The organism is Streptomyces luteolus (assembly GCF_029968015.1).
Lineage (GTDB): Bacteria > Actinomycetota > Actinomycetes > Streptomycetales > Streptomycetaceae > Streptomyces > Streptomyces luteolus.
On sequence record NZ_JASCIS010000033.1, the window covers coordinates 1 to 57,671 of the forward strand.

Genomic DNA, 57,671 nt, shown 5'->3' on the forward strand with positions numbered 1-57,671 from the left:
CCTGCTCTCCCTCCTCGTCGCCGCCCTCGTCATCGCCATCGCCGTCCTGCGCGAACGCGGCCACACCCGCAGCAACCTGTCCGGCGAACTCGACGCCTGACCCACCCCGCACCCGTATCAGCGCCCGCCTACCGCAGTCCGGAGATCCGGAACACCGTCCGCACCGTCTCCCCATCGATCCGCCGGGACAGCTGCTCCACCGCCGTCCTGCCGCAGAGCAGCAGGCCACGGTCGGTGGAGAGGCGGGTGCCCTGCTCGAAGAGACGCCAGAGTTCGGGGTCGCGGATCAGCACGTCCGGGTCGAGTTCCAGCCGCGCGCCGTGCGCGTCACGGAGCAGCAGTCGGCGCGAGACGCCGTCCACCCAGCGGACGGAGACCAGGGCGTCGGTGCGCACCACCCGCTTCCGCAGCAGGCCCCGGGTGGCCACCCAGCCCGGCCCCGCCGTGACCCGGGGCGGCAGCAGTACGACGAAGAGCAGTACGCCGAGGCCGGTCCACAGCGCGGTCCGGGGGAGGGTGAGCCGTCCCGCGGCCGTGTCGGCGACCGTCAGCAGGGCAAGGAGGACGCCGGCGCAGAGGGCGGCGTCGCGGAGCTCGGCAGCCCAATGGGGGTCGTGGACACGGTGGTTGGCGGTGGGCGGGTGGTCCGTGGACTCTTCGGTGCGGCGTCCCATGGGACCGAGGCTAGGGAGACGGGCGGTCGCCGCCGACACGTTTGGCGGCTCGCTGACGTCGTACTGACATGACTCTGACGGCTCCCCGCCCGCGCCCGTCAGGGGCACGTAAGAAATCAGGACCGCGCCATGAAGGACCCGTCAGGGGCCCGCTCCGGTGGCCGGGAGCGGCGCGAACCTGACCGCACCCGACCATGAACGGCCCTCGCGGGCCCTTGAAGGAGTGCGCCAGATGTCCGTCCTGACTGCCCAGTCCGGCACCACCCCCGCCGCGGAGGAACCGCCGGACAGCGGCGAACGGCACCGGCTGACCGCCCTGACCGGTCTCGCCGCTCTCTCCCTCGACGCGATGGCCTCCGTGGCGTACGGGCCGGAGGCGATCGTGCTCGTGCTCGCCGCCGCGGGCGGGGCAGGCCTCGGCTTCACACTTCCCGTGACGCTCGCCATCGCCGGTCTGCTCGCCGTCCTGGTCGCCTCCTACCGCCAGGTGATCGCCGCGTTCCCGGACGGCGGCGGCTCCTACGCCGTGGCGAAGCGGCACCTGGGGCGGCGCACGAGCCTGGTCGCCGCCGCCTCGCTCGTACTGGACTACGTGCTGAACGTCGCGGTCGCCGTCACCGCGGGAGTCGCCGCGCTGACCTCCGCCTTCCCTGAGCTGTACGGCGACCGGCTGGTCCTCTGCCTCGGTGTCCTCGTGCTCGTCACCGCGGTGAACCTGCGCGGCATCGTCCAGTCCGCGAAGGTGTTCATCGCTCCCACCGCCGTGTTCGTCGTCGCGATCCTCGCGCTGGTCGCCGTGGGCCTGTTCCGGGACGGCCCGGTGTCGACGGCGGCCGCCGATGGCCAGGCCGCAGCGCTCGCCGGCAACGCCACCACGGTGGGTGCGCTGCTCCTCCTGAAGGCCTTCGCGTCCGGCTGCTCCGCGCTGACCGGCGTCGAGGCCATCGCCAACGCCGTGCCCCAGTTCCGGCGGCCGCGTGCCCGGCGCGCGCAGCACGCGGAGATCGCGCTCGGCGTACTGCTCGGCCTGATGCTGGTCGGCCTGTCGGTGCTGATCTCCCGCTTCGGCCTGCGACCGGTCGAGGGCGTCACCGTCCTCGCGCAGCTCGCGGACGCCTCGCTCGGCCACAACTGGGCTTTCTACGTGGTCCAGTTCGCGACGACGATCCTGCTCGCGCTGTCCGCGAACACCTCCTTCGGCGGCCTGCCGGTCCTGCTCAAGCTGCTCGCCGGGGACAACTACCTGCCGCACGTCTTCGCCCTGAAGGCCGACCGGCAGGTGCACCGGCACGGTGTGCTCGCGCTCGCCGCCGTGTCGGCCGCACTGCTGGTGTTCTCCGGCGGCGACACCAACACCCTCGTGCCGCTCTTCGCGATCGGCGTCTTCGTCGGCTTCACCGTCGCCCAGACCGGCATGGTGCTGCACTGGCAGCGCGAGCGCGGCCCGCGGTGGGCGGCCAAAGCGGTGCTCAACGGCCTCGGCGCCCTGCTCACCGGCGTCAGCGCGATCGTCGTGACCGCCACCAAGTTCCACGAGGGCGCCTGGCTGATCGTGGTCGCGCTGCCGCTGCTCGTGCTCGCCTTCGAGACCGTCCACCGCGCCTACGCGGACATCGGCGAGCGGCTCGGCATCGGCCGCGTGCCCGAACCCCCGTACAGCGACCGCTCGTTGGTGGTCGTGCCGGTGGGCGGCCTGTCGAAGCTGACCCGTGAGGCGCTGAACGCGGCGGTCTCGCTCGGGGACGAGGTGCGCGCCGTGACCGTGACGTACGACGAGCCCGAGGACCGGGAGGCCGCGGTCGCGCTGCTCCGCGACTGGGAGCTGTGGAACCCGGGCGTAGACCTGGTGGAGCTCAGGTCCGCCCACCGCACCGTGGGGCGCCCCGTGGCCGCGTACGTGCGGGAGGTGCACGCCCACCACCCGGGCACCCGGGTCACCGTGCTCATCCCGGAGGCGGAGCCGGCCCACCTCTGGCAGCGGATCCTGCAGAACCAGCGGGGCGCGGTCGTCGCCCACGCCGTGCGGCGGGAGACGGACGCGGCGATCTGCCGCCTCCGCCTCCGGCTCGCCTGACGCCCCCGCGACCTTCCCGGGTTCCGTGGCCTTTGCGCAGGTCAGCAACGGAATGGACACGGCCGCGTATGGGCGGCGTCAAGGGCGGACGGGGACTCGTATGAGCCTCGTCAAGAGGGGCCGCCGAGCCGTATGGGAGGCGTCAACGGGGGTCGTCCGTGCCTGTTGCAGGAGGTTTCCTCTACGACGGAGCTCGTCGAACGACTCGTCGACCGGGCCGCCGGAACGGCTCGTCGGGGCGGTAGTCGGCGTGGCCCGTCGAAGGAGCCGCTCGCCGGAGCGACCCGTACATCCCTTCACTTCACCTCAGGAGTTTGCGATGGCCGACGTGGCCTTCGTCGTCACCACGGTCGCGGTGTTCGCGCTGGTGGCCCTTGTCGCCAAGGGGGTGGCAAAGCTGTGACCACCGAAAACATCGTCGGCCTCATCGTGGCCGTCTCCCTTCTCGGCTACCTCGTACTCGCCCTCATCGATCCGGAGAGGTTCTGAAGCCGGACATGAGTCCCGAACTTGCCGGCGTGCTCCAGCTGCTCGCGCTCATAGCGGCCCTGGCGCTCGCCCACCGCCCCCTCGGCGACCACATGGCCAGGGTCTACTCCTCCGACCGGCACCTGCGGGTCGAGAAGTGGATCTACCGGGCCATCGGCGCCAACCCGAGCGCCGAGATGCGCTGGCCCGCGTACCTGCGCGGCGTCCTCGCCTTCTCCGGCGTCGGCGTGCTCTTCCTCTACCTGCTGCAGCGGTCGCAGGGCATGCTGCCGGGTTCGCTCGGCTTCGCGTCGATCGACCCGGACCAGGCCTTCAACACCGCCGCCTCCTTCGTCGCCAACACCAACTGGCAGTCGTACTCCGGCGAGCAGGCCATGGGCCACGTCGTGCAGACCGGCGGCCTCGCGGTGCAGAACTTCGTCTCCGCCGCCGTCGGCATGGCGGTCGCGGTCGCCCTCGTACGCGGCTTCGCCAGGACCCGCACCGGTGAACTCGGCAACTTCTGGGCCGACTTGGTGCGGGGAGTCGTACGGATCCTGGTGCCTATCGCGGTGCTGGGCGCGCTCGTCCTCGTCGCCTGCGGGGCGATCCAGAACTTCGCCGGCATCCACGAGGTCGGTCAGTTCGTGGGCGGATCGCAGCAGTGGAACGGCGGGGCGGTCGCCTCGCAGGAGGTCATCAAGGAGCTGGGGACCAACGGCGGCGGCTACTTCAACGCCAACTCCGCGCACCCCTTCGAGAACCCGAACCCGTTCTCCAACCTCTTCGAGGTCTTCCTGATCCTGCTGATCCCGTTCACGCTGACCCGGACCTTCGGCAAGATGGTCGGATCGGTCAGGCAGGGCTACGCGATCCTCGGCACGATGGCCGTCATCTGGATCGCCTTCACCGCCCTGATGCTGTGGACCGAATTCGCGGGCAGGGGACCGGCGTTCGAGGCCGCGGGCGGCGCCATGGAGGGCAAGGAGACCCGCTTCGGCATCGGCGCCTCGGCGATCTTCTCGGTGGCGACCACGCTCACCTCGACCGGTGCGGTGAACTCCTTTCACTCCTCCAACACCGGGTTCGGCGGCGGCCTCAACCTGCTCGGCATGCAGCTCGGCGAGATCGCGCCCGGCGGGGTCGGCTCCGGCCTCTACGGCATGCTGATCATGGCGATCGTGGCGGTGTTCATCGCCGGACTGATGGTCGGGCGTACGCCGGAGTACCTGGGTAAGAAGATCGGCACCCGCGAGATCAAGTTCGCCGCCTGCTACATCCTGATCACCCCGGCGCTCGTGCTCGGCTTCACCGCTGCCGCGATGGCCCTGGACACCCCGGCCGACTCGATGACCAACTCGGGCGCGCACGGCTTCTCCGAGATCCTGTACGCCTACACCTCGGGCGCCAACAACAACGGCTCCGCCTTCGCCGGTCTGAACGCCGACACGCAGTGGTTCAACAGCACCATCGGTATCGCGATGCTGCTCGGCCGCTTCCTGCCGATGGTGTTCGTGCTCGCCCTGGCCGGTTCGCTGGCCGAGCAGCGGCCGATCCCGGCCACCGCGGGCACCCTGCGTACCGAGAAGCCGCTGTTCACCGGCCTCGTGGTCGGCACCGTCCTGATCGTCACCGGCCTGACGTACTTCCCGGCACTGGCCCTCGGCCCGCTCGCGGAAGGACTGGCGGCATGACCACCCCCGGCACCCCCACCACGCCCACCACCCCCACCACGCCCACCACCCCCACCACCCCCGTCAAGCAGCAGGATCCGACCGAGCAGGACGTCATGCCCACAGCCACCACCCCGACCCGGTCCCCGCACAGCGACGTGCCCACCGGTCACCAGCAGGACGCCGGCAAGGTGGGGGCGGGGCTCTTCGATCCGTCCCAGCTCGTCAAGTCGCTGCCCGACGCGATCCGCAAACTGGACCCGCGGGTCATGGTCAAGTCGCCCGTGATGTTCGTGGTCCTGGTGGGCTCGGTCGTCACCACCGTGCTTGCCGTCCTGGACCCGGGCGACTGGTTCGGCTGGGCCATCACCGCGTGGCTCTGGCTCACCACACTCTTCGCGAATCTGGCGGAGGCGGTGGCCGAGGGCCGCGGCAAGGCCCAGGCCGACACCCTGCGCAAGGCCAAGACCGACACGGTGGCCCGTCGCGTGGTCGGCCCGAACGAGGAACGCGTCCCCGGCACCGACCTGCGCATCGGCGACCTCGTCGTCTGCGAGGCGGGCGACATCATCCCCGGCGACGGTGATGTCGTCGAGGGCGTGGCCTCCGTCGACGAGTCCGCCATCACCGGCGAATCGGCCCCCGTCATCCGGGAGTCGGGCGGCGACCGCAGTGCCGTGACCGGCGGCACGAAGGTGCTCTCGGACCGGATCGTCGTCAAGATCACGACGAAGCCGGGGGAGACCTTCATCGACCGCATGATCAACCTGGTCGAGGGCGCGGCCCGGCAGAAGACGCCCAACGAGATCGCCCTCAACATCCTCCTGGCGTCCCTGACGATCGTCTTCCTGCTCGCCGTCGTCACCCTGAAGCCGTTCGCGATCTACGCGGGCGCCGACGGCCAGACCTCGCTCATCGTCCTCACCGCCCTCCTTGTCTGCCTCATCCCGACGACGATCGGTGCGCTGCTCTCGGCGATCGGCATCGCGGGCATGGACCGCCTGGTCCAGCGGAACGTCCTGGCCATGTCCGGCAGGGCGGTCGAAGCCGCGGGCGACGTCTCGACGCTGCTGCTCGACAAGACCGGCACCATCACCCTGGGCAACCGCCAGGCCGCCGAGTTCGTCCCCGTACGCGGAGTCCCGGCCGCCGAACTCGCGGACGCCGCCCAGCTCTCCTCCCTCGCGGACGAGACCCCCGAGGGCCGCTCCGTCGTCGTACTCGCCAAGGAGAAGTACGGCCTTCGCGAGCGCCGTCAGGGCGAACTGGAGCACGCCGGCTGGATCGGGTTCACCGCCCAGACCCGGATGTCGGGCGTGGACGTGGACGGCCGCATGATCCGCAAGGGCGCGACCGGATCGATCGTCGCCTGGGTCGAGGAGCGCGGCGGGAACGCCTCGGACGAGGCACAGCGGCTCACCGACACGATCGCGCAGGCCGGCGGCACGCCCCTGCTCGTCGCGGTCGACGACGTCGACGGTGCGCGGGTGCTGGGCGTCATCCACCTCAAGGACGTCGTCAAGGACGGCATGCGGGAGCGGTTCGAGGAGCTGCGCCGCATGGGCATCAAGACCGTCATGATCACCGGCGACAACCCGCTGACCGCCAGGGCGATCGCCGAGGAGGCAGGCGTCGACGACTTCCTCGCGGAGGCCACCCCCGAGGACAAGATGGCGCTGATCCGGCGCGAGCAGGCGGGCGGCAAGCTCGTCGCGATGACCGGCGACGGCACGAACGACGCCCCCGCGCTCGCGCAGGCGGACGTAGGCGTGGCCATGAACACCGGTACGTCGGCCGCGAAGGAGGCCGGCAACATGGTCGACCTCGACTCCAACCCGACCAAGCTCATCGAGATCGTCGAGATCGGCAAGCAACTCCTCATCACCCGGGGCGCGTTGACGACCTTCTCGATCGCCAACGACGTGGCGAAGTACTTCGCGATCATCCCGGCGATGTTCGCGGTGGCCTACCCGTCGCTCGACAAGCTCAACATCATGGGCCTGTCCTCGCCCGAGTCCGCGATCCTCTCCGCGGTCGTGTTCAACGCGCTCGTCATCGTCGCCCTGGTGCCCCTCGCGCTGAAGGGCGTGCGGTACCGGCCGATGAGCGCGGACCGGATGCTGCGCCGCAACCTCGGCGTCTACGGACTCGGCGGGCTCGTCGCCCCGTTCATCGGCATCAAGATCATCGACATGCTCCTCTCCCTCCTCCCCGGCATTGGGTGACCTGGTCATGAACAACTCCGCAGTGAACACCGCCCGGTTGATCGGGGCAGGGCTGCGCGCCCTGATCGTCCTCACCGTGCTGTGCGGCGTCCTCTACCCGCTCGCGGTGACCGGCGTCGCCCAGGCCCTGTTCCCCGACCGGGCCAACGGCTCCGAGATCAAGGACTCCACCGGCCGGGTCGTCGGCTCCGAACTCATCGGCCAGCGCTACGACTTGCCCCTGAGGAAGGGCGAGGAGACCCCCGCCCCCGACCTCAGGTGGTTCCAGCCGCGCCCCTCCAACGGCCTGGGCGAGAACAGCGTCAACACCCAGTACAAGCTGATCCTGTCCGGCGCCACCAACCGCGCCGGGGACAACAGCGAACTGCTCCAGTGGGTGAAGGACGCCAAGGCGGCGGTCGTACGGGACAACTCCACCGCCGACTTCACGGTCAAGCCCTCCGACGTGCCCGCCGACGCGGTCACCTCCTCCGGCTCCGGCCTCGACCCGCACATCTCCCCGCGCTACGCCGACCTCCAGGCGCACCGCATCGCGGAGCGGAACCACCTGGACGTCCAGCGGGTCCGCGAACTGGTCGACCAGCACACCGAGGGGCGCTCCCTCGGCTTCATGGGCGAGCCCCGCGTCAACGTCCTCCAGCTCAACATCGCGCTCAAGGAACTGACGGCGAGGAGCTGATGGAAGCGGGCGCGAGCAGCGGGATCCGGCGGGCCACCCCGGGCCGGACCAGGCCAGGGCCCGCCGCCTCCCGCTGCCGCGAACCAGGGGAGACGGGCCCTGGCTACGACACCGACCGCACCGACGACAAGGAAGGCCGCACCGATGACGCGGGTGCTGGTGGTGGAGGACGATCCGCAGCCCGTACGGGCACTCGCGATCAACCTTCAGGCACGTTCAGTACGAACGAGTTCTTCCTGGAGACCCTGATGGCCCAGCTGAGGCGCAAACTGGAAGCCGACCCCTCCCACCCCCACCACCTGATCACGGAACCGGGAATGGGGTACCGCTTCGAGCAGTAGACGAGGACGACGCGTACGACGACGCGTACGACGACGCGTACGACGGCGCGTACGACGACGACACGGACGAGGGCAAGAGGAACCGGAGCCATGGGACGCGGCAAGTTCAGGATCTACCTCGGCGCGGCGCCGGGCGTCGGCAAGACCTACGCGATGCTCTCCGAGGGGCACCGCCGCGTCGAACGCGGCACGGACTGCGTGGTCGCCTTCGTGGCCACACACGACCGGCCGCGCACCGAGGTGATGCTGCACGGTCTGGAACAGGTCGCGCACAGCGAACTGGAGTACCGGGGCTCGGTCTTCACGGAGATGAACGTGGACGCCGTACTGGAGCGCGGTCCCGCGGTCGCCCTCGTCGACGAACTCGCGCACACCAACGTCCCCGGCTCCCGCAACGCCAAGCGCTGGCAGGACGTCGAGGAACTCCTGGCCGCGGGCATCGACGTCGTCTCGACGGTCAACATCCAGCACCTCGAATCACTGGGCGACGTCGTCGAGTCGATCACCGGGATACGGCAGCGGGAGACCGTCCCCGACGAGGTCGTACGCCGCGCGGACCAGATCGAACTCGTCGACATGTCACCACAGGCCCTGCGCCGCCGCATGGCCCACGGCAACATCTACAAACCCGACAAGATCGACGCGGCCCTGTCCAACTACTTCCGGCCCGGAAACCTCACCGCCCTGCGGGAGTTGGCGCTGCTCTGGACCGCCGACCGGGTGGACGAGTACCTCAACCAGTACCGCTCCGAGCACAGCGTCTCCACGATCTGGGGATCCCGCGAACGCATCGTCGTCGGCCTCACCGGTGGCCCGGAGGGCCGTACGCTCATCCGCCGCGCCGCCCGGCTCGCCGAGAAGGGCGCGGGCGGCGAGCTGCTCGCCGTGTACATCGCCCGCAGCGACGGCCTGAGCAACGCGTCCCCCAAGGAACTCGTCGTCCAGCGCACCCTGACCGACGACCTCGGCGGCACCTTCCACCACGTCATCGGCGACGACATCCCCACCGCACTCCTGGAGTTCGCGCGCGGCGTCAACGCCACCCAGATCGTCCTCGGCGTCTCCCGCCGCAAGCCCTGGCAGTACGTCTTCGGCCCCGGCGTCAGCGCGACCGTGGCCCGCGACTCGGGCCCCGACCTCGATGTCCACCTGGTCACCCACGACGCCGTGGGCCAGGGCCGCGCCCTTCCGGTGGCCCGCTCGGCGCGGCTCGGCCGGGGCCGGATCCTGGCCGGCTGGCTGACCGGAGTCGCCGGCCCGGCCCTCCTCGCCTACCTGCTGACCAGTGTCCTTCCGGACGTGGGCCTGGCCAACGACATGCTGCTGTTCCTCGGCCTGACGGTCGGCGCCGCCCTGCTCGGCGGCCGCTGGCCTGCCCTCGGCTGCGCGGTCGTCAGCTCCCTGCTGATCAACTGGTACTTCACCCCGCCGGTGCACACGCTGACCGTCTCGGACGCGCAGAACGTCGTCGCCATCGCCATCTTCGTGGGCGTAGCCGTCGCCGTCGCCTCGGTCGTCGACCGCGCCGCCCGGCGCACCGAGGAGGCGGCCCGGCTGCGCGCCGAGTCCGAGATCCTCTCCTTCCTGGCCGGCAGCGTCCTGCGCGGCGACACCGGCCTCGACGCCCTGCTCGAACGCGTCCGCGAGACGTTCAGCATGGAGTCCGCCGCACTTCTGGAACGCGCCGGCGATGTCGACCCGTGGACGTGCACGGCCCGCGTCGGCAGCGGCGAGCCGCCCGCCCGGCCCGAGGACGCCGATGTGGACGTACCCGTCGGCGACGACCTGTCGCTTGCCCTCACCGGCAGGGTGCTCCCCGCCGAGGACCGCCGAGTCCTCGCCGCGTTCGCCGCCCAGGCAGCCGTGGTCCTCGACCGCCGCCGCCTCAAGGACCAGGCCGAACAGGCCCGCACCATGGCCGTGGACAACCGCATCCGCACCGCGCTGCTCGCCGCCGTCTCGCACGACCTGCGCACCCCGCTCGCCGGCATCAAGGCGTCCGTGTCCTCGCTGCGTTCGGACGACGTGGAGTGGTCGGAGGAGGACCGCGCCGAGCTGCTCGAAGGGATCGAGGACGGCGCCGACCGGCTCGACCACCTGGTCGGCAACCTGCTCGACATGTCCCGCCTGCAGACCGGCACCGTCACACCCCTGATCCGCGAGACCGACCTCGACGAGGTGGTGCCGATGGCGCTCGGCGGCGTACCCGAGGACAGCGTGCACCTCGACATCCCCGAGACCCTCCCCATGATCTCGGCGGACCGGGGCCTGCTCGAACGCGCCGTCGCCAACGTGGTGGAGAACGCGGTGAAGTACAGCCCCGAGGGCCGGGCCGTCCTGGTCTCCGCCAGCACGATGGCCGACCGGGTCGAGGTGCGCGTCGTGGACCGCGGCTCCGGCGTCCCGGACGACGCCAAGGACCGCATCTTCGAGCCCTTCCAGCGCTACGGCGACGTGCCGCGCGGCGCCGGGGTGGGCCTCGGCCTCGCGGTCGCCCGCGGCTTCACCGAAGCGATGGGCGGCACGCTGACGGCCGAGGACACGCCCGGCGGAGGCCTGACGATGGTCCTCACCCTGCGCGCCGGCCCGAGCCGAGCGAGAACGAGCCCGGACCTTCCGCCGACGGTCACGTCCTAGATCGCGTCTGTAGAGTCCCGTCGCCCGCGAGTCCCGTCGTTCGCGAAGTCCCGTCGTCCGCCCGGAGGTCGGGCCTTAGAAATACCCGCGCCGTGAGGCGCGGTCGCGCAGGCGCGTGATTCCGAAGGCCAGCGCGCCGATCGCGATCACCGCCCCGCCCCCGATCGGCAGCAACGAGTCCACGACCATGCTCCTGCGCTGGTCGGCCACGCTCGCCTCGCCCACGTCCCGCCCGTTCAGGAGCAGGCGGCAGTCGGTCGTCTCGGACGGAGTGCAGTACGGCTCGAACGTCACGATGGCGTGCACCCCGAAGGCGACCAGGCTGACCCCGACACCCAGCGCGAGCAGCCACAGCAGGAAGACCGCCACCGCCAGCACCCGGCCGTCGAGGGCGAGGACCACGCCCACGAGCACGCTGACGAAGATGATCGCCGCGTAGGCGAGGGTGACCCAGACCCACAACCCGCTCGCGAATCCCACCGGCAGCAGGATCACCGAGAACGCCAGACACCAGTAGAGGCCGTTGCGGAGACTGTCCTGCAGATCGTCCATCGGCCCCCTGCCCACGCCATCGCCCACCGCGGGTGGCGCCGCCCGCCCCGCGCCGTACGCCAGGAGCCCCGGCGGGGGACGCACCGCAGTGTAGGGGCGGACACGGAACGAGTCGACAGCCCGCGGAGCGCGGCCGCGGAGCCACGCACTCCATCCCGCGAAGCCCCAACTCCCCGCCCAGTCGGGTCAGTTCCCGTCAACCATGTCGTACGCGACCTTCGGCAGGAACTGGCCCGCCGTGGAGCCGGTGCCGACGCCGCAGTCGCCGTCGGACTCGCCCGGCAGCTTGACCCAGAGCAGCATCTCGGCACGGCCGCCGGTCCGGCTCGGGGTGCCGGTCCTGCGCCCCGGCGGGTTGCACCACTCGCCGTCGGACCCGTTGCCGTTGCGGCTGGTGTCGACGACGTACGGCTTGGTGTATCCGTACGCGGAGAGCGCCGCGTTGACGGAGTCGCCGTACTTCGTGTTCTCGCTGGTGGAGAAGTAGTTGGAGACGTTCAGGGAGAAGCCGTGGGCCCGGGTGGCGCCGGCGCCGTTCAGGTGTCCGGCGATGGTCACCGGGTCCAGCCAGCCGGGGTTGCCCGCGTCGAGATAGGTCCAGGTGCGGGGTGCCGAGGCGGCGAACCGGTCGAGGGCGTACCTGAGCATGGCGTTGCGCTCGTCGATCTGTTTCTGCGTCAGGCAGCTGTAGTCGCCCAGGGAGTCGGGCTCGACGACGACGAGTGCGGGGCGGTCGCCGATGGCCGCGGCGAACGACCTGATCCAGGTGCGGTACGCCTGCGGGGTGCCGGCGCCACCGCCCGAGTGGCCGCCGCAGGCGTCACGGCCGGGGATGTTGTACGCGACCAGCACCGGCAGCTTGTCGGCGGCGTCGGCCGCTCCCACGTACGCGGAGACGGCGGTGGAGATGGTGCCGCTCCAGTTGCCGAACCATCGGGCGCTGGGCCGCCGCGCGATCCCGGTGTCGATGGCGGCGGCCTTGCTGTCGTCCGGGTTGGCCGCCACCCAGGCGGCGGCGGTGGAGTCCGGGTCGACGTAGAACCCGCTGGTCCGCTCGACCGGCGAGCCCTGGGCCGCCGCGGGCTCCGGCTCAGCTGCCGCGAGCGGGGTGAGCAGGCAGGGGAGGAGGGTCGTGACGGCGGCGACGAGCCCGGCTCGGCGGGAGGCCCGCATGGTTCATCCCTTCTTCGGAAGCGCTCTCTGGGAGCGCTCCCATCGACTGCCGTCAGTGCCCCGGGCACGCAGACGATCGTCCACGTGTGAACGCTGTCCAGCTCCGCCACCGCGCCCTGGCCGAGGGGGTGCCTGGTGATGTCCGGGGCAGGGGCAGGGGCAGGGGCAGGGGCAGGGGCAGGTGCGCATGAAGGTGCTCCCTCGTGGCTGGGGGTGACGTGACACCTCATGCCTTCCACGCCTTGACCCGTCCGACCGCCCAGCCCACCGGCCGGCCCAACGACACGCTCACGGACTCCGGGCGGCCGCCGATGAGTTCGGTCCGGGATCCCGGTCTACCGTCCTGAAACCGTTGACTGCGAGGGAGACCCCGTCATGTACCAGCAGATGATCTTCGTGAACCTGGCCACCGGCGACCTCGGCGCCGCCAGGAAGTTCTTCACCGCCCTGGGCTACGAGATCAACGCCCAGTTCAGCGACGAGACCACCGCCTCGATCCCGCTCAGCGACACCATCGTCGTCATGCTCCACACGCCGGAGAAGTACGCCGAGTTCACCAAGAAGCAGATCGTGGACTCGACCACCTCCAGCGAGGTGCTGCTCGCCCTGAGCGCCGAGAGCCGCGAGAAGGTCGACGAACTGGTCGAGAAGGCCGTCGCGGCAGGCGGCCGGGTCACGGGGGAGACCCAGGACCACGGCTTCATGTACGGCCGCGCCTTCGACGACCTGGACGGGCACACGTGGGAGGTCGTGTGGATGGACCCGGCCGCCGTGGAGGGCTGACGGCGCCGGTGCCGCCTGCGCCTGGCGGTCGGGGGTTGTTTCGACTTAGTCCGACGCGTGCCGTGAGACGTCGGTGATCCGGCACTTCACCGGGCCGTCCGCCTCCTCGAAGCCCGTGGCGGTCTCGCGGGCGACCTGGCCGGGGGCGAGGTGGTGCGTGGAGACGAAGCCCTCGTCGACGCGTTCGCCGCCGGGGTCCACGAACTCGATGTCGATGAAGTAGTCGGACGGCTTCGCGCTGTGGTTCGTGATCCGCAGCTCGGCGGTCGGCAGGCGGGGGTCGTCCGGGACGGTGCAGCTCGTGATCTCCACGTCGGCGCGCGGGCCGGTGACCGCGGGAGTCGGTTGTTCCTGTCGGGGTGGGGTGCGGGGAGACCTGTGATCCCCACCGTCGCCGGTGACGACCGCGATCACCCCGATGGCGATCACCACGGCTGCGATGCCGAGCAGGACGCGGAGCAGGACGCGGAGCAGGGCCCGGACCCGTCCCGTACCGGAACGCTTCGGCGGGGGCGGCTGACCCCACCGCGGTCCACCGCGGGGCGTGCCCCGGTCCGGGGGTGGGGGTGGGGAGTTCCAGTTCGGCATGACGCCCCCCAGGTGCGGTGCGGGGCTGATGCACCCAGACTCCTCCCGCCGGGGCGTTCGTGCACCTCGGCGCCCCCGGGCCGCCGGGCCCGGCCCCGCTCTCCCGGCGGGTCCTCTCACCCCCTGCTGCTCCCGCCTCCCCGGCAACTGCGCGCGCGGCGCCGTCAGTTGCCGGGACGTTTCCACCTCGGCGGTGTCGCGCGGGTCTCGTCGAGCGTGGTGAGGGCGAGGAGGAGCGCCTCGACCCGGGGTCCGTTGGGGGGAGAGACCACCGTCGCCCGGATGCTCGTCGGTCTCGTCGCCCCTGGCCGGGGGACCGTCACGGTCTCAGGGCGTCCGCGCGGGAGGGCTGCTCGTAGACCCCGGCGTTACGATCACCAAAGGCCAACGGCCCGCCCAACGTAGGAAGGACGAAGGATGGAAGCCGCCGAACTGCCGTATCTGCGCCGCTGCGTGGAGCTGGCCGCGGAAGCGCTCGACGCCGGGGACGAGCCCTTCGGCTCCGTGCTCGTGAACGCCGAGGGCAAGACCCTCGCCGAGGACCGCAACCGCGTGGCGGGCGGCGACCACACCCAGCACCCCGAGTTCGCCCTCGCGCGCTGGGCCGCCGGACACCTGAGCCCGCGGGAGCGCGCCGCCGCCACCGTGTACACCTCCGGCGAGCACTGCCCGATGTGCTCCGCCGCCCACGCCTGGGTCGGCCTCGGCCGCATCGTGTACGTCGCCTCATCCGCCCAACTCGGCGACTGGCTCACCGAGTTGGGCGTCCCGGCCGCGCCCGTACGGCCGTTGCCGATCAACGACATCGCCCCGGACGTACGGGTCGAGGGACCGGTCCCCGAGCTGGTGGAAGAGGTCAGGGAACTGCACCGCCGCCTGCACACCGGGGCGGCAGGGCCGCCCGGCACCGGCTGACCGCCACAGAACCGGAGGCCCCTGGCTGACAGCACCGGCTGACCGCCACAGAACCGGAGGCCCCTGGCTGACAGCACCGGAGGCCCTGGCTAACCGCACCGGCTGACCGCCACAGCATCGGAGGCCCCTGGCTGACAGCACCGGAGGCCCTGGCTGACCGCACCGGCTGACCGCCACAGCACCGGAGGCCACCGGCTGAGGGCCGGGCGGCACCTCCATCCACCGTGCGCCTCGCCCCCACGCCGCCTACGGTGACAGGGACAGGTACACAAGGCCGGGGGCGGGAAAGGGCTGGACACTATGACCGCATTCGCGGACGGCGCACCCTGCTGGGTGGATGCCATGTTTCCCGACGTCGGCGCCGCCCAGGAGTTCTACGGCGAGCTGCTCGGCTGGACCTTCGACGAGGGCTCGCCCGAGTTCGGCGGATACACCCAGGCGTACGCGGACGGCAAGGCGGTCGCCGCCGTCGTACCGCAGCTGCCCGAGATGACCGGGCAGCCCGCGGCCTGGAACTTCTACTTCGCCTCCTCCGACGTCGCCGCCACGGCGGAGAAGATCACCGCCAACGGCGGCAAGCTGGTGATGCAGCCGATGGCCGTGGGCGACTTCGGCACGATGGTCACCGCCCAGGACCCCAGCGGGGTGCACTTCAGCGTGTGGCAGGCCGGCAACCACGAAGGCTTCGCGAAGACGGGCGAGCCCGGCTCCTTCTGCTGGGCCGAGGTCAACACCCGCGACGTGGCCAAGGCGGACGCGTTCTTCCCGGCGGTCTTCGGCTTCGGCGAGAAGCAGATCGTGGACGAGCAGATGGACTTCCGGATCTGGGAGGTCGCCGGGCAGCCGGTGATCGGCCGCTTCAAGATGGGCGATGACATTCCGGCCGACGTACCGCCGTACATCAGCGTGTACTTCGGTGTGGAGGACTGCGACGCGGCCGTCGCCACCATCCAACGCCTCGGCGGCCAGGCGTTCTTCGGCCCGATGACCACGCCCTTCGGCCGTTTCGCCGCGGTCGCCGACCAGCAGGGCGCGGCCTTCGCCGTGATCGACCCGACGACGACGGAAGGCGACATGCCGGAGCTGGCGGAGCCGCCGAGCTGACTTCGCACCGCCTCCGCACATCGGGGTGTCACTCACGCGGCCGTGAGTGACACCCCGACCGCCGTCCCCCCTCGGGCCAGGTCCCGGCTACACCGAAGGATGTACCGCGTACACCCCCGTTCTCCTCACTGCTCACGACGATCCCGGCGCCCCCACCGACCACGATGGGAGGACCGCAGGGAAACCGAACCGTAGAGGAGACGCTGATGCCGCACGTCGAGCCGGACACGACGAGCCCCTCGGCGGCGGCAAGTCCTCGCACTCCGCCGCCCGCCCGCGCGGGCCGCCTCCCACTCCTCGACGTGCTGCGCGGCGTGGCGATCATCGGCACCCTGATGACCAACGTCTGGATCTTCACCGGTCCGGGTGCCGAGGTCGGCTTCCTCAACGGGGCCGCCGGGGCGAGCCTGCACACCCTGCTCGACGACCCGACACCGGGCAACACCGCGGAGAGCGTCTTCCGCTTCCTGGCCGACGGCAAGTTCCTGTCCCTGCTGACCGTCCTCTTCGGCGTCGGCCTGGCCATCCAGTACGACTCGGCGCTGCGCAAGGGCCTGAAGTGGCCGGGCCGCTACGACCGCCGAGCCCTGTTCCTCTTCGGTGAAGGTCTGCTGCACTTCATCCTCATCTTCGCCTGGGACGTACTCATGGGGTACGCGGTGACCGCGTACCTCGTAGCCCGGCTGCTGAACCGAAGCGACCGCTTCCGGCGCCGCGTGATGTGGACGGCCGCAGGCCTCCACCTCACCGTGATCGGCCTGCTCACGTTCGTCCTCGCCACCGCGCCCGAGGCCGACGGAAGCGGCGCCGACGACGCGATCGCCCTCTACGCGGACGGCAGCTACCTCGACCAAGTCCTGTTCCGCCTGCGCAACATGGCGGCCCTGCGCATCGAACCGGTGCTCTCCTTCGGCCTGCTGGTGTGCCTCTTCCTCCTCGGCGTCCGCCTCCACCGCGCGGGCGCCTTCGCCCAGAACACCACCGGCCGAGCCCTGCGCACCCGCATGGCCGTCTGGGGCCTGACGATCGGACTGCCCCTGAACGCGGCTGTGTCCCTCGCGGGCCCGGACTGGTTCCTGATCGGCCGCTACGTCGCCGCCCCCGCCGTCGCGATCGGCTACATCGGCCTGATCGGCGCCCTCTTCGACCGCGTCCGCCACCCCGGCCCCCTCACTCACGGCCTCACCGCCCTCGGCCGCTGCGCCCTCTCCGGCTACGTACTGCAGAACCTGCTCTGCGTCCTCCTCGCGTACGGCTTCGGCCTCGGCCTCGCCAGCCGCCTCGCGGACACCGGCCCCTGGTGGGTGATGGGCCTGTGGGCGGCGGTCTCGCTCACCCTGATGGCCGGAGCAGCGCTGTGGCTGCGCCGCTTCCGGCAGGGCCCGTTGGAGACGCTCCAGAAGCGAGCGCTGAGCCGGTGACCGTACGGGGTGTCGTACGGGCTCTGTGCATGCCGTACGACACCCCCGAGCGGGGTACGGGGTCCCGCCGAGCCATGTCCGGTTGTACCCCTCTCAGCTAGGTTGTCCGGCATGAGCAACCTAGACCGTCAGGCCTCCCTGTCCGTCTGCGGTGGGCGAGGCTTCGTCGTCGCCGAGCCGGTACGTGAACTCCTCAACCCGCGCCACGTCCAGCTCGGCGAGTCCACCGAAGTCCGCCGACTGCTCCCCAACTTGGGCCGCCGCATGGTCGGCGCCTGGTGCTTCGTCGACCACTACGGCCCCGACGACATCGCCTCCGAGCCCGGCATGCAGGTCCCGCCCCACCCGCACCAGGGGCTGCAGACCGTCAGCTGGCTGCACGAGGGCGAGGTCCTGCACCAGGACTCCCTCGGCAGCCGCGCGACGGTACGCCCGCGCGAGCTGGGCCTCATGACCTCCGGCAGCGCCATCAGCCACTCCGAACAGTCCCCGGTGCCCCACCCCCGCTACCTGCACGGCGCCCAGCTCTGGGTCGCCCTGCCGGACCGCCACCGCCACGTCGACGCCCACTTCGAACACCACGCCACCCTGCCCCGGGCGACAGCCCCCGGCCTCACGGCCACGGTGATCCTCGGCTCGATCGACGGCGCGACCTCCCCCGGCACGACGTACACCCCGATCGTCGGCGCCGACCTCGCCCTGACGGCAGGCGCGAACGTCCAACTCCCCCTGGAACCCGACTTCGAGTACGCGATCCTCTCGATGTCCGGCGAGGTCCACGTGGACGACGTCCCGGTCCTCCCCGGCTCGATGCTCTACCTCGGCTGCGGCCGTACGGAACTCCCGCTGCGCGCGGAGTCGAACGCGGGCCTGATGCTCCTCGGCGGCGAGCCGTTCGCGGAGGAGATCGTGATGTGGTGGAACTTCATCGGGCGCTCCAACGAGGAGATCGCGCAGGCCCGTTCGGACTGGATGGACGGTGATCGCTTCGGTGAGGTGAAGGGCTACAACGGGGCTTCACTACCCGCCCCGGAACTCCCCGCAGTACCGCTGAAACCACGGGGTCGGGTGCGCTGAGCTGGGGTTTCATCGTGTGCGAGACGAGTTCGCGCCTGTGGCCTGAGCTTCGCAGATTGATGGTCACGTCCTGCTTCTCCACCGTGGTTCGAGATCGGTCGGGGGAGGGCGGGGCGTGACAAGGTGAACCCTTGTAAGACCGGGTAAGGCAAACCTAATGCTGACCCAATGCTGACTCTACTGACGCGTAATCAGCTCCTGCGAGTATGCAGGGTCGATGGCGGTTCGTTGTGCGCGCGAGGCCTCCCGCCTGACTGGCGGGCATTTCGTTGCCGATGGTGTTCGGATCGCCGAGAAGGGGCGAAGGCGAGTGGGAGCCGATCGAACCTGTGATCTTGGATCTTGCAGAGAGTGAACAAGACCCGTAAATGACCGCGCGTTCGCAACTGCACCGCCCGCCGAGGCCAGCCCTGCGGTGGCCTGGTTCCGGTGGTGATGACGACTCGGTTCCAGCCTCAGCTTGGCCGGAATTCCACGCGGATCGGCTGCCCCGTGGGGCCTGCTCTACCCTGAGACTCCCAAGTGAGGAGTGGCGGCAGCGGGCGGACCTGGGTACTGCCGAAGAGTCCCTATCGACGGCCGTCCAAGTCATTGGATCGCACACGCGGGAAGGGCCGGACTGGCCCGCGCAGTGACAGCCGCACGCTTCCACCCAGCGGCGTAGCTCCGCCAGGGAGGTCCGCCTCGGACCGACGATCGCGGTCGCTGTCTGAGCCACCGCATTGCCGCGATGTCGAGCCCACCCGGTCGTCGTCCCAAAACGGCCATGAAAGTGCTCTTTTGGGACGCCCATGCCAGGCCCCGTACGTCCAGTATCCAGTGCTGCGTTCCTTCGGCCGGCGCACCTCTTGGCCGGCGGAGTGGCCGTCGTGACGGTTGTGGGCGGTATGTGCCGCACGGCGCGGCCCTCTACGCCCGCTTGGCCGCGGACCGCCTCGCCGCTTGAAGGTCCGACACGAGTGGCGGGCGAGGCGAGTAGATTTCAGGGCTTGAGCGTTGGGCCGGCCAAGTGGCCACGGCCTGGACCTCGCCCGGCAGGGGCAGGAGTTGGGTGACGTCTCTGCGGTTTCCGCCGATCAGTGTCTGCCAGGGCCGGACCGGCTGTCAGTCCCGGCTGGGGCGTCTCCGACCGAGGTGATCAGTGGCGTGAATTCGGCATACGTGGGGGCGGATTTGGTCGATCCCCACATCTGCTGGGAGAAGGACCGTAGCCAGGGGCGGACGCTGTCCGACACTTGTTGTTCCGTCTGGAAACCGGGGTTGTCGCACCAAATGGACAGGTGGGCGCCGGACATGGGGGCGTCGTCGGCCAACTGCATGTCAACCGTGGGAGTGTGCATGAAGGAGCGTGGGTTCCACAGGTCGTAGACGCCTTGCGCGGATTTTTTGCCGGTCTCGTGCTGCTGCTCCGGGGCGAGAATGAAGTACAGGTGGTCGCCGTGACCGTTGACCACGTCATATCCGGCCCGGATGTAGTCCTCGACCGTCGGTTCGTCGGTGTTCCAGCGGATCCAGACCTCGACCTGCACGCGGGGGTCGATTTCGACGAGGCCCTGACCGGGGACCACGTGGTCGTTCCACATCTTGGCGCGCTTGTTCTGGCTCGCGAGCTGATCGACCAGGCCGTTCATGTACGTGTTGAAGCCGTCCAGGAGCGTCGCGTCCGGACCTGCCTCCTCACGTGCGTAGTCGAGGAGTTGAGGAGCGTTCTCGCCGGTGATCCTTTTGGAATCCCAGGGGTATCCGAAGTACTCGTCGCCGCCGAGGTGGAACCAGGGCCCCGGGAAGAGGTCGGCGTACTCACCGATCAGATCCGCCATGAGCGCGCGGGCCGCGGGCTTGCTGTAATCGAGGTTTCCGACGTCGCGGGTGCCGTCCTTACGCACGAGCTGCAGCTCGGGATGCGCTTCGAGAATTGCCACCATGTGCCCGGGCGAGTCGATCTCGGGGACGATCGTCACGTGATTGCGCTCGGCCAGAGCGATCAGTCGGCGTACCTGATCCTTGGTCAGTGCGGGCCGGGTCACGATCTCGGGATGAGACTCGCTCTCGATCCGGAAGCCGAGACTGTCACTCAGATGCAGATGCAGGACGTTGAGTTTGAGCCAGGCGAGCTCACGGATTTTGCCCTCGAGCCATCCGGGGCTGAAGTGCTTGCGGCCGACGTCGACCATGAGGCCGCGCTGTGCGTATTCCGGCCAGTCGGTGATCCGGCCGTTCACCGCACGGCGCTGTCGCAGTATCTGGAGCAGGGTGCGAGTGCCGTAGAAGACGCCCGCGGCGGAGCGGCCTGTGATCACGAGCCCCCGGTTGGTGTCGATGCGGTACGCCTCGGGAGAGGTGGAGCCGTCCACTGGCCCGAGGCCGAGCACAACGTCATGGGGTGCGAACGCCGACGATACGACGATCTGCGGCTCGCGGGGGAGGTGGCCTTCCTGGACCAGTTCGGCCGCCAAGGCTTGGGCTTCGCTTCGCAGTTCCCGGGCGGTCTCCGGCCTCAGGACGACACGGGTGGCGCGCACCGGTCGCCACGCCGTTGCCGTATCTCCCGGAGCGAAGTTGCGTACGGCAGGGATCGTCGGGGGAACAGTGGTGGCAGTGGCTGCGATGCCCGCGTCGGCGGCCCACGTTCGGGATCCCGACCCGGCGAACAGGGCTGATCCGGCGAGCACTCCGGCCGCCATGGCCGATCTCCTGTTGAGCACGGTGGGCTCCTCCACGTTGACGACAGCCTGGGCACGATCAAGGAATGCCTACGGGACTGAAAAGCAGTGGTCTAGACGTGTGTCGTGATTTGAGCAGACCGGAAGAGAGGCCGCAAGGGTGTGGCCGTCGGGCCTCCAGGTGTGAGTGCGGGTGTGGAGGCGTCAGATCGCGGGCGCTCCAGGCCGGTCGCTTCGAGGAGGTCCGGACGAACGCGCGCACCTTCGGGGTGTTCCCGGTGGCCGGCCGCAGGAGGCCGTACTCCATCGGCGGGGCTTCGCGGAACAGAGCGTAGGTGATGTCCGGGCTACAAGCGCCTGCTCAAGATCGATGTCCTCCCCGAGGCCGACATCGACAGCTTACGACGAAGCCGTAACCGACCAGGGCTACGGCCAGCAGCCTTCCTCTTGCTCACTGCGAGAGCTTGCGCGAAGAGATCCAGCGTTACGCGGAGCTTGCTTTGCGCGACGGTGATGAACTCGCCGACATGCTGCGGCTGGTGCCGGTCCCAGGCGCTGTCGGTCGACCAAAGCCGGCACCTTCAGACCGTCTACAGCAGCCGGTGCGCTCAGTCTGGTTCCGCTGGCCGGCGCCGGTGAACAGCTTCCACTGAACAGCGTCCACTCAATCCCGATGACCATCTGGCACCAGTCCGGTACGGGACCGCTCATCCCGGCGCCGGTAGCGGCGCAATCCGGGATGCCGGCTCCAGTACCGGCGTGATCTGCGGTCCTGGCGCGCCTGTGCGCTGACTATCTGGGCAGCGCACAGGCCTCGTCCATCAGCACACGGAGGCTTACTGCATCGCTGCCTCTGCCTCGCCGCCGGCGGCCTTTGCGGCCTTGTCCAGGAACGTGTCCAGCACGCCGTCGCCGATCTTGGGCTGGACCTTGCCCCATGAGTTGCGCGGCGGATCGACTCGCACGGATTCGGCCCGTTGCCGCAGGTCGGCGGACTCGGCAAGGAGTCGGTCCGCGGCCTCCTCGTCGCCGTCCTGCCGTGCCGCGAGCGCGTCGACCATCTTCACCGTTGCCTTGCCCCACAGCTCGGTGGCGTCCAGCCAGGGCGCGGCGTCGACGGCGAACCCCTGTTGCACTGCTCCGCCACGGATGGTGTCCGGGGCACCTTCGATGGCGGTGGCGTAGGCGCGAAGCCTCTTGAGTGCCTCGGTGTGGTTCCCCTCGTCCCAGGCCTTCCAGAACTCCGTTACGCGCTGGGCCAGTTCGGGGGCCTGCGGCTGCCAGGGTGTGGAGCCGAAGGTCGGGGCCATGTGCTGCAGGTCGGCGAAGACGAGGAGGGCCTCGGTCGCTTCGCGGTCACCGCCCGCGAGGTAGGACATGGCCTGCGGCCAACTCTTCCGGGCGTCGTACGCCCGGTCGTTCCAGGTGAAGTCCGCCGCCCCGAATACGGCGACCTTGCTGGCGTACGGCTGGTTCATCGGGTTGGCGACGATGTCGGTGAGGTGTTCCGAGAGGCCGGCCTCACGCTTGTCGTACGGGGCGAGCAGCAGCCGGCCGCTGGTGTTGCCGAAGTCGTTGACGGGGTAGTTGTCCCAGACGAAGACCTTGCGGCCGAAGAGCTGCGACACCTTTTCCGCGTCGTCATTGGTGATCTCCGGAGGGACGACGGCCGTACCGGTCCACATCACCTCGACCGCCGGATCCAGGGTGTCGCGCAGGGTCTTCTTGTAGGCCGTGTCAGTCAGGTCGCCGTACTCGGTGGGCACCATCTGCAGCGGCCGGGTGCCGTCACGAGTGGCGATGAAGTCGCGCTGCACGTCGTTGAGCAGGTCGACCTGAGCCTTGGCGGCCGTCTCGCGACCGGGTTCGCCGTACGCCGTCCGATCGCCCTCGCAGTTCCAGCTGGTGTAGTTGATGTCGTCGAGCGGGATGGAGAAGTCGCGGGTGCCCAGGTCGTACAGAGCTTGGAGCTTGGTCTTGAGGGCCTTGCGGTCGTCGGGATCGGAGTAGCAGATCGACTCGCCGGGGGACACCGCGAAGGTGAAGCGCACGTGGTTAGCCGTCGCTCGGTCCACCAACTCGCCGAGTTCTGCCAGCTTGTCCGAGGGGTAGGGCTCGCGCCACTTGCCCCGGTGGTAGGGGTCGTCCTTGGGCGCGTAGATGTACGTGTTGGCCTTGACGTCTCCGTAGAAGTCCATCTGGTCGAGGCGCTCGGCATGCGTCCAGGGCTGCCCGTAGAAGCCCTCGACCGTGCCCCGGAGCGGCATCGACGGGAAGTCGCTGACCTCTACGCCCGACACCTTCCAGTGGTCGCCCCCCGTGCGGCTGAACAGCTGGCGGAGGGTCTGTACGGCGTAGAACTGGCCGGCGGAGTCCTTGCCGCCGAGGGCGACATCCGCACCGGATCCGGACCGCTTGACCCTCAGGGCGTACCCCTCGGCGTGATCAGGCACGGCGGTGTCCCCGAGCGTCCGTCTGAGGTCGGGGCGCGTCGCCGGGCCGAGCCGTACGGTGAGCAGCCGGGCGGCTGCGTCGGGGAGGTTTCCAGGAGCGACGACGCGCACCTGGTCGGCGCCGTGTGCCTTCAACTCCCTTACGAGGCGGGCGAGAGCGGCGCGGTCGGTGTCCTTGTCGGCGACGACGTACACCCTCTTGGTCACGGAGGCGTCGCCACCAGTGCGAGTGAGCTCCTGCGGGGTCGGCGAAACCGGCGGTACTGAACTGGTCGCACGCGAAGCGTCATCGGACACAGCAGTGGCCGGAAGCGCCTGGAGCCCCAAGGTGCTTGCGAGTGCGAAGCATCCGCCTATCGCGATCGTCACGTTCCTGCTTCGTCCCATGGCATCTCTCCATCGTGGTCTGGTCACCAAGTCGTATTGCTCCAACCATGTTGAGGGAGTGGCAGGGGAAGACATAAGACGTCTGGGGTCTAGACCTCTGTTCGGCTTGCCTTTACTCTGGCCAACGTTGCTGAGCGCGACGCCTCCTTGGCATGTCCTGGCCATGGTGTGGCCTTGTGCAGTCGCGTCTGTCCCTCAAGAGCAGCTCCTTGACCGTGCGTCATCGGAGGAAATCCACGCATGCATCAGTCATCAGGAATCCGCGGCTCCCATGGCGGCCGCTCGTCCCCTCGGGCCAGATGGGCCCACCGGTGGCTATCGGCCTGCCTCGCGCTGGTGCTGGCGCCGGCGCTCATGGCCCTCGCACCGCTGAACGGGACCACTGCCACGGAGGAATCGCCGCCGGTGACTCAGAACGCAGACTCCGCGGCCGCCCGCAGCCTCGCTTTCCCGGGCAACGACGGGAAGCCGCACCGTGTGACCTGGGATGACAAGTCCCTCAAGATCGACGGTGAGCGACTGACCGTGTGGTCCGGCGAGTTCCACTACTGGCGGCTGCCCAGTCCGGACCAATGGCGGGACGTCCTGCAGAAGTTGAAGGCCTCCGGTTTCAACGCCGTATCGCTGTACTTCTTCTGGGGCTACCACTCGAGCAAGCCGGGTTCCTACGACTTCTCCGGGATCCGCGATATCGACAGGCTCCTCACCATGGCTGAGGAAGAGGGGCTGTACGTCATCGCCCGACCTGGCCCCTACATCAACGCAGAGGCCAGCATGGGCGGCTTGCCGGCCTACATGACCACCCACGGCGGTGAGGAGCGCACGGCCGACCCGCAGAATCTCGCGGCCGACCTGGAGTGGCTGAAGGTGGTCAACCGCATCATCGGCAAGCACCAGATCACCGACGGCGGCGGCAGCGTCATCGCGTACCAGGTCGAGAACGAGCAGATCGACAATGCGCCCAAGCACGTTGAGTACATTGAGAAGTTGCAGGCCGTAGTCGAGGAGCACGGGATTGACGTGCCGCTCTTCCACAACGACTGGGGTGACGGCCACGGCTACAACGTGCCTGGAGGGCCCGGTGGTTCCCGGCTCGACCTCTACGCTTTCGACACCTACCCGCTGGGATTTGACTGCAAGGGAGCCCGGGGGAAGCTGAGTGACTTTGAGTCCCGTATCCGTGGCTACTCGCCGAAGACGCCCGTGTTCATCGCCGAGGGGCAGGGCGGCGCGTTTACGTCGTGGGGCCGCGATTTCCAGAGCGGCGAGTGCGCGAAGTTCGTCGACGAGGCCTTCACCCGCCAGTTCGCGGTGAACAACCTCGCCAACGGCGTGACCATGTTCAACTCGTACATGGAGTACGGCGGCACCAACTGGGGCTGGACCGGCGACCCCGGCTCCGGCTTCACCTCCTACGACTACGGCGCACCGATCTCCGAGGACCGGCGCATCACCCCCAAGCTCGCCGTCCACAAAGAGTTCGGCTACCTCCAGAACGCGGTGAAGCCCATAGCCTCCGCGCAGAACGTCACCCCGCCCACGATCACGTCCACCGGCGGTGGCCCCGTCAAGGCCCAGCAGCGGCTGTCCACGGAGAACGCCGAGGACACCTCCGTATCGGGCAACGGCATGCGACTGATCACGCTGCGGCACCCGGACTCCAATGACACCTCCACCAGCCAGGTGACGTTCCCGCTCGACCTGGCCGACCCTCCGAAGGCGGCCACGTCCGCCTCGGCCGGCGGCAACGAATCAGGTGAGGACAAGAACTCCGCGTATCGGCGCATTCCACAGCAGAAGAACACCGCGATCAGCATCGCGGGTCGCGACGCCAAGACCCTGGTCGCCGACTACGCCTTCGGACCCCATCGCCTCGTCTACTCCACCTCTCAGGTGCTCACACAACTGGACGCCGGGGGCGACCTCCTGGCCCTGGACGGCACGAAGGGCGAAACGGGCGAGACAGTGCTGCGCTTCGCGTCGAAGCCGAAGGTCACCACGTTGGACGGCGCACCCGTCGATGTCACCTGGGACGCTGACCGCAAGGACCTACGGCTCAACTACACGCACGGCGATGCCCGTACGCTCCGGATCGCCGGAGGCGGCAAGGAGCTGACGGTCCTGATCACCGACCGCGACGCGGTGGCGACCACCTGGCAGCTGGACGCTGGACGCAGCGACATCCTCGTGCTCGGCCCGGAGTTGGCCCGCACCGCCCGCCTCAGCGGAGCGCAGCTCGACCTCACCGGAGACACCCGGAAGCCGGGACCGCTGCGCGTGTTCGCCCCGAAGAACGTCGACGTCCTGACCTGGAACGGGCGGCGTATCGACGCGAGCCGCGATGACACGGGCGCACTCGTCGCCACCCTGCCCGGTCCGCAGAAGCCGACGATGCCCGGCATCGACAGCTGGCGCACCGCGGACTCCGACCCCGAGCACGCCGCGGGCTTCGACGACTCCGGCTGGAAGAAGGCTGACCGGACCACCGCAGACAATCCCAAGCACGGTCCTGGTGAGGCATCGGGGGTAGTCCTGGACACCGATGAGTACGGCTTCCACGAGGGCGACACCTGGTACCGGGGTCACTACACCCCCGCAGAGGCGAGCACCACGGTGAAGGTCTCCGCCAAGACAGGGACGGCCGGGCATGCCCTGGTCTGGCTGAATGGCCGTTACCTCGGGGCTCAGGGCGACGGCACCACCACCCACAAGGTGCCCGACGGTGTCGCCGAGCCGGGCAAGCCCGCGGTACTCGCCGTCCTGGTGCGCAACATGGGGCACTACGAAGACTGGTCGTCCGACGGCCGATCCAAGACCGGACGTGGCCTCGCGGACGTGGCGGTTCCCGGTTCGGGCAAGGTGCGGTGGCGGATCCAGGGCGCGGCCGGCGGCCCCGAACCGGCCGACACCGTGCGCGGGATCTGCAATAACGGCGGCCTGTACGGCGAGCGCAAGGGCGGGCATCTTCCGGGTGCTCCGGACTCGTCCTGGCGTACGACACAGTCGCTCAAGAGCGAGCGGCCGGGCGTGCGGTGGTTCCGTACGGAGACCGAGTTGCGTCTTCCGGAGGGTTCCGACACCGCGGTCGGCCTGCGGATCGCCGACAACAGTGCGCGCGCCGACAAGTACCGGGTGCAGATCTTCGTGAACGGCTGGAACACCGGCCAGTACGTCAACAATGTCGGCCCGCAGCAGGAGTTCGTCATCCCCTCGGGGTTCCTCAAGGAGCGCGGCAAGAACACGATTGCCCTGGCGATCACTGCCGAGCAGACCGGCGTGGGGCCCGACTCGGTCGAGCTCGTGGACCGGGGCACTGTGCTCGGCGGGGTCTCCGGCGGGCAGAACGAGTCGCCCGGCTACCGGGAATTGCTCGGAGCCGAACGCTCGCGCGGGCAGTGACCCGAGCTGCTTGATCCGATCTCCTCACCCGCCCCGGCCTGTGGACCGCCGGGGCGGGTCAGCGGCCTCCGCGTCGACGGCGATCATCGAGCCTTCGGACAGCAGACCGGGCGCCCTGTCGGTGACCGCTCCACCATCGGCGACGTGAGGAATGTCTGCACCGGACTCACCGGAGCTTGATCGCGCCACCGTCCGCCATGACGGTCTGGCCGGTCATGTACCGTGCGTCGTCACTGGCGAGGAAGGCGACGATCGGGGCGACGTCCTTGTCCGGGTCGCCGAACCGTCCGAGCGGGACTTTCGCCGCGGACTGGGCATACTGCTCGGGGTGGGTATCTGCCCAGGTCGCGACCCCGGCGGTCCTCGCCATCGGGCAGACGACGTTGACGCGGATGTTGTGCACGGCCCACTCGTTGGCGACGACGCGAGTGAGACCACGGATGGCCTCCTTGGCGGCCGCGTAGGACGCCTGGTTCGGCTGGCCGTCCAGGCCTGCCCCGGAGCCGAAGTTGATCACCGAGCCGCCGCCGGCCCGCTTCAGCTCGGGCAGGGCCGCGAGCATGAAGTTCCGAGTGGCGTAGAGGCCGGTGTCCATGGCGAGGTGCCAGTCGTCGTCGGTCTGCTCCTCGAACCGCCGTTGCCGGGAGACGCTCGCGTTGTTGACCACGACGTCGAGCCCGCCGAAGCGTTCCACGGCCGCCGCGACCGCCGCATCCGCCGCGGACCGGTCGGACACATCGTCCCTCAGGAACACTACGGAGCCGCCGAGGTCGCGGACCAGGGCCTGACCGGCCTCCTCCTGAAGGTCCACCGCGACAACTCGGGCGCCGCGCTCCACGAACAGCCGCGTGACCGCTCCGCCGATACCGGCGGCGCCGCCGGTGACGATGACCCTCTTGTTGTCCAGGCCGTGCGAACCCATGTGCGTGCCTCGCTCGTTGTCGTCGTACGTCACTGCGCCGGGCCTGGCTTTCCGGCCCTCTGCGCACGTTACCGAGGGCCAAAGGTCGGTGCTCGGCGAGGTCCCGGTCTCCGGAACGCCAGCGGTGTTGCTCAGGTATCCGTCAGGATCACCACGCGCAGGGGCCGCGGGCCGTGGAAGGAGAGGTCGACCAGGCAGGCGTGCAAGTCCGTAAGAGGGACAGAGCGCCCGGGCCCTGGTCGGGTGCAACGTCCAGGAAGATCGGGCCGGTTTCGGCACAGCTGCTGCGCGCCGCGCTCGCCTCCGGGCGACGGATTCGGTGTTGGCCGGTGTTGGGGTCTTCCCGGGCTCTCAGGGGCGCTGTTACATTCCGGAAAACGAGAATTCATTTCAGTCTTTGACTGGAGGCCCCCTGTGACGGTTGTCGAAGGTGTTCCCGCCATGGACCTGTCCGCCCGCCGTGAGCTGCCCCCGTCGATGGTCGAGCGCATGACGCTGATCATGGACGTGTTCGAAGGCTGCACCGTCCGGCGGTCCCTGGAGGACGTGGCCCGCACCACCCACCTGCCCCGCTCAACGGCTCATCGGATCCTCGATCAGTTGGTCCGGCTGCGCTGGCTGGAGCACAACGGCTTCGGTTACGGACTCGGCCGACGCGCGCTCGGCCTCGGCGGTGGCGACGGTTCCCAAAGCCGTATACGGGAGGCAGCGGCCACCCGGCTCCACCACCTGCAGATGCGCACCGGCCTGGTCGTCCACCTCGCCGTGCTCGACGGTGCGGAAGTCCACTACCTCGACAAGGTGGGCGGCCGCTTCGCCTCCTCGGTGCCCTCCCGTGTCGGCGGCCGCGCCCCGGCCCACTGCACCGCTCTGGGCAAGGCGATGCTGGCCTGGCTCGAACCGGAAGAGGTGGAGCAGCGGGCGGGCGACTCCATCAACCGCCTGACCCAGCGGACCATTTCCGACATCGGCACCCTGCACCAGGAGCTCAACCGCATCCGGCAGCGCCGCGGCCTGGCCTTCGAGCGCGGCGAGTGCTTCCCCGGCATCGCCTGCGTGGCGACCGCGATCCGTGGCCCCGAAGGTCCGGTCGCCGCGATATCCCTCGTCGGGGACGCAGACACGCCGCTGGAAAAGGTCGCCCAGCTCGTTGCGGACGGAGCGCGCCAAGTCTCCGCCGACCTCTTCCCTTCCCCGGACGGGCCGGACCGCACGCCGCGCCGGGCGGCCGCGGTCACCCCGGAGGAAACCTGGTCGCCGCAGACGATGGACCGGCTGCTCGCCGTCGGGCAGTACGGCGACTGGCAGTGACGCGGCGTCACGTGGACGGCAGGTAGCCCTTCACGGCTCTGCAGCCGTGCGGGGTCACCCCCAACGATCGCCCCAGCCCCAGGGACCGGGGGCCGCCGCCACCCCCGGGCTCGCGACGTCGAAGCCGCCCCGGAAGAAGACCATGGGACGGCCGTCGGCCACCGGCTCCAGGCCAAGCACCCGGCCGGTCACCACGTCGTGGTCGCCCGCGCCCCGTACGTCATGGACTTCGGCGTGGATCCGGGTGAGGACCCCGGGCAAGGACGGCGTCCCCCAGGGGGACAGCTCCCAGTCGAGCCCCTCGTACTTCAGGCCCTTGCCGGAGCCGAACCTGCCGCAGAGATCCGACTGTTCCGCACCGAGGACGTTCACTGTGAAACGCCCTGACTCCCTGATCCTCGGCCACGCGCGCCCCCGATGGTCGGCGCAGAACAGCACGAGGGGCGGCGTGAGGGAGACGGACGCGAACGACTGGCAGGCGAACCCCACCGGCTCGCCGTCCGGCGCGAGACCCGTGACGACCGTGACGCCGGTCGCGAAGGCCCCGAGGGCCTGCCGCATCCGCTGTGGCGTGGGGGCCGAACTCTCGGGAACCACGGGTGGGGTCAGGGACTTGGCGGTCATCGCTTCACCTCGACGGGTCCGGTGCGGCAAGGTGCCCCGGTACGGGCACGGGCTGAACGTAGGACAGCCCTCTCGGCGGCCGGAGTGCGTTCCCGATGAGTGGAACTCCCGCCCGGGCGCGCCGTTTTCCCGAGCCCGGATGCCCTCGCTCCCGTGGCATCCCGCTGACCGAGACGCCGACGGTTCGCGCCCGATCGCACTGGCTACCGTCCGGGAACCGGCCGCGTGCGTCGCGTACCAGGACCAGGAACGGTCGCCGGACCGCAGAAGCCGATCACGGGTCAACCGAGGGCAGGAATGATGACGGAGCTGAGCCACGACTCCACACGGCGTGAACTCGCGACCGACCAGGGGGTGCTGCGCTACCACGAGGCGGGTGACGGCCCCCCTCTGCTGCTGTTGCACGGCTCCGGCCCAGGCGTCACAGGGTGGCGCAACTACCGTGACAACCTGGCCGCGTTCGCGCCGCACTTCCGCTGTCTGGTCCTGGAGTTCCCCGGCTTCGGGGTCAGTGACCCGGCCGACGGCCACCCCATGGCCACCGCGGGCGACTCCGTCGTCCGCTTCCTCGACGGCCTCGGGCTCCAGCAGGTCGACGTGATCGGCAACTCCATGGGCGGCATAGTCGGCACCCGTTTCGCCCTCGACCACCCCGATCGTGTGCGGCGGCTCGTCACCATCGGCGGCATCGGGCGCAACTTCTACAGTCCCGGCCCGGGTGAAGGCATCAGGCTGCTCACCGAATTCACCGACAACCCTACGCGGGAAGGCCTGGTGCGCTGGCTGCGCTCCATGGTGTACGACCAGGATCTGGTCACCGACGAGCTCGTCGAGGAACGGTGGGCTCAGGCCACTGACCCGGAAACGCTCGCCTCGGCACGTCTGATGTACGGCTCGAAAGCCTTCGCCGCCCGCGCCGCCGCAGCGGCCGCCTCCGGCGAGCCGCCGTACTGGGCGATGCTGCACCGGCTCAGGCCGAAGACCCTGCTCACCTGGGGCAGGGACGACCGTGTCAGCCCGGTCGACATGTCGATCCTGCCCATGCGGACCATCCCCGACGGGGAGTTGCATGTGTTCCCGGACTGCGGCCACTGGGTGATGATCGAGCAGAAGGCGGCCTGGGAGAGCGCGGTCCTCGCCTTCCTGACCCGCGAGGACGCGACCAAGGACGCCGCGTGAGCGCCCGCGGCGGAGACACCGCCTGGGACGAGGAGTACGACTTCGTCATCGTCGGCAGCGGTGGCGGCGGCATGGCGGCGGCGCTCACCGCCGCGGACAGCGGCCTGTCGGCCGTTGTGGTGGAGAAGGGGCGGAAGTTCGGCGGCTCGACCGGCATCTCCGGCGGTGGCATCTGGGTCCCCAACAACCCCACCCTGCGCGCCAAGGGGCACGACGACAGCCGTGATTCCGTGCGGCGCTATCTCGACCGCCTCACCGAGGGCCGCGTTCCCGCCGCCCGCCTCGACGCCTACGTGGACCACGGCCCGGCCGCCATGGAACTCCTCGGCGAGAGCCGGTGGATGCGCTTCTTCTGGGTCAAGGGATACGCCGACTACCACCCCGAGTACGACGGTGGCCGGCCGCTCGGACGGTCCATCGAGGCGCTGCCCTTCGACACCCGCAAGCTGGGCCCCGACGAGCGGTTCCAGCGGCCCAACAGCCTCAAGGGCCCTCTCGGCCTCTGGATCACGGCCAAGGACTACCGGGATCTCGCCATGGCCAAGCGCACCTGGCGCGGACGGTGGGCCTCGGTGGTGGCCGCCTGGCGGGTGTCGTCCAATGTGGTGCGTCGCCGCCACATGGCGACCGGTGGCCGGGCCCTGGTGGCGCGGCTGCGGATGGCGCTCAAGGACGCCGGTGTCCCGCTCCGTCTGCGTACGCCCATGTCGTCCCTCGTTGTGGACGACACGAACGCTGTCACCGGCATCGTCGCCACCCACGAGGGTCGGGAGATCCGCATCAGGGCCCGGCGCGGGGTGCTCCTGGCGACCGGCGGATTCGACCACAACCGGGAGATGCGTGCGAAGTATCTGCCGGACGGTGGGCGCGCCATCCACAGCGCGGGCGCCGTCGAGAACGTAGGGGACGGCATCGTCGCCGGTCAGGCCGTGGGTGCGGCCCTGGACTTCATGGACGACGCCTGGTGGATGCCGTCCGTGCACCACCCCGCGGGCGCGACGATCCCGCTGGTCTCCGAGCGGTGCATCCCGCCGTCGGTGATCGTCAACGCCGCGGGCCGGCGCTTCACCAACGAGTCGTCGCCGTATGTGAACTTCGTCCACGACCAGCTCGAAGGCGGCCACGTACCCGCCTGGTTCGTGATGGACGCCAAGGCGCGGGCGCGCTACCCGTTCGCCCAGATCCTGCCGGGCCTGCCTTTCCCCAAGGCGTTCTACGCGAACGGCACGGTCCACCGGGCGGACACCGTCGCTGAACTCGCCGAGAAGATCGGGGTGCCCGCAGAGACCCTGGCCGAGACCGTCGAGCGCTTCAACGGCTTCGCCCGCACCGGCGAGGACACCGAGTTCGGCCGCGGCGACAGCGCCTACGACCGCTACTACGGCGACCCGACCCTCAAGAACCCCAACCTGGACGAGATCGACAAGGCGCCCTACTACGCGATCCGTATCGAGGTCGGTGACCTGGGCACCAAGGGCGGCCTTGTCTGCGACGAGCACAGCAGGGTGCTACGCGAGGACGGTTCCCCCATCCAGGGCCTGTACGCCACCGGCAACACCTCGGCGCCCGTGATGGGCGGCGAGTACGCGGGACCCGGCGCAACCATCGGCCCCTCGATCGTCTTCGGCTACCTCGCCGCCCGGCATGCCGGGTCGGAGACCGGCCACGACGCGGTGGTGACGCCGACGGGAGAGGCTGCGGGGGAGGCGTCATGACATCCCGCACTCCGCTCACGGTCCGTGTCGTCAAGGTCGTCAAGGAGACCGCCGACGCCCACTCGCTGGTCCTCGAACCCGCGGACGGCAGCGCCGACAAGTTCCGTTACAAGCCCGGCCAGTTCCTCACCGTCCGGGTGCCTTCGGAGCGCGAGGGCGGATCTGTGGCGCGCTGCTACTCCCTGTGCAGCTCCCCGATGCGTGACGACCACCTGAAGGTCACGGTCAAACGCACCGCGGACGGCTACGGGTCGAACTGGATCTGCGACCGGGTCACCGAGGGCGATGTCCTCGAAGTCCTGCGCCCCGCAGGCACGTTCACCCCTGACTCGCTCGACGAGGACCTGCTCCTGTGTGCGGCGGGCAGCGGCATCACGCCCGTGATGTCCATCCTCTCCTCCTGCCTGCACGCCGGGACCGGCTCCGTCACCCTCCTCTACGCGAACCGCGACGAACAGTCGGTTATCTTCCGCGATGAACTCGCCGCCCTGTGCCGGGAGTACGGGGAGCGGCTCACCATCGTGCACTGGCTGGAGTCCGTCCAGGGCCTGCCCACCCGTACGGCGATTCAGGCGCTCACCCGGCCGTACGCAGGGCACCGGGCCTTCGTCTGCGGTCCTGGACCGTTCATGGAACTCACCACCGAGGCGCTCACCCGGGTCGGACTCCCAGCGGACCGCATGACCCTCGAACGGTTCACGTCCCTGACGTCCGACCCCTTCACGGCGCCGGAGTCCGCGCCGGAGCCGGAGGGGGAGTCCGGCGGTCCGGCAGGCACCGTCGAGGTCGAACTCGACGGTGACACAAGGTCGTTGGCCTGGCCACGGGAGAGCCGGCTCCTCGACGTCCTGCTCGCCGCGGGCCTCGACGCCCCCTACTCCTGCCGCGAGGGCAACTGCAGCGCCTGTGCCTGTGTGGTCGTCGAGGGTGAGGCGGCGATGGCGCGCAACGAGGTCCTCGACGCCGCCGACCTCGCCGACGGGCTGCTGCTCGCCTGCCAGGCGCTCCCGGTCAGCGACCGGCTCCGTATCACCTACGACGGCTGACCCGACGCGTGCCAGTGGGCCTTCGCCCCGCGCACACCCCAAGATTCGGATGAGGTTGGAAACAGTGACCAAGGCGACCGCCGCGATCGTCGGCTCCGGGAACATCGGAACCGACCTGATGTACAAACTCCTGAGGTCCGAGACGATCGAACCCCGCTGGATGATCGGAGTCGACCCGCAGAGCCCCGGCCTCAAACGGGCGGCCGAGGAAGGGCTGCACACCTGCGCCGAAGGCGTCGATCCGCTGCTCGCCCAGGACGAGAAGCCCGACCTGGTCTTCGAGGCCACATCGGCGTACGTGCACCGGTCCAACGCCCCCAAGTACGCGGAACTCGGCATCCAGGCCGTCGACTTGACCCCCGCCGCGCTTGGCCCCGCGGTGGTGCCCGCCGTCAACCTGGGCGAGCACCTGGACGCGCCCAACGTCAGCCTCATCACCTGCGGGGGGCAGGCCACGATCCCCGTCGTGCACGCCGTCTCGCGGGTCACCGAAGTGGCGTACGCGGAGATCGTGGCCAGCGTCGCCTCCCCGTCCGCGGGGCCCGGCACCCGGGCCAACATCGACGAGTTCACGCTCACCACGAGCCGGGGCATCGAGACCATCGGCGGCGCGCCCCGCGGCAAGGCCATCATCATCCTCAATCCCGCCGAACCCCCGATGATGATGCAGGACACGGTGTTCTGCGCGATCGCCGCCGACGCCGACCGGGCGGCGATCACCGCATCGGTGCGCGCGACCGTCGAGCGGGTCGCCTCGTACGTGCCCGGCTACCGGCTGCGCGCCGAGCCGCAGTTCGACGAGCCGACCGCGGTGAGCGGCTCGCTCGCCCGGGTCGCCGTCTTCGTCGAGGTCGAAGGCGCGGGGGACTTCCTGCCGCCGTACTCAGGAAACCTCGACATCATGACCGCCGCCGCCACCGAGGTCGGCGAGGGCTTCGCCGAGCGGATCGTCTCCCGGCGCGCAGCGTCCTGAACCCAAGGAGTTCATCAGCTATGCCCTACAGCTCCGACCTGGACATCCGCGTCACCGACTCGTCCCTCAGGGACGGATCGCATGCCAAGCAGCACCGGTTCACCGTCGAACACGTCACGTCCATGGTCGCGGCGCTCGACGCGGCCGGGGTGCCCGTCATCGAGGTGACGCACGGCGACGGACTCGGCGGATCGTCCTTCAACTACGGCTTCAGCCACACCCCGGAACAGGAACTCATCAAGGCGGCCGTGGAAACGGCCCGCCGAGCCAAGATCGCGTTTCTGATGCTGCCCGGCCTCGGCCTGCAGGACGACATCCGCGAGGCCGCGGACAACGGCGCATCGGTCTGCCGCATCGCCACCCACTGCACCGAGGCCGATATCGCCGTCCAGCACTTTGGGCTCGCCCGCGAACTCGGCCTGGAGACCGTCGGGTTCCTCATGATGTCGCACAGCAGGCCGCCCGAGGTGCTCGCCGCCCAGGCACGGATCATGGCCGACGCCGGATGCCAGTGCGTCTACGTCGTCGACTCGGCGGGCGCCCTGGTGATGGAGCAGACCAGCGACCGGATCGCGGCGCTCGTCGCGGAGCTCGGCGACGACGCGCAGGTCGGCTTCCACGGCCACGAGAACCTCGGCCTCGGCGTCGCCAACTCGGTGCTCGCCGTGCGCGCGGGCGCCCAGCAGATCGACGGCTCGACCCGCCGCTTCGGCGCGGGTGCCGGCAACACCCCTGTCGAGGCCTTCGCCGCGGTCGCCGAGAAGCTTGGCATCCGTACCGGCATCGACGTACTGAAGATCATCGACGCGGCCGAGGACGTCGTACGGCCCGTCATGGACGGTGAATGCCTGCTCGACCGCATGTCGCTGACCATGGGCTACGCCGGCGTCTACTCCAGCTTCCTCAAGCACGCCGACCGGCAGGCGGCGAAGTACGGGGTCTCCGGCGCCGAGATCCTCCTGGAGGCCGGCCGCCGCGAGCTCGTCGGCGGCCAGGAGGACCAGCTGATCGAGATCGCCGTCGCTCTCGCCGCGAAGTCCTCGTCCCGGAAGTCCTAGTCGCGGCAGCCGACCTCGTCACGGAAGTGAGAACACACATGTCCAATCCGGCGCTTGATGCCGTCCTCGCGCGGGCCGACGAGATCCGCGCGCTCGGCCCGGCCAACGAGGCCCTCGGCAAGCTGGACGACCAGGCGGCCGAGATCCTTCGGGACACCGGCGCGATCCGCATGCTTCAGCCGAAGAAGCACGGCGGCCTTGAACTGCATCCGCGGGAGTTCGCCGAGACCGTCATGCGGATCGCCGCGTGTGACGGCGCCACCGGCTGGGTCACCGGCGTGGTCGGCGTGCACCCGTGGGAGATGGCGATGGCCGACCCGCGGGTGCAGCAGGAGGTCTGGGGCGAGGACCAGGACACCTGGATCGCCTCCCCCTACGCGCCGATGGGCGTGCTCAAGCCCGTCGACGACGGCTACGTGTTCAACGGCCGCTGGCAGTTCTCCTCCGGCACCGATCACTGCGACTGGATCTTCCTCGGCGGCTTCCTCGCCGACGCCGACGGTGAGCGGTTGTCGCCACCGCGGTCCGTGCACGTCATCCTGCCGCGCGCCGACTACGAGATCGTCGAGGACTCGTGGAACGTGGTCGGCCTGCGAGGCACCGGCAGCAAGGACGTGATCGTCCGCGACGCCTTCGTGCCCGCGTACCGCGTCATCGAGTACGCCAAGGTCGTCGACGGCAGCCTCGCGAAGGAGGCCGGTCTGGCCAACCCCGCCTACTGGCTGCCGTTCTCCGCGGCCTTCCCACTGGGCATCACCGCCGCCGTCATCGGCATCTGTGAAGGCGCCCTCGCCCACCACCTCGCCTACCAGCGCGACCGAGTCCAGATCACCGGCCGGGCGGTCAGGGACGACCCCTACGTCCTGTGCGCGGTCAGCGACGCGTCGGCGGAGATCGCCGCGTCCCGGGCCGCACTCCTGAGCAACATCTGCGAGTTGTACGACATGGTGGCGGCCGGCCGGGAAGTCAGCTTCGAGCGGCGCGCGGTCGGCCGGCGCACCCAGGCCGCGGCTGCCTGGCGGGCGGTCCGTGCCGTCGACGAGATCGTCGCCCGCTCGGGCGGCAATGCGATGCGCCTGGACAACCCCATCCAGCGCTTCTGGCGCGACGCGCACACCGGCCTCGCCCACGCCATTCACGTGCCCGGGGCCGTCTTCCACGCGTCGGCCCTGACCGAGCTCGGCGTCGAGCCGCCGCAGGGCCCGATGCGCTCCATGATCTAGCACTTTCCGATGGACGAGAACGCACGAGACAGGAGCAACACATGACCCAGATCCGCGGACTCGGCTATCTACGGGTCCAGAGCCGCGACATCGGCCGCTGGCGCGAACTCACCGTCGACGCCCTCGGCTTCGCCGAAGGCTCGGGACCCGCGGCGGACGCTCTGCACCTGCGCATGGACGAACGCCGGGCCCGGCTCGTCGTCCTGCCCGGGGACACCGACCGGGTCGTCGCCGTCGGCTGGGAGGTACGCGACCAGTTCGCGCTCGCGGCGGTCGGCCGCGCCGTTGAGGCCTCGGGTACGGCGGTCAAGGAGCTTTCCGGGGCAGAGACGGATGCCCGGGGAGTGGAGTGCGCCCTCACCTTCGATGACCCGGCGGGTGTCCCGGTCGAGGTGTTCTTCGGACCTGAGCTCGACCACAGTCCGGTGATCACCGGGCTCGGCCAGGACTTCGTCACCGGACCCCAGGGAATGGGCCATGTCGTGCTGCCCACCACACGCATGGAGGAGACCGTCTCCTTCTACACCGAGGTGCTCGGCTTCCTGCCGCGCGGCGCCGTCAAGATCAGCAAGCAGGACCCTGACGCCCCGCCGCGCCGGGTCCGTTTCATGGGCGTCAACCAGCGCCACCACAGCCTCGCGGTCTGCCCCGCGCCGCACGGCGAGGCACCGGGCCTCGTCCACCTGATGGTCGAGGTGGACACCCTGGACGCGGTGGGCCGGGCCCTCGACAACGTGGGGCGGCTCGGCTTCCCTCTCTCCTCGACCCTGGGCCGGCACACCAACGACAAGATGGTGTCGTTCTATGTGCGGGCGCCCGGCGGCTGGGACCTGGAGTACGGCTGCGAGGGCATGCTCGTCGACGAGACGCACTACACGGCGGAAGAGATCACCGCGGACAGCTACTGGGGTCACGACTGGTCGGGCTCCGAGCCGCTCGCGGCCTTCACCCCGCCCGGCGCGAAGGCGTGAGAACCGGCCGGAGCAAGGTGTGCGGACCGCGCGGCCCGTTCCGCAGGTCCGCGCGGAATCGCATCCGGTACGACGCCGAGACCGATGTCCTCGTGGTCGGTTACGGCTGCGCGGAACCCGCCGCTGCCGAGCATGACCGGCAGCATGGCGCAGCGGGCCTGTCTTTGAACTCCCCCTATCTCGTGGGAAGTTCAAAGACAGGCCCGCTTCCGGGTTCAGCCCGCGCGATCGTCGTCCAGGACCTCGATCGTGACGTTCAGGGTCGCAGCGCGGATGGTCGCGACCAGGGCGTGGCAGGTCTCCAAGCCGGCGGGCGCGGCCGGGCCGGACGTGGCGGCAATGTGCTCCCTGCAGCCGCGCAGCGCCTCGCTGTTCCACTGCACGCTCGTCTGCTGCCAGCTGCTCTTGCGTACCAGCACCCGGCTGCCGCACTGCCCGCAGGACACCGGGCGCATCGGCGCCCCGTCGGTGAGGCGGTTGTCCTCGGGCGCCATCAGGCGGCCGGGGTCTTCGCGGCGGCGGCCTTGCGGGCCAGGTTGTCCTCGACCTCCCGCTGCCAGGCCTCGACGGGCCGGGTGGTGTCGAGCTCGAACTCGAAGCGGTCGGTCATCTCGGGGCGCACCGCGTCCGCGTCCACATAGAACTGCTCGTACCAGCGGCGCAGTTGATAGACCGGGCCGTCCTCCTCGCACAGGAGCGGATTGTCGATCCGGGTCTTGTTCTTCCAGATCGCGATGTCCTGCTCAAAACCCAACTTTATGAACTCGGCCATGGCGGCCGCGAGTTGCTCGGACTCGTTGTCCGACATCGTGTCCGAGCGCTTCACGATGATGCCGTACTGGAGAATGAACTTGTCGGCGCTGACCGGGTAGTGGCAGTTGATCAGGACGCACTGCGCCTCACCGCTGTCCAACTCGTAGACTAGGTCGTCGATCATGAACGACGGGCCGTGGTAAGTGGCCACCGAATTGCTGCCCGTGGTCTTCGCGCGGCTGCCGTCCTGCTCCTGCGGGCGGGCGTCGGGCCGTCCGGAACCGCGCATGTACTGGGTGGCGGTGTGGCCCTCGAAGACGTTCTTGAAGTATGTCGGGAACGAGTAGTGCACGTAGAAGAAGTGCGCCATGTCCACGACGTTGTCCACCACCTCACGGCAGTTGGCGTCCACCTCGGTCTCGTACCAGACCCAGTCGGTCCAGTTCTCGCTCGTGGCGCCCTCGATGCGCGGGATGGTGACGTCCGCGGGCGGCGGATGGCCCTCGGGGTCGTTCCAGACGAAGAGCATCCCGTCCTGATCGAGGGTCGGCCAGGCGGCGGTCCGGGCCCGCAGGGGCACCCGCCGGGAATACGGGATCTGTTTGCAGCGGCCGTCCCCGCCCCAGCGCCAGTCGTGGAAGGGGCAGGCGACCTGGTCGCCCTTGACGGTTCCCTGCGAGAGGTCGCCGCCCATGTGCCGGCAGTAGGCGTCGAGGACGTTGAGCGTGCCGTTGCCGCTCTGGAACACGACCAGCTTCTGGCCGAAGGCCTGTACTGAGTGCGGCTTGCCGTCCTTGAACTTCTCGGCGAGGCCCAGGCAGTGCCAGCCGCGGGCGAAGCGCGTCGGCGCCGCCCCGGCGTCGATGGACCGGACTGCGTCGTGCTCTGACTCGACTGCGCTCACGTTGATCTCATCCCCTCAGGACGCGACTTCTCCACCGTCCCGACGGTAGGCCGGGCCGCGCGCCGCCACCGGCGCCCGTCCCACTGACCGGAACCGGGCGACCGGGTCGGTCGGAAGGTGCTTCCGGTCAGTGGGACGCTCCGCGACCCGCGTCCGGGGCGCCGGTATGGTCCTGTGCCTCTGTCCGTGTGTCCTCCTGTGCGCCGCAGCCAGAAAAGGGGCCGTGATGAACCGTTTCGAGGGCGTCCGTGTCGTACTCACCGGGGCGGGCTCGGGCATCGGGCGGGCCACCGCGGTCCGTCTGGTGGCCGAGGGTGCGGCCGTCTTCGCCGTCGACCTCTCGGGCGACGGCCTGGCAGCGACAGCCGTCGCGGCGGCCGGGCCCGGGCGGATCGTCACCCGAGTCGCCGACGTGGGTGACGAGGGCGCGGTGGTGGACGCCGTGCGTGCGGCCGTCGCCGAACTGGGGGGTGTCGACGTCCTGGTGAACGTGGCGGGCATCCACCGCACCACACCGATCGAGCGGCTCACCGTTGAGGACCTGAACCAGCTCTTCGCGGTCAATACGGTGGGTACGGCGCTGTTCTGCCGTGAGGTGCTGCCCCAACTCCCGGACGGCACCGGCGTAATCGTCAATGTGGCGTCCTCCGCGGCGGCGCACGGCACCCCCTTCATGACCGCGTACGCGGCGTCCAAGGGAGCGGTCCTCTCCTTCTCGCTGTCCCTCGCCGCCGAGGTGGCGCACCGCGGGATCCGCGTCGTGCCCGTATCGCCCGGTACGGTCCGTACCCCGCTCGTCGGGCCGCAGGTGCTGCCGCCCGAGTTGGATGCGAGCCATTACGCGCGGATCCGTCCGCCGTTCGGTGCCGCAGACCCGGGACAGATCGCCGCAGTCATCGCCTTCTCGGCGTCCATGGACGGGAGTTACCTCACCGGCGCCGAGGTGCGGGTGGACGGGGGGTCCCACATATGACGTGGCGCGATCGCGGGCGTGAAGTCACTCACTGGGACTGACGCTTGCCCCTTACGAGAACCAATTCTAGTTTTTGGGTGTGGCGCTGACCCGGTCCCACCTCCGGGCCGCTCGCGTCAGTCACCGCTCCGCCCGGAGCCGGTGGCCAACCAGGCTCGTCCGTCCCGCTGTCGGATGCCGGGCCGCCCCACCCTTACGGAGAACCATGGCCGAGGCCGTCATCGTCGACGCCGCGCGCACGCCGGTCGGCCGGCGCCGCGGCGCCCTGTCCGCCCTGCATCCGGCGCAGTTGCTCGGCCTGACCCAGCGAGGGCTCATCGACCGCTCGGGCATAGCACCGGAGGTGGTCGAGCAGGTGATCGGCGGCTGCGTCACCCAGGCGGGGGAGCAGTCCAACAACGTCACCCGCAACGCCTGGCTGCACGCCGGACTGCCGCCCACCACCGCGTGCACGTCCATCGACTGCGCCTGCGGCTCGTCCCAGCAGGCCGTGCACCTGGTCGCCGGGCTCATCGCCTCCGGCGCGATCGAGGCGGGAATCGGCTGTGGCGTGGAGTCGATGAGCCGAGTCTTCCTCGGCCAGGCGCTCACCCCGGAGACCGGGTCGCCGGTGCCGGCGGACTTCGCCCTCGACATGCCCGACCAGTTCAACGCCGCCGAGCGCATCGCCCGCAAGCGCGGCATCAGCCGCGCCGACGCGGACGCCTTCGGCGTCGCCTCGCAGCGCAAGGCCGCCACCGCCTGGGCAGAAGGGCGCTTCGACGGGCAGATCATCGAGGTCGACGCGCCCGTGCACGGACCCGATGGGCCGACCGGCGAGACCACCCGCGTCACCCGCGACGAGGGGCTGCGCGCCACCACGCCGGAGAAGGTCGACGCGCTGAAGCCGGTGATCCCCGACGGCATCCACACCGCCGCCAACTCCTCCCAGATCAGCGACGGGGCCGCCGCCGTCCTGCTGATGAGCGAGCAGCGCGCCGAGCGGCTCGGCCTTCGCCCCCGCGCGCGGATCGTCGCCTCCGGCATGGTCGGCTCCGATCCGTACTACCACCTGGACGGGCCCGTGGAGGCCACCGCGCACGTGCTGCGCCGGGCTGGGATGACGCTGGGGGACATCGATGTGGTCGAGATCAACGAGGCGTTCGCCTCGGTGGTGCTGTCCTGGGCGCAGGTCCACAAGGCAGACATGGCCAAGGTCAACGTCAACGGCGGAGCCATCGCTCTCGGCCATGCGGTGGGCTCCACCGGCGCCCGGCTCATCACCCAGGCCGTGAACGAATTGGAGCGCGCAGACCGGTCCACCGCGCTCGTCACCATGTGCGCCGGTGGCGCGCACTCCACCGCCACCATCATCGAACGCATCTGAGGGGGCGTCATGACCATCGGTCTCACCGAGGAACACCGCGACCTGCGCGACGCCGTCCGCACCTTCGCCGAACGGCACGTCACCCAGGACGCCGTCCGCCGCGCCGTCGACGCCAAGGACGAGACCCCGCCGCCGTACTGGGGGCAACTCGCCCGGCAGGGGCTGCTCGGCCTGCATCTGCCCGAGCAGCACGGCGGATCCGGCTACGGTCTGCTTGAACTTGCCGTAGTCATTGAGGAGTTGGGGCGCGCCCTGGCTCCGGGGCCGCTTCTGCCCAGCACCCTCGCCGCAGCCGTACTGCACCGGGCCGGGCACACCGAACCGCTGGCCGCGCTCGCCGGCGGAAGCCGGATCGGCGCGGTCGGACTCGCTCCCGGCACTCTCGGTCTCACCCGCGCCGAGGACGGCACAGCGAGCGTCAGCGGAGAATCGGAACTCGTCGTCGGCGGCCACCTCGCTGACCTCTTCGTGCTACCGGTCCGCGACGGCGATGGCCTCGCCTGGATCGTGCTGCCCCGTTCCGCGGCGTCGGTGGACGACGTCGCGAGCCACGACCTCACCCGCCGCTCGTCCAGGCTGCGGCTGCGGGACGTGATCGTCCGGGGCCCCGACATCCTCGACGTCGACGAGCACGGGCCAGTCGACCTGGCCGCGGCGCTGTTCGCGGCGGAGGCGGCGGGCATCGCCGACCGCTCCGTCACCACCGCCGCCGACTACGCCCGGGTGCGCGAGCAGTTCGGCCGACCGGTCGGTCAGTTCCAGGGGGTCAAGCACCGCTGCGCGCGGATGCTCGCCCAGGCCGAGCAGGCCAGAGCCTGCGCCTGGGACGCGGCACGTGCGGCAGACCCTGGCGCCGGGACCGATCCGAGCCAGGCGGCGCTCGCCGCCGCCGTGGCCGCCGCGACCAGTGTGGAGGCGGGCTTCGCCACCACGAAGGACTGCATCCAGATCCTCGGCGGCATCGGCTTCACCTGGGAGCACGACGCGCATCTCGCACTGCGCCGCGCCCAGACCCTGCGCATCACCCTCGGCTCGACGGCCCATTGGCGCCGCCGGGTCGCCCGCCTCACTCTGGAAGGGGCCCGCAGGACCCTTAGTGTCGAGCTGCCGCCTGAGGCGGAGAGCGCTCGCGCCTCCGTACGGGCCGAACTCCGCGCAGCTGCCGCACTGGAGGGCAAGGAGCGCCTGACTCGGCTCGCCGACGACGGCTACACGGCACCGCATCTGCCCGCCCCCTGGGGCAAGGGAGCCGACGCCGTGACGCAGCTCGTCATCGCCGAGGAGTTGCGGGCGGCCGCCCTGACCCCCGTGGACATGATCATCGGTGGCTGGGTGGTGCCGACGCTCATCGCCCACGGCAGCGCCGGGCAGCAGGAGCGCTTCCTGGCCCCGAGCCTCCGTGGCGACCTGGCGTGGTGCCAGCTGTTCAGCGAGCCAGGGGCGGGCTCGGACCTCGCGGGTCTGACCACTCGCGCGGAGAAGGCAGACGGCGGCTGGCTGATAACCGGACAGAAGGTGTGGACCTCCATGGCCCGCGACGCCCACTGGGGTGTCCTGCTCGCCCGCAGCGACGCCGACGTGCCCAAGCACAAAGGTCTGTCGTACTTCCTCCTCGACATGACGAGCCCCGGCCTCGACATCAGACCGCTGCGGCAGATCACCGGTGAGGCCGAGTTCAACGAGGTCTTCCTCGACCAGGTTTTCATCCCCGACGATCTGCTCGTCGCGGGACCCGGCGACGGCTGGAAACTTGCCCGCATCACCCTCGCCAACGAGCGCGTTGCCCTCTCGGACGACACCGTGGGCTCGGGAGCCCAGACGCTCCTCGACATGGCCGCGGCCACACCGGACATCGTCGACGACGCACGCCTGACCGAGCTCGGCCGCGCCCTGTGCGACGGACAGTCGGGTGCCCTGCTCGGCCTGCGCACGACTCTTCGCTCGGTCGCCGGGCAGCAGCCGGGCGCCGAGGCCAGCATCGCCAAACTGCTCGGCGTCGAACACCAGCAGCAGGTCTGGGAGATGTGCGTGGAATGGCAGGGCACGGACGCGCTGACCGGTGAAGGCCGTCGGCACGACCCCACCTGGATGTTCCTCAACTCTCGTTGCATGTCCATCGCGGGCGGTACGACCGAGGTCCAGCTGAACATCATCGGCGAGCGGCTGCTGGGCCTGCCGCGCGACCCCGAACCAGTGCGGAAATCGCGCCCGGCCTGACGTCCACCTTCCCAACTGCCCGAACCCGAAAGGCCGTCCATGCCCATCGACCGGCACAAGGCGCTCGGCGCCGAACCGTCCCGGCGCGACATCAGCTGGAGCACCCGTGACGTGCTCCTCTACCACCTCAGCCTGGGCGCCGGAGCCGACGCGGCCACCGGCCCCGAACTGCACCTCACCTACGAACGCGGCCTCACGGTCCTTCCGACCTTCGCCGTGGTCGCGGGCTCCGGGCCTTCGGCCGGTGACGCCCCCGCCATCGGCAACGCGATGCCCGGCATCGACATCGACCTGCGCTCCATGCTGCATGCAGGACAGGGACTCGCGATCCACCGCCCGCTACCGGTGTCAGGCACCGCGACACTCACCTCACGCGTCACCGAGGTCTGGGACAAGGGGAAGGCGGCGCTGATCGTCCTCGAGTCGGCCGCCAACGCGCCCGACGGCGAGGCCCTGTGGACCACGACCACCCGCATCTGGGTCAGGGGCGAGGGCGGGTTCGGAGGCGAGCCGGGACCGGAGGAAGTCGTGCCCGAGCCCGAGGGCCCGGCCGACCACGTCCTTGACACGTCGACCACACCCGGGCAGGCACTCCTGTACCGGCTCAACGGCGACCTCAACCCCCTGCATGCCGACCCGGAGTTCGCGAAGGCCGCCGGTTTCGACCGCCCGATCCTGCACGGCCTCGCCTCGTACAGCCTGGTCGGCAAGGCCCTCGTCGACGGACTCCTCGACGGCGACGTGACGCGACTGACCGGCCTGAACGTACGGTTCGCCGGATCGCTGACCCCGGGGGAGACGATCCGCACCTCCGTCTGGCGCGGCGCGGGCACAGACGCGGACGGGGCCGAGCGGCTTGTCCTGCGCTCCACCTGCCCGGAGCGTTCGGACGCGCCGGTGCTCACCCACGCGACCGCGACGGTCCGCGCGTGAGCGCCGGCACGCGGGAGACGGGCACGGGGCATCAGACGGGCGAGACGGGTCGTCGGGACGCGCCTCTACTCGTCGCCACGCCCCATGACGACGGCGTCGACGCCGCGGTCGACGCCGCCCGCCGGGTGATCGCGGGACTGCTCGCCGCGGGTGACCAGACCGGCCTCGAACTCGGCGCCGTCACCGCACAGTTGATCGCCGTGGCGGATCACCTGGAGGCACACGCCCCCGACCGGGCGGCACGTCTGGCCGTGATGTGGCAGGGCGAGGGGGTGACCCGCCACGACCCGGTCACCGGACCCGAGAACGCCATCGCCCCGCCGCTGACCCTGCACGGCATGGACGACGGGTCGATCCAGGGCACGGTCACCCTCGGCCTGCCCTACCAGGGCCCGCCGGGACACGTCCACGGCGGTGTCTCCGCGCTCCTGCTCGACCACACACTCGGCGTGGCGAACCACTGGGGCGGCCCTTCGGGCATGACCGCCGAACTGACCCTGCGCTACCGGCGCCCCACACCGCTGTTCGAGCCGCTGACGATCACGGCTCGGCAAGTGTCCGTGGACGGGTCCCGCATCCGCACGGTCGGCGCCATCTCGGCCGGCGGCCGCGAATGCGTCACGGCTGAGGGTCTGTTCATCAACAAGCACCTGCCGCGCCCGGATTGAGCCCGACTCGCCCCCTCGTACCACTGAGCGGGAGCGGAGCACCGCCCCGCACGGGCCCGCGCCGAGGATGGGCCGCGGGCGCGGGGAGGCCGCCATTGGCGGGTCACCCCGGAGCGCCGCTACCAAAAGGGAGAGTGATGGGAAGCCTCGAAGGCAGGGTCGCGATCGTCACCGGAGCCGGGCAGGGGGTGGGGCGTGGCATCGCTCTCGCGCTCGCCGCCGAGGGTGTCTCCATCGCCGTGGCAGGGCGTACGGCGGCGAAGCTGACCGCGGTCTGCGAAGAACTGCGAGCCCGTGGGGTGGAGGCGGAGCCCTTCGTCTTCGACGTGCTCGACACCGAGCGCGCCCCCGACGTGGTGGCCGCCGTCGCTGAGCGCTTCGGCCGCATCGACATCCTCGTCAACAACGCCTACACCGGCTCCTACGGCCCGCTGCTCTCCATGAGCGACGCGGACTTCCAGAAGGGCTTCCACAGCGGCCCGTTCGCCGCCTTCGCCCTCATGAAGGCCACTCATCCGCATCTCAAGAAGAACGGCGGATCGGTGGTCAATCTGGTCACCTCCGCGATGGTCCGCTGGGACCTGCGCACGTACGGCGCGTACGCCGCGGCCAAGGTGGCCCTGCGCTCCCTGACCCGCACCGCGGCTGGCGAATGGGGCCGCGACGGAATTCGGGTGAACGCCATCGCCCCGCATGCCACTTCACCGTCGTACGGGAAGTGGCAGGCCGAACACCCGCAGGAGGCGGCCGAGTTCTGCGCCTCCATACCGCTCGGCTACGTCGGCGACTGCGAGCAGGACATCGGTCGCGCCGTCGTCATGCTCTGCGGCCCCGACGCCCGCTACCTCACGGGCGCGACCGTCCCACTGGACGGCGGACAGGCCAACTTCGACTGACGGACCTGCGAGAGGGACCGACCGTGCCACACCACACCATTGCCGACCTGCTGCTCGCGCGGGCCGGGGACGACCACGTGGGTCTGCGCACCCGTGAGCGCAGCTGGTCCTGGGACGAGGTCGTCCGGGAAAGCGCCGCCCGCGCCGCCTGGGCGAGCCGGCTGCGCACTGAGGGGCCCTTCCACATCGGAGTTCTCCTGGACAATGTCCCGGAGTACGTCTTCTGGCTGGGCGCCGCCGCGCTCGGCGGCGCGGCCGTCGTCGGCATGAACCCCACACGGCGCGGCGCCGAGCTGGAGCGCGAAGTGAGGCACACCGACTGCCAGTTGATCGTCACCGACGAGGCCGGACTCGCCCTGCTCGACGGCCTGGACATCGGCGTCGACCGGGACCGCTTCCTGATCGTGGACGCACCGGAGTACGCGGCCCGGCTCGCCGCACACACCACGGAGCCGACCGCGACCCCGGAGGTGACCGCCGCCACCCGGATGCTGCTCCTGCTGACCTCCGGGACCACCGGCACCTCCAAGGCCGCGATCTGCTCCCAGGGTCGTCTCGCCGCACTCGGCGCGTCCAACAGCGCCAAGTACGACATCGGCCGTAAGGACATCTGCTACTGCCCGATGCCGCTCTTCCACGGCAACGCCCTGATGGCGCTCTGGGCCCCGGCGCTCACCGTGGGGGCCACCATCGCCCTCACCGAACGGTTCTCGGCCTCCGGGTTCCTGCCGGACGTACGGCACTTCTCGGCCACCTACTTCACGTACGTGGGCAAGGCGATCGGCTACATCCTGGGGCAGCCGCGGACGCCGGAGGACTGGAACAACCGGCTGACCCACGCGTTCGGCACCGAGGCATCGCCGGAGGACGCCGCCACCTTCCTGAGCCGCTTCGGCTGCCGGCTCGTCGAGGGTTACGGATCCAGCGAGGGTGCCGGCCTGCTCCGGCGGGCGCCGGACGCCCCCACGGGCGCGCTCGGCGTGCCCGCGCGGGGCGGCGTGCGGATCGTGCACCCGGACAGCCGGGCCCGCTGCCCAGCGGCCGTGCTCGACCTCCACGGCAGGGTCCTCAACCCCGAGGACGCCATCGGCGAGATCGTCGACACCGAGGGCGCCGCCCGCTTCGAGGGGTACTACAACAACGAGGCGGCCAACGCGGAACGCGTACGCCACGGCTGGTACTGGACCGGCGACCTCGGCTATGTCGACGAGGCCGGCTACTTCTACTTCGCTGGCCGGTCCGGCGACTGGATCAGGGTCGACGGCGAGAACACCTCGGCGCTCCTCACCGAACGGATCCTGCGTCGGCATCCCGGCGTGCTTGCCGCCGGTGTCTTCGGTGTCCCCGATCCGCGCTCCGGAGACCAGGTGATGGCCGCGATCGAGATAGCGGAGGGGACCCGCTTCGAGGACCTGGACCTGGCGAAGTTCCTGGCCAGGCAGGAGGACCTCGGCACCAAGGGGGCGCCTCGCTTCGTCCGCGTCTCGCACGCCCTGCCGACGACTGGCTCCAACAAGCTGCGCAAGAAGGAGATGCAGCTCGCAGGTTGGCGCACCGACGACCCCGTCCACCGCTGGGTCGGCCGCGGCCGGCCTGCGTACGCCCCGATGACCGACGAGGACAAGGCGGCCCTGCGCGACGAGTTCCACGCGAACGGGCGCGCACGCTTCCTTCCCTGACCACAACCGGCCCTCTGCCGGGACCACGTCCGGCGTGACGACCAAGGAGAACCAGATGCAACTGCGCGAGAGCGCAGCGCAGCTAGAGCTGCGCCGGGAGCTTCGGGCGTACTTCTCGGGCCTGATGCCCGAGGAGGAGCGCCGCCGGGCAGGCGAGGAAGGCGTGGGCGGAAGCCGTTTCCGGGAGGTGGTCGCACGGCTCGGCGCCGACGGCTGGCTCGGCATCGGCTGGCCCACCGAGTACGGGGGCCAGGGCCGGTCCGCCGAGGAGCAGTACGTGTTCTTCGACGAGGTCCAGCGCGCCGGTCTGCCCTTCCCGTTCGTCACCGTGAACACCGTGGGGCCGACGCTGATGGCGCACGGCTCCGAGGAGCACAAGAAGCGGTTCCTTCCCGGCATCCTCGCAGGCGACATCGTGTTCGCCATCGGCTACACGGAACCCGGAGCGGGCACCGACCTCGCCGCTCTGAGCACCCGGGCGCGGCGCGACGGGGATTCCTTCGTGGTGGACGGCAGCAAGATTTTCACCAGTGGCGCGAACACGGCCGACTACATCTGGCTGGCCGCCAGGACCGACCCGGACGCCCCCAAGCACCGGGGCATCTCCATATTGATCGTGCCGACCGCCGCCGAGGGCTTCTCGTGGAGCCCGCTGCCGACGGTGGGCGGCATGGTCGTCACCGCCACCTACTACAGCGGCATCCGGGTGCCCGTCGAGGACGTGGTCGGCGAGGTGGACTGCGGCTGGCGGCTGATCACCGCACAGCTCAACCACGAGCGCATCGGGCTCGCCGCGCTCGGCGGACGCATGATCCAGCTCTGGGAGCGCGTCCTTGAGTGGGCGAAGGCCAACGGGACAGCCGAACTGCCCTGGGTCCGCGACGAGTTCGCCCGTACGTACGCCCGTCTTGAGGCGATGCGGCTGATGAACTGGAAGATGACGGCCGCGGTCGCCGCGTCCACGCTCGAAGGCGCCGACGCCGGCGCTGTGAAGGTGTACGGGACCGAGACACATATCGACGTTCAGCGCTCACTCACCCAGATCCTCGGCGCGGCGGGGCGCATCAGGCCCGAGTCACCCGGGGCTGTCCTCTCAGGCCAGGTCGAACAGCTCTCCCGACAGGGCATCGTGAACACCTTCGGCGGCGGCGTCAACGAGATCCTGCGCGACATGGTGGCCACCCACGGGCTGGGCCTGCCCCGGGCGGGGCGTGGCGCATGAAGGGCGTTGCCGATGCCGACCACGCGGGTCGCTCCGACTACGAGGAGCGCCTACAGGCGTTCGTCGGGCGGGAGTTGAACGCACGGACCCCCGGCCCCGACCCCGTCAACCAGCCGATGATCCGGCACTGGACTGCGGCCATGGGTGACGCCAACCCGGTGTACACCGACACCGAGGCGGCCCATGCCACGGGCCGCCCTGGGGTCGTCGCCCCGGCATCCATGATCCAGGCGTGGACGATGCGCGGGTACGGCGCGTCCGCCGTGTCCGCGTCCGCGCCGGGCCGCCGGGGCTTCGACGAGCTGCTCGAACTGCTCGACGCGGGCGGCTACACCTCGGTGGTGGCGACCGACTCCGAGTTCGAGTTCGTGCGCGAGCTGGTGGTGGGCGACCACGTCGCCGTATGCGAGGTCGTCGAGTCGATCTCGGCCGAGAAGCGCACAGGGCTCGGGACCGGAAGGTTCGTCACGACCCTGAAGACCTACAGCGACCAGGACGGGGAAACCGTCGCCACACAGCGTTGGCGCACCCTGCGCTTCCGTCCCCCGGAGCCGGAGCCGGAGCCGGAGCCGGAGCCGGAGCCTGCGCGGGTGCCGGAGTCGCGTTCGTTGCGGCCTCGCCCCGCAGTCAACCGGGACAACGCCTTCTGGTTCGAGGGCGCGCGGGAGCACCGTCTTCTCGTCCAGCGCTGCGCGGCCTGTTCCGTGCTGCGCCATCCGCCGGGTCCCTGCTGTCCGGAGTGCGGCTCCCTGGCGTGGGACACCGTCGAGGCTTCTGGCCGCGCTCAGGTGTACAGCTTTGTGGTGAACCACCACCCCCGCCACCCGGCCTTCGAATTTCCGCACCTCATCGCGGTCGTGGCCCTGGAAGAGGGCACTCGGCTCATCGCCGGTCTCACTGGCGTCGCGATCGAGGACGTGGCGATCGGAATGCCGCTGATCCTCGACTGGCTCGACGCCGACCCCGACCTGTCCCTGCCGGTGTTCCGGCCCGCTGCGACGGAGACCAACTGATGGATTTCTCCCTGGGAGAAGAGCTCGAAGCGGTGCGGGACCTGGCGCGTGAGATCTTCACCGATCGGGCCTCCCCTGACCGGCTGCGCGCCGTGGAGTCGTCGGCGACCCGCGTCGATGACCGCCTCTGGGGCGATCTGGCCGGGGCCGGGCTCCTCGGTGCCGTACTGCCCGAGGAGGCGGGTGGCGCCGGGCTCGGTGCGGGCGGTCTGTGCGTGCTCCTCGAGGAGCAGGGGCGGCGGGTGGCGCCGGTGCCTTTGTGGCCCGCGCTCGTCGGTGCGCTCGCGGTCGCCACGCACGGCGATCCGAGCCTGCGGGCCCAGCTGCTCCCGCCTGTCGTGGCGGGCACGGCCCGGCTGACCGTGGCGCTGGAGGAGTTCGGCCCCGCGGATCCGGGGGCACCTGAGGTCACGGCCACACCAACGAGCAGCGTCGGCGAGGGGGTTCACAGTGCCGAAGGCGCCCCGGGCTGGTGCCTGACCGGCACCAAGGCCGTCGTGCCGGCCGCGTCCGGCGCCGGACACGTCCTCGTCAGTGCCCGCACCGCCAGCGGCACCGGGCTCTTCCTGGTCGCCGGCGACGCCGCCGGGACGACATGGGAGTATGCGGAGACCACCAGCCACGATCTGAGCGGTCACCTCACGCTGGACGGAGCCCCGGCCGAAGCCGTCGGTGCCCCCGGCACGGGCGTCGTCGACTGGACCGTACGGCACGCTCGTGCCGCGCTGGCCGCGATCCAACTGGGGGTGAGCCAGGGTGCCTTGGGCCACGCGGCCGACCACCTGCGCGAACGGCAGCAGTTCGGACGTCCGCTGGCCACCTTCCAGGCCGTGCAGCACCAGCTCGCGGACTGCTACATCGAGATCGACGCAATGCGCGTGACGCTCTGGTACGCCGTGGACGCCCTGGGAGGCGGGACGAGCGAGGCGGTATGCGAGAGCGCCGTGCTCGTCGCCAAGTGGTGGGCCGCGGAGGCGGGTTTGAACACTGTGCACCGGATCCAGCACCTGCACGGGGGGATCGGGGTGGACACGGACTACCCGGTGCACCGGCACTTCCTGTGGGGCAAGCAGCTCTCGTCCACCCTGGGGGGCGCCCGAGCGGACCTCACCCGCCTCGGCGACACACTGGCCGAAGCCGTCGGCGGGACGGCGGCCTCATGACGACGACGCCTCCCACCAGGACGTACGACGAAGTGCGCATCGGCGACCCGTTGCCCGATCTCGTGATCCCGCTGACCCGCACCCTGATCGTCGCCACGGCCCTCGCGAGTCGCGACTACCAGGACGTGCACCACGACCCCGAACTCGCCCGGCAGCGCGGCTCGAAGGACATCTTCATGAACATTCTGACCAGCAACGGTCTTGTCGACCGTTACGTCACCAGCTGGGCGGGACCGGCTGCCACCGTCAAGGCGATCCGCATCCGGCTCGGTGCCCCCAACCACCCCGGCGACACCATGGTGCTCAGCGGCGAGGTGGCGGCGAAGAGGGACGACGACCGGTGCGTCGACATTTCGGTGACCGGCACCAACAGCCTTGGTGCCCACGTCACCGGCACCGTCTCGGTGCGCCTGCCGCAGGGGGTGACGTCCCGGTGACCACACACCCCTTGTCGGGCGTCGCCGCCGTCGCGGGAATCGGCGCGACCGAGTTCTCCAAGTTCTCCGGGCGCAGCGAACTGCAACTCGCCTGCGAGGCGGTGCTCGCCGCGCTCGCCGACGCCGGCGTGAAGCCGTCCGACGTCGACGGTCTGGTCACCTTCACCGCGGACACCAATTCCGAGATTCACATCGCGCGCAACACCGGCATGGGCGAGCTGACGTTCTTCTCCCGTATCGGCTACGGCGGCGGCGCCGCCTGCGCCACCGTTCAGCAGGCGGCCATGGCCGTCGCCACCGGTGCCGCCGGAGTCGTCGTCTGCTACCGGGCCTTCAACGAGCGCTCGGGCGAGCGTTACGGCCTCGGCCAGGCCGACCGGCCGATGGACACCTCCGCGGACCGTGCCGCGTACGCATGGATGACACCGTTCGGACTGAACACCCCCGCCCAGTGGGTGGCCATGTTCGCCCGCCGCTACATGCACGAATACGGCGCCACCACCGAGGACTTCGGACGGGTCGCCGTTGTGGACCGCGCCCACGCGGCGAACAACCCCGCCGCGTACTTCCACAAGAGGCCCATCACCCTTGCAGACCACCAGAGTTCACGCTGGATCGCCGAGCCGCTGCGGCTGCTCGACTGCTGCCAGGAGACCGACGGCGGCCAGGCACTGGTGGTCGTCTCGGCCGAGCGGGCGCGGGACCTGCCCCATCCGCCCGCGGTGATCCGCGGCGCGGCCCAGGGACTCGGCGCCGACCAGCACATGATGACGAGCTACTACCGGCCCACGATCACGGGCATTCCGGAGATGGGCCTGACCGGACGCCAGCTCTACCGGCAGAGCGGGCTCACCCCCGCCGAGATCGACGCCGCGATCCTCTACGACCACTTCACGCCGCTGGTCCTTCCCCAGCTGGAGGAACTCGGCTTCTGCGGCAGGGGAGAGGCGAAGGACTTCATCGCGGACGGCCATCTGGAGCTCGGCGGCAGCCTGCCCCTGAACACCCACGGCGGCCAGCTCGGCGAGGCGTACCTACACGGCATGAACGGCATCGCCGAGGGCGTACGCCTGGTCCGCGGCACCTCGGTGAACCAGCCCGCGAACGTCGGACACGTCCTGGTCACCGCGGGCACCGGAGTCCCGACCAGCGGCCTCGTCCTCGGGGCGGACCGGTGAGCGTCTCCCCGTGGCGCGGCCACGACCTCGGCACTCGTACCGTCGCCTACACCGAACGGGACGCGATCCTCTACGCGCTCGCGGTGGGCGCGCGGGCGAGCGACCTGGACCTCGTGTACGAGGAACACCTGCGGGTGCTGCCCACCTTCGGCCTGACCCTCGCCCAGTGGGCCCCGATGCCCTGGGTGAACTCGGGGCCTTCGACGTCACCACGGCCGTGCACGGCGCCCAACGCCTGCTGGTACGCGGCCCGTTGCCGCCCTCCGGTGAGCTCACGACGCACTCCCGGGTAGCCGAGGTGTGGGACAAAGGGTCGGCCGCGGTCTTCGAGGTGGAGGTGACCTCGGAGTGCTTCGTGGCCACTTGGTCCCTCTTCGCCCCCGGCTGCGGCGGTTTCGACGGTGACAGAGGGCCGTCGACTCCTGCCCGCGCCGAGGGCCCCACGACCCGGCGGCTCAGCGTCGACACCCACCACCGTCAGGCCGCCCTGTACCGGCTGCTCGGCGACCGCCATGCCATGCACATAGACCCGGCCGCCGCGCGGGCCGCGGGCATGCCCCGACCCTTTCTGCACGGCCTGTGCAGCCTGGCCGCCACCACCCTGGCCCTCGCCCGCCGGTTGGGTACGCACCCGGCCGAACTGCTGGAGCTGGAGGCGCGTTTCACCGCTCCCGTCTTCCCGGGGGACAGCCTCGACGTGTCCGTCCTGGCGGACCCGGGCGCGGACAGCGAGGCACGGTTCGAGGCGACCACCGAGGGCCGCAGGGCCCTGTCGGGCGGCCGGGCCCGCTTCCGATCCGCCCCGCCCACGGACGGACACCCGATCCAGGAGGAGAACCCCGATGCTTGACTCCGCGCAGCGCGCCGCCGCCGCCGAACTGCTGTGGACCGCGGAGCGCGACCGGTTGCCGATCGGGCCGCTGGCCGGCACGTATCCCGGCATCGACGTGAGCGACGCCTACGAGATCCAACTGCTCAACATCCGCCGGAGACTGGCGGCCGGCGCCACAGTCCGCGGCCACAAGGTGGGACTCTCCTCGGAGGTCATGCAGCGGATGATGGGCGTCGACGAGCCGGACTACGGTCATCTTCTCGACGACATGGTCCTGTCCGGCGCCTCCGTCGACACGGCTCACTACTGCTTCCCGCGCATCGAGGTGGAGATCGGCTACGTCCTCGGCAGCCCCCTGCCCGGCGAGGACTGCACGGCGGCGGACGTGCTCGCGGCCACTGAGTACATCGTGCCGACGATCGAGCTCATCGACAGCCGGATCACCGAGTGGAAGATCGGTCTCGCCGACACCATCGCCGACAACGCCTCGTCGGCCGGCGTGATCCTGGGCGACGCCCGAGTCCCCCCGGACCGCCTCGATCCGGCAGACATCGGGGCGGTGCTCTACCAGGACGGCGAGGAGATCGCCCGGGGCAACACGAGCGCCGTGCTCGGCGACCCGACCGAGGCCGTGGCCTGGCTGGCCCGCAAGGTGGCGCCGTTCGGCGTCCCCCTGGAGGCCGGTCACCTGGTGCTGCCGGGCTCCTGCACCCGGGCCGTCGACGTCTGTACGGGCGACGCTTTCCGGGCCGAATTCGCTGGACTCGGTTCCGTGGCGGTGCGGTTCGCGTAGAGCGGTGGCCGGGCCGACGGTCGAGCGCGCCCACTCAGCGGGACAGCCTCCGGGCAGAAACTGGAATTCGTACTAGTTTTGCGCTCTCGGTGATTACCCGTCACTGATCACCGTCATCCCGTACAAGGACAACCGCCGTCCCGTACAAGGACAGAGGGAGCCGCATCATGAGCGTGACGCACAGCCTGGAGGGGCGCACCGCCATCGTCACCGGCGCAGGTTCCGGCCTCGGCAGGGCCGAGGCACTGGCCGTTGCTGCCAGGGGCGCCGACGTGGTGGTGAACGATGTAGGCCCGGCAGCCAAGGACGTCGTCGCCGAGATCAAGGCCCTCGGCCGCGGCGCCGTCGCGGTCATCGGAGACGTCGGCGACTGGTCCATGGGTGACCGGCTCGTGGAGGCGGCGGTGGAGAGCTTCGGCGGTCTCGACATCCTCGTCAACAACGCCGGAGTCCTGCGCGACAAGATGCTGTTCAACCTCACCGAGTCCGACTGGGACGACGTGATCCGGGTCCACCTGAAGGGGCACGCGGCCGTCTCCCGGGCCGCGGCCGCGCACTGGCGGGCGGCGAGCAAGGCCGCAGGCGGCCCCGTGTACGGCCGGATCATCAACACCTCTTCCGAGGCCTTCCTGTTCGGCGCCCCCGGGCAGCCCAACTACTCGGCGGCCAAGGCCGGCATCACCGCCCTGACGCTGGCCACCGCGCAGGGCCTCGCCCGTTACGGCGTACGGGCCAACGCGATCTGTCCGCGCGCCCGCACCGCGATGACGGCGCAGGCCTTCGGCGCCGGTGACCAGGACGTCACGGGCGGACTCGACATCATGGCGCCGGAGCGGGTCGGCACCTTCGTCGCGCACCTGGCGTCGCCCGCCTCGGACGAGATCACCGGGCAGGTGTTCGTCGTCTACGGCGACATGGTCGCGCTGATGGCCGCCCCCACCGTGGAACGGAAGTTCACCGCGGCCGACGGCGTGTTCACCCCCGAAGAGCTCGACGAGCAGCTCACGGCCCACTTCAAGGGCCGTGACCCGTACCGGACGTATGCCGCCTACTCGGTGGCCGAACTCGACACCACGGGGACGCAGCCCACCGGCGCGCGCTGAGCGGCACCGGCGCGAGGCTCGCCCGTGGCCTGCTCAGCCCGTGTCCTCCTCGGGCGCGAGCAGCAGCTCGCAGGCCATGCGCAGGTCGGCGTCCGCCTCGGCCGGCGAGGATCGTTCGTTGAGGCGGGACTGCAGGACGCCGTACCAGAGCAAGGTGAGCAGCCGGATACGGCTGCGGTGCTGCTCCGTCGGCTCCTCCACGCCCCAGGCCCTGAGCAGCAGGTCCTGGAAACCGGTGTCCACGCGCGCGAGGTCGGGGACGGTGGTGGCCCGCGCCGCGTTCGCCGACTGGATCATCGCGGTAGCCAGTTCGGGTTTCCGCAGCAGATTGCGGGTGGCGCCGGCCAGCGCGGCGAACACCGCGTCCCCAGGCGGGCTGTCGGGCGCACGATCGGGCAGCCGCGCCCCGAACCGCTCGATCTGCTCGGCCATCACGGCGGTGAACAGATGGGTCTTCGAGGGGAAGTAGCGATAGAGCGTTGCGATCGCCACGCCCGACGCCTTGGCGACCTCGTGCATCTGCACACGCTCAAGACCCGTCTCCGCGGCGATCGCCTCGGCGGCCTTCAGGATGCGCCGACGACGCGCGTGCTGCCTCGGAGAGCTGGGCTCGGCACCCGCCCTGGCCTCGGCGATTCTCGGCATCCCGCACCCCCGGAGATCAGTCGATGAACGATCCCCGACCTTACGCCGCTCGCGCCCGCCACGTCAGTCCGAGCCCCGGTCATCCCCGGGACGCTACCGGTCGGTGGGACGGGCCCCGCCTCCGCCGCGGACGGCCTGGACACCATGGTCAACGAAAAGATCGGGCGGCACGGCGACGCCTGCGCGTACTCGGGGGCCGCCTGCCGGCCGGCCGGCACCCAGGTGGAGGAGCAGACTGCCATCGGGCCACTCCACCGAACCCCGCGCACGACTGTCTGCGGTCCTGCTCGGCGACCGGGAGCAGGACCGCAGGAGGCCTTCCTCACCCATGGCCGGAACGGTGTCAGACGCGGCTCTCGCCTCCGCGTCCGATCGCAAGGCTCTACGCCGCGCGCAGTACCGGTGCCGTTGGGCCGGGCACGTCTGTCCGGCCTCGACGTCCCGCTCGGTTCGGCCCCCGGCGTTCCCCTCGCTCGCCGTACGAGACAGGCGAGGGCCGCGTGACGCCGTTCGGGCGCGTCACTGAGACCCGTCGTACGAGCGACCGCCGTCAGCAACGGAACCACCCCGCAACGTCCCGGCCAGTGG

The 57,671-nt window shown here is 70.3% G+C and carries 48 protein-coding genes and 2 pseudogenes; 38 read left to right on the forward strand and 12 right to left on the reverse strand.

What is annotated here, in order from left to right; genetic code table 11:
• Positions 1-128: 128 nt before the first annotated feature.
• The gene (locus QIT00_RS26985; RefSeq protein WP_282538019.1) at positions 129-674 is read right to left on the reverse strand and encodes a hypothetical protein; all 546 of its coding nucleotides are present in this window, start codon (positions 672-674) and stop codon (positions 129-131) included.
• 232 nt (positions 675-906) lie between these two features.
• On the opposite strand from QIT00_RS26985, the gene QIT00_RS26990 reads away from it, so the two are divergent.
• The 8 genes and pseudogenes from QIT00_RS26990 to QIT00_RS27025 all read left to right on the forward strand — a co-directional run bounded on the left by QIT00_RS26990 (position 907) and on the right by QIT00_RS27025 (position 10,771).
• Entirely contained in the window at positions 907-2,748 is a 1,842-nt protein-coding gene (locus QIT00_RS26990) for an APC family permease (RefSeq protein WP_282538020.1), read from the forward strand.
• 100 nt (positions 2,749-2,848) lie between these two features.
• Positions 2,849-3,151, forward strand: coding sequence for a hypothetical protein (locus QIT00_RS26995; RefSeq protein ID WP_282538021.1), 303 nt, complete (start codon positions 2,849-2,851; stop codon positions 3,149-3,151).
• Positions 3,148-3,237, forward strand: a complete 90-nt coding sequence (gene kdpF, locus QIT00_RS27000; protein ID WP_282538022.1) for a K(+)-transporting ATPase subunit F — start codon at positions 3,148-3,150, stop codon at positions 3,235-3,237. Before QIT00_RS26995 ends, kdpF begins: the two co-directional genes overlap by 4 nt.
• Before the next feature lie 8 nt (positions 3,238-3,245).
• Positions 3,246-4,910 (forward strand): potassium-transporting ATPase subunit KdpA, encoded by a 1,665-nt coding sequence (gene kdpA / locus QIT00_RS27005; RefSeq protein ID WP_282538023.1) that lies wholly within the window; start codon positions 3,246-3,248, stop codon positions 4,908-4,910.
• Between the two features lie 95 nt (positions 4,911-5,005).
• Positions 5,006-7,114 carry a potassium-transporting ATPase subunit KdpB gene (gene kdpB / locus QIT00_RS27010; RefSeq protein WP_282538087.1) on the forward strand — a complete coding sequence of 703 codons (2,109 nt, stop codon included), beginning with the start codon at positions 5,006-5,008 and terminating at the stop codon, positions 7,112-7,114.
• A 7-nt stretch (positions 7,115-7,121) separates the two neighbouring features.
• Positions 7,122-7,793: a potassium-transporting ATPase subunit C gene (locus QIT00_RS27015; protein ID WP_282538024.1), complete on the forward strand. Its 672-nt coding sequence runs from the start codon at positions 7,122-7,124 to the stop codon at positions 7,791-7,793.
• A gap of 242 nt (positions 7,794-8,035) precedes the next feature.
• Positions 8,036-8,134, forward strand: a pseudogene (locus tag QIT00_RS27020) (winged helix-turn-helix domain-containing protein); the annotation flags it as partial.
• 90 nt (positions 8,135-8,224) lie between these two features.
• Positions 8,225-10,771 (forward strand): sensor histidine kinase, encoded by a 2,547-nt coding sequence (locus QIT00_RS27025; RefSeq protein ID WP_282538025.1) that lies wholly within the window; start codon positions 8,225-8,227, stop codon positions 10,769-10,771.
• A 75-nt stretch (positions 10,772-10,846) separates the two neighbouring features.
• Here QIT00_RS27025 and QIT00_RS27030 read toward each other — a convergent pair whose 3' ends face one another.
• Positions 10,847-11,323 carry a hypothetical protein gene (locus QIT00_RS27030; protein WP_282538026.1) on the reverse strand — a complete coding sequence of 159 codons (477 nt, stop codon included), beginning with the start codon at positions 11,321-11,323 and terminating at the stop codon, positions 10,847-10,849.
• 186 nt (positions 11,324-11,509) lie between these two features.
• The gene (locus tag QIT00_RS27035; RefSeq protein WP_282538027.1) at positions 11,510-12,496 is read right to left on the reverse strand and encodes a glycoside hydrolase family 6 protein; all 987 of its coding nucleotides are present in this window, start codon (positions 12,494-12,496) and stop codon (positions 11,510-11,512) included.
• A 375-nt stretch (positions 12,497-12,871) separates the two neighbouring features.
• On the opposite strand from QIT00_RS27035, the gene QIT00_RS27040 reads away from it, so the two are divergent.
• On the forward strand, positions 12,872-13,279 hold the full coding sequence (locus QIT00_RS27040; RefSeq protein ID WP_282538028.1) for a VOC family protein: 408 nt from the start codon (positions 12,872-12,874) through the stop codon (positions 13,277-13,279).
• Positions 13,280-13,324: 45 nt separating this feature from the next.
• Here the strand turns inward: QIT00_RS27040 and QIT00_RS27045 are convergent, their stop codons facing one another.
• Positions 13,325-13,867, reverse strand: a complete 543-nt coding sequence (locus tag QIT00_RS27045; protein ID WP_282538029.1) for a hypothetical protein — start codon at positions 13,865-13,867, stop codon at positions 13,325-13,327.
• A 417-nt stretch (positions 13,868-14,284) separates the two neighbouring features.
• Here QIT00_RS27045 and QIT00_RS27050 point away from each other — a divergent pair, with 417 nt between their 5' ends.
• The 4 genes from QIT00_RS27050 (at position 14,285) to QIT00_RS27065 (ending at position 18,384) form a co-directional block, all read left to right on the forward strand.
• Positions 14,285-14,782, forward strand: a complete 498-nt coding sequence (locus tag QIT00_RS27050) for a nucleoside deaminase (RefSeq protein WP_282538030.1) — start codon at positions 14,285-14,287, stop codon at positions 14,780-14,782.
• Positions 14,783-15,082: 300 nt separating this feature from the next.
• Positions 15,083-15,886 (forward strand): VOC family protein, encoded by an 804-nt coding sequence (locus QIT00_RS27055; protein ID WP_282538031.1) that lies wholly within the window; start codon positions 15,083-15,085, stop codon positions 15,884-15,886.
• Positions 15,887-16,092: 206 nt separating this feature from the next.
• Complete coding sequence (locus tag QIT00_RS27060; RefSeq protein WP_282538032.1) at positions 16,093-17,307, forward strand: DUF418 domain-containing protein; 1,215 nt, start codon at positions 16,093-16,095, stop codon at positions 17,305-17,307.
• A 111-nt stretch (positions 17,308-17,418) separates the two neighbouring features.
• Entirely contained in the window at positions 17,419-18,384 is a 966-nt protein-coding gene (locus QIT00_RS27065) for a pirin family protein (RefSeq protein WP_282538033.1), read from the forward strand.
• A 1,076-nt stretch (positions 18,385-19,460) separates the two neighbouring features.
• Here QIT00_RS27065 and QIT00_RS27070 read toward each other — a convergent pair.
• Positions 19,461-21,089 (reverse strand): beta-N-acetylhexosaminidase, encoded by a 1,629-nt coding sequence (locus tag QIT00_RS27070; protein WP_282538034.1) that lies wholly within the window; start codon positions 21,087-21,089, stop codon positions 19,461-19,463.
• A gap of 794 nt (positions 21,090-21,883) precedes the next feature.
• Entirely contained in the window at positions 21,884-23,887 is a 2,004-nt protein-coding gene (locus QIT00_RS27075) for a beta-N-acetylglucosaminidase domain-containing protein (protein ID WP_282538035.1), read from the reverse strand.
• A gap of 405 nt (positions 23,888-24,292) precedes the next feature.
• Here QIT00_RS27075 and QIT00_RS27080 point away from each other — a divergent pair, with 405 nt between their 5' ends.
• Complete coding sequence (locus tag QIT00_RS27080) at positions 24,293-27,286, forward strand: beta-galactosidase (RefSeq protein ID WP_282538036.1); 2,994 nt, start codon at positions 24,293-24,295, stop codon at positions 27,284-27,286.
• A gap of 166 nt (positions 27,287-27,452) precedes the next feature.
• On the opposite strand, the gene QIT00_RS27085 is transcribed toward QIT00_RS27080, so the two are convergent.
• A complete protein-coding gene (locus QIT00_RS27085; protein ID WP_282538037.1) occupies positions 27,453-28,241 on the reverse strand; it encodes an SDR family NAD(P)-dependent oxidoreductase in 789 nt (262 codons plus the stop codon).
• 146 nt (positions 28,242-28,387) lie between these two features.
• Positions 28,388-28,506: pseudogene (locus tag QIT00_RS27090) on the reverse strand (lactate utilization protein C); the annotation flags it as partial.
• 143 nt (positions 28,507-28,649) lie between these two features.
• Here QIT00_RS27090 and QIT00_RS27095 point away from each other — a divergent pair.
• Positions 28,650-29,519 carry an IclR family transcriptional regulator gene (locus QIT00_RS27095; RefSeq protein ID WP_282538038.1) on the forward strand — a complete coding sequence of 290 codons (870 nt, stop codon included), beginning with the start codon at positions 28,650-28,652 and terminating at the stop codon, positions 29,517-29,519.
• Between the two features lie 54 nt (positions 29,520-29,573).
• On the opposite strand, the gene QIT00_RS27100 is transcribed toward QIT00_RS27095, so the two are convergent.
• A complete protein-coding gene (locus QIT00_RS27100; RefSeq protein WP_282538039.1) occupies positions 29,574-30,143 on the reverse strand; it encodes a flavin reductase family protein in 570 nt (189 codons plus the stop codon).
• A 300-nt stretch (positions 30,144-30,443) separates the two neighbouring features.
• On the opposite strand from QIT00_RS27100, the gene QIT00_RS27105 reads away from it, so the two are divergent.
• The 7 genes from QIT00_RS27105 to QIT00_RS27135 are packed head-to-tail and all read left to right on the forward strand — an operon-like array spanning position 30,444 to position 38,308.
• Entirely contained in the window at positions 30,444-31,322 is an 879-nt protein-coding gene (locus QIT00_RS27105) for an alpha/beta fold hydrolase (protein WP_282538040.1), read from the forward strand.
• Positions 31,319-33,037, forward strand: a complete 1,719-nt coding sequence (locus QIT00_RS27110) for an FAD-binding protein (protein WP_282538041.1) — start codon at positions 31,319-31,321, stop codon at positions 33,035-33,037. The genes QIT00_RS27105 and QIT00_RS27110 overlap by 4 nt, the downstream gene beginning before the upstream one ends.
• Positions 33,034-34,083: a ferredoxin--NADP reductase gene (locus QIT00_RS27115; RefSeq protein WP_282538042.1), complete on the forward strand. Its 1,050-nt coding sequence runs from the start codon at positions 33,034-33,036 to the stop codon at positions 34,081-34,083. The genes QIT00_RS27110 and QIT00_RS27115 overlap by 4 nt, the downstream gene beginning before the upstream one ends.
• Positions 34,084-34,132: 49 nt before the next feature.
• Positions 34,133-35,056 (forward strand): acetaldehyde dehydrogenase (acetylating), encoded by a 924-nt coding sequence (locus tag QIT00_RS27120; RefSeq protein ID WP_282538043.1) that lies wholly within the window; start codon positions 34,133-34,135, stop codon positions 35,054-35,056.
• A gap of 20 nt (positions 35,057-35,076) precedes the next feature.
• Complete coding sequence (gene dmpG, locus QIT00_RS27125; protein WP_282538044.1) at positions 35,077-36,114, forward strand: 4-hydroxy-2-oxovalerate aldolase; 1,038 nt, start codon at positions 35,077-35,079, stop codon at positions 36,112-36,114.
• 38 nt (positions 36,115-36,152) lie between these two features.
• Positions 36,153-37,337 carry an acyl-CoA dehydrogenase family protein gene (locus QIT00_RS27130; RefSeq protein WP_282538045.1) on the forward strand — a complete coding sequence of 395 codons (1,185 nt, stop codon included), beginning with the start codon at positions 36,153-36,155 and terminating at the stop codon, positions 37,335-37,337.
• A gap of 41 nt (positions 37,338-37,378) precedes the next feature.
• Positions 37,379-38,308 carry a VOC family protein gene (locus tag QIT00_RS27135; protein ID WP_282538046.1) on the forward strand — a complete coding sequence of 310 codons (930 nt, stop codon included), beginning with the start codon at positions 37,379-37,381 and terminating at the stop codon, positions 38,306-38,308.
• Positions 38,309-38,523: 215 nt separating this feature from the next.
• Here the strand turns inward: QIT00_RS27135 and QIT00_RS27140 are convergent, their stop codons facing one another.
• Positions 38,524-38,802 (reverse strand): ferredoxin, encoded by a 279-nt coding sequence (locus tag QIT00_RS27140; RefSeq protein ID WP_282538047.1) that lies wholly within the window; start codon positions 38,800-38,802, stop codon positions 38,524-38,526.
• Positions 38,802-39,965 carry a Rieske 2Fe-2S domain-containing protein gene (locus QIT00_RS27145; protein ID WP_282538048.1) on the reverse strand — a complete coding sequence of 388 codons (1,164 nt, stop codon included), beginning with the start codon at positions 39,963-39,965 and terminating at the stop codon, positions 38,802-38,804. The genes QIT00_RS27140 and QIT00_RS27145 overlap by 1 nt, the downstream gene beginning before the upstream one ends.
• A 226-nt stretch (positions 39,966-40,191) precedes the next feature.
• Here QIT00_RS27145 and QIT00_RS27150 point away from each other — a divergent pair, with 226 nt between their 5' ends.
• The 16 genes from QIT00_RS27150 (at position 40,192) to QIT00_RS27225 (ending at position 56,438) form a co-directional block, all read left to right on the forward strand.
• Positions 40,192-40,938 carry an SDR family NAD(P)-dependent oxidoreductase gene (locus tag QIT00_RS27150; protein ID WP_282538049.1) on the forward strand — a complete coding sequence of 249 codons (747 nt, stop codon included), beginning with the start codon at positions 40,192-40,194 and terminating at the stop codon, positions 40,936-40,938.
• 205 nt (positions 40,939-41,143) lie between these two features.
• Positions 41,144-42,304: a steroid 3-ketoacyl-CoA thiolase gene (locus tag QIT00_RS27155; RefSeq protein WP_282538050.1), complete on the forward strand. Its 1,161-nt coding sequence runs from the start codon at positions 41,144-41,146 to the stop codon at positions 42,302-42,304.
• Positions 42,305-42,313: 9 nt separating this feature from the next.
• The gene (locus QIT00_RS27160) at positions 42,314-44,521 is read left to right on the forward strand and encodes an acyl-CoA dehydrogenase (RefSeq protein WP_282538051.1); all 2,208 of its coding nucleotides are present in this window, start codon (positions 42,314-42,316) and stop codon (positions 44,519-44,521) included.
• Between the two features lie 39 nt (positions 44,522-44,560).
• The gene (locus QIT00_RS27165) at positions 44,561-45,454 is read left to right on the forward strand and encodes a MaoC/PaaZ C-terminal domain-containing protein (protein ID WP_282538052.1); all 894 of its coding nucleotides are present in this window, start codon (positions 44,561-44,563) and stop codon (positions 45,452-45,454) included.
• A complete protein-coding gene (locus QIT00_RS27170; RefSeq protein ID WP_282538053.1) occupies positions 45,451-46,122 on the forward strand; it encodes a PaaI family thioesterase in 672 nt (223 codons plus the stop codon). Before QIT00_RS27165 ends, QIT00_RS27170 begins: the two co-directional genes overlap by 4 nt.
• Positions 46,123-46,259: 137 nt before the next feature.
• The gene (locus QIT00_RS27175) at positions 46,260-47,018 is read left to right on the forward strand and encodes an SDR family NAD(P)-dependent oxidoreductase (RefSeq protein WP_282538054.1); all 759 of its coding nucleotides are present in this window, start codon (positions 46,260-46,262) and stop codon (positions 47,016-47,018) included.
• Between the two features lie 23 nt (positions 47,019-47,041).
• Positions 47,042-48,697, forward strand: coding sequence for an AMP-binding protein (locus tag QIT00_RS27180; protein WP_282538055.1), 1,656 nt, complete (start codon positions 47,042-47,044; stop codon positions 48,695-48,697).
• Between the two features lie 55 nt (positions 48,698-48,752).
• Positions 48,753-49,919: an acyl-CoA dehydrogenase family protein gene (locus QIT00_RS27185; RefSeq protein ID WP_282538088.1), complete on the forward strand. Its 1,167-nt coding sequence runs from the start codon at positions 48,753-48,755 to the stop codon at positions 49,917-49,919.
• A complete protein-coding gene (locus QIT00_RS27190) occupies positions 49,916-50,932 on the forward strand; it encodes a bifunctional MaoC family dehydratase N-terminal/OB-fold nucleic acid binding domain-containing protein (protein WP_282538056.1) in 1,017 nt (338 codons plus the stop codon). Before QIT00_RS27185 ends, QIT00_RS27190 begins: the two co-directional genes overlap by 4 nt.
• The gene (locus tag QIT00_RS27195; RefSeq protein ID WP_282538057.1) at positions 50,932-52,095 is read left to right on the forward strand and encodes an acyl-CoA dehydrogenase family protein; all 1,164 of its coding nucleotides are present in this window, start codon (positions 50,932-50,934) and stop codon (positions 52,093-52,095) included. The genes QIT00_RS27190 and QIT00_RS27195 overlap by 1 nt, the downstream gene beginning before the upstream one ends.
• On the forward strand, positions 52,092-52,532 hold the full coding sequence (locus tag QIT00_RS27200; protein ID WP_282538058.1) for a MaoC family dehydratase: 441 nt from the start codon (positions 52,092-52,094) through the stop codon (positions 52,530-52,532). Before QIT00_RS27195 ends, QIT00_RS27200 begins: the two co-directional genes overlap by 4 nt.
• The gene (locus QIT00_RS27205; RefSeq protein WP_282538059.1) at positions 52,529-53,710 is read left to right on the forward strand and encodes a lipid-transfer protein; all 1,182 of its coding nucleotides are present in this window, start codon (positions 52,529-52,531) and stop codon (positions 53,708-53,710) included. Before QIT00_RS27200 ends, QIT00_RS27205 begins: the two co-directional genes overlap by 4 nt.
• On the forward strand, positions 53,707-54,003 hold the full coding sequence (locus tag QIT00_RS27210; RefSeq protein WP_282538060.1) for a hypothetical protein: 297 nt from the start codon (positions 53,707-53,709) through the stop codon (positions 54,001-54,003). Before QIT00_RS27205 ends, QIT00_RS27210 begins: the two co-directional genes overlap by 4 nt.
• The gene (locus QIT00_RS27215) at positions 53,928-54,560 is read left to right on the forward strand and encodes a MaoC/PaaZ C-terminal domain-containing protein (protein WP_408909859.1); all 633 of its coding nucleotides are present in this window, start codon (positions 53,928-53,930) and stop codon (positions 54,558-54,560) included. The genes QIT00_RS27210 and QIT00_RS27215 overlap by 76 nt, the downstream gene beginning before the upstream one ends.
• Complete coding sequence (locus tag QIT00_RS27220; RefSeq protein WP_282538062.1) at positions 54,553-55,335, forward strand: 2-keto-4-pentenoate hydratase; 783 nt, start codon at positions 54,553-54,555, stop codon at positions 55,333-55,335. The genes QIT00_RS27215 and QIT00_RS27220 overlap by 8 nt, the downstream gene beginning before the upstream one ends.
• Before the next feature lie 167 nt (positions 55,336-55,502).
• Positions 55,503-56,438, forward strand: coding sequence for a 3-oxoacyl-ACP reductase (locus QIT00_RS27225; RefSeq protein ID WP_282538063.1), 936 nt, complete (start codon positions 55,503-55,505; stop codon positions 56,436-56,438).
• Positions 56,439-56,471: 33 nt separating this feature from the next.
• On the opposite strand, the gene QIT00_RS27230 is transcribed toward QIT00_RS27225, so the two are convergent.
• Positions 56,472-57,083, reverse strand: a complete 612-nt coding sequence (locus tag QIT00_RS27230; RefSeq protein WP_282538064.1) for a TetR family transcriptional regulator — start codon at positions 57,081-57,083, stop codon at positions 56,472-56,474.
• Positions 57,084-57,671: the final 588 nt, after the last annotated feature.

Coding starts and splice junctions, on each gene's coding strand:
- QIT00_RS26985 (WP_282538019.1), bottom strand. CDS start 674: ATGGGACGCCGCACCGAAGAGTCCACGGACCACCCGCCCACCGCCAAC.
- QIT00_RS26990 (WP_282538020.1), top strand. CDS start 907: ATGTCCGTCCTGACTGCCCAGTCCGGCACCACCCCCGCCGCGGAGGAA.
- QIT00_RS26995 (WP_282538021.1), top strand. CDS start 2,849: ATGAGCCTCGTCAAGAGGGGCCGCCGAGCCGTATGGGAGGCGTCAACG.
- kdpA (WP_282538023.1), top strand. CDS start 3,246: ATGAGTCCCGAACTTGCCGGCGTGCTCCAGCTGCTCGCGCTCATAGCG.
- kdpB (WP_282538087.1), top strand. CDS start 5,006: ATGCCCACAGCCACCACCCCGACCCGGTCCCCGCACAGCGACGTGCCC.
- QIT00_RS27015 (WP_282538024.1), top strand. CDS start 7,122: ATGAACAACTCCGCAGTGAACACCGCCCGGTTGATCGGGGCAGGGCTG.
- QIT00_RS27025 (WP_282538025.1), top strand. CDS start 8,225: ATGGGACGCGGCAAGTTCAGGATCTACCTCGGCGCGGCGCCGGGCGTC.
- QIT00_RS27030 (WP_282538026.1), bottom strand. CDS start 11,323: ATGGACGATCTGCAGGACAGTCTCCGCAACGGCCTCTACTGGTGTCTG.
- QIT00_RS27035 (WP_282538027.1), bottom strand. CDS start 12,496: ATGCGGGCCTCCCGCCGAGCCGGGCTCGTCGCCGCCGTCACGACCCTC.
- QIT00_RS27040 (WP_282538028.1), top strand. CDS start 12,872: ATGTACCAGCAGATGATCTTCGTGAACCTGGCCACCGGCGACCTCGGC.
- QIT00_RS27045 (WP_282538029.1), bottom strand. CDS start 13,867: ATGCCGAACTGGAACTCCCCACCCCCACCCCCGGACCGGGGCACGCCC.
- QIT00_RS27050 (WP_282538030.1), top strand. CDS start 14,285: ATGGAAGCCGCCGAACTGCCGTATCTGCGCCGCTGCGTGGAGCTGGCC.
- QIT00_RS27055 (WP_282538031.1), top strand. CDS start 15,083: ATGACCGCATTCGCGGACGGCGCACCCTGCTGGGTGGATGCCATGTTT.
- QIT00_RS27060 (WP_282538032.1), top strand. CDS start 16,093: ATGCCGCACGTCGAGCCGGACACGACGAGCCCCTCGGCGGCGGCAAGT.
- QIT00_RS27065 (WP_282538033.1), top strand. CDS start 17,419: ATGAGCAACCTAGACCGTCAGGCCTCCCTGTCCGTCTGCGGTGGGCGA.
- QIT00_RS27075 (WP_282538035.1), bottom strand. CDS start 23,887: ATGGGACGAAGCAGGAACGTGACGATCGCGATAGGCGGATGCTTCGCA.
- QIT00_RS27095 (WP_282538038.1), top strand. CDS start 28,650: ATGGACCTGTCCGCCCGCCGTGAGCTGCCCCCGTCGATGGTCGAGCGC.
- QIT00_RS27100 (WP_282538039.1), bottom strand. CDS start 30,143: ATGACCGCCAAGTCCCTGACCCCACCCGTGGTTCCCGAGAGTTCGGCC.
- QIT00_RS27105 (WP_282538040.1), top strand. CDS start 30,444: ATGACGGAGCTGAGCCACGACTCCACACGGCGTGAACTCGCGACCGAC.
- QIT00_RS27115 (WP_282538042.1), top strand. CDS start 33,034: ATGACATCCCGCACTCCGCTCACGGTCCGTGTCGTCAAGGTCGTCAAG.
- QIT00_RS27120 (WP_282538043.1), top strand. CDS start 34,133: ATGAGGTTGGAAACAGTGACCAAGGCGACCGCCGCGATCGTCGGCTCC.
- dmpG (WP_282538044.1), top strand. CDS start 35,077: ATGCCCTACAGCTCCGACCTGGACATCCGCGTCACCGACTCGTCCCTC.
- QIT00_RS27130 (WP_282538045.1), top strand. CDS start 36,153: ATGTCCAATCCGGCGCTTGATGCCGTCCTCGCGCGGGCCGACGAGATC.
- QIT00_RS27135 (WP_282538046.1), top strand. CDS start 37,379: ATGACCCAGATCCGCGGACTCGGCTATCTACGGGTCCAGAGCCGCGAC.
- QIT00_RS27140 (WP_282538047.1), bottom strand. CDS start 38,802: ATGGCGCCCGAGGACAACCGCCTCACCGACGGGGCGCCGATGCGCCCG.
- QIT00_RS27150 (WP_282538049.1), top strand. CDS start 40,192: ATGAACCGTTTCGAGGGCGTCCGTGTCGTACTCACCGGGGCGGGCTCG.
- QIT00_RS27155 (WP_282538050.1), top strand. CDS start 41,144: ATGGCCGAGGCCGTCATCGTCGACGCCGCGCGCACGCCGGTCGGCCGG.
- QIT00_RS27160 (WP_282538051.1), top strand. CDS start 42,314: ATGACCATCGGTCTCACCGAGGAACACCGCGACCTGCGCGACGCCGTC.
- QIT00_RS27165 (WP_282538052.1), top strand. CDS start 44,561: ATGCCCATCGACCGGCACAAGGCGCTCGGCGCCGAACCGTCCCGGCGC.
- QIT00_RS27175 (WP_282538054.1), top strand. CDS start 46,260: ATGGGAAGCCTCGAAGGCAGGGTCGCGATCGTCACCGGAGCCGGGCAG.
- QIT00_RS27185 (WP_282538088.1), top strand. CDS start 48,753: ATGCAACTGCGCGAGAGCGCAGCGCAGCTAGAGCTGCGCCGGGAGCTT.
- QIT00_RS27190 (WP_282538056.1), top strand. CDS start 49,916: ATGAAGGGCGTTGCCGATGCCGACCACGCGGGTCGCTCCGACTACGAG.
- QIT00_RS27195 (WP_282538057.1), top strand. CDS start 50,932: ATGGATTTCTCCCTGGGAGAAGAGCTCGAAGCGGTGCGGGACCTGGCG.
- QIT00_RS27200 (WP_282538058.1), top strand. CDS start 52,092: ATGACGACGACGCCTCCCACCAGGACGTACGACGAAGTGCGCATCGGC.
- QIT00_RS27220 (WP_282538062.1), top strand. CDS start 54,553: ATGCTTGACTCCGCGCAGCGCGCCGCCGCCGCCGAACTGCTGTGGACC.
- QIT00_RS27225 (WP_282538063.1), top strand. CDS start 55,503: ATGAGCGTGACGCACAGCCTGGAGGGGCGCACCGCCATCGTCACCGGC.
- QIT00_RS27230 (WP_282538064.1), bottom strand. CDS start 57,083: ATGCCGAGAATCGCCGAGGCCAGGGCGGGTGCCGAGCCCAGCTCTCCG.